At 62.8% G+C, this 56093-nt stretch carries 56 protein-coding genes; 38 read left to right on the top strand and 18 right to left on the bottom strand.

Annotation, left to right across the window (positions count from 1 at the left end; genetic code table 11):
* The first annotated feature begins 952 nt into the window (after positions 1-952).
* From ACTOWJ_RS20385 to ACTOWJ_RS20370, 4 genes are all read left to right on the top strand, one after another.
* Positions 953-1597: a DUF1629 domain-containing protein gene (locus ACTOWJ_RS20385; protein WP_441336449.1), complete on the top strand. Its 645-nt coding sequence runs from the start codon at positions 953-955 to the stop codon at positions 1595-1597.
* A gap of 50 nt (positions 1598-1647) precedes the next feature.
* The gene (locus ACTOWJ_RS20380; RefSeq protein WP_441336448.1) at positions 1648-5235 is read left to right on the top strand and encodes a peptidoglycan-binding protein; all 3588 of its coding nucleotides are present in this window, start codon (positions 1648-1650) and stop codon (positions 5233-5235) included.
* Positions 5236-5439: 204 nt separating this feature from the next.
* Positions 5440-6273, top strand: coding sequence for a hypothetical protein (locus ACTOWJ_RS20375; RefSeq protein WP_441336447.1), 834 nt, complete (start codon positions 5440-5442; stop codon positions 6271-6273).
* Positions 6270-7268, top strand: coding sequence for a hypothetical protein (locus ACTOWJ_RS20370; RefSeq protein WP_441336446.1), 999 nt, complete (start codon positions 6270-6272; stop codon positions 7266-7268). The genes ACTOWJ_RS20375 and ACTOWJ_RS20370 overlap by 4 nt, the downstream gene beginning before the upstream one ends.
* Before the next feature lie 83 nt (positions 7269-7351).
* On the opposite strand, the gene ACTOWJ_RS20365 is transcribed toward ACTOWJ_RS20370, so the two are convergent.
* Both ACTOWJ_RS20365 and ACTOWJ_RS20360 read right to left on the bottom strand, forming a co-directional pair.
* Positions 7352-8365 carry a phage portal protein gene (locus ACTOWJ_RS20365; RefSeq protein ID WP_441336445.1) on the bottom strand — a complete coding sequence of 338 codons (1014 nt, stop codon included), beginning with the start codon at positions 8363-8365 and terminating at the stop codon, positions 7352-7354.
* Positions 8365-10125, bottom strand: a complete 1761-nt coding sequence (locus tag ACTOWJ_RS20360) for a terminase ATPase subunit family protein (RefSeq protein ID WP_441336444.1) — start codon at positions 10123-10125, stop codon at positions 8365-8367. Before ACTOWJ_RS20360 ends, ACTOWJ_RS20365 begins: the two co-directional genes overlap by 1 nt.
* Between ACTOWJ_RS20360 and ACTOWJ_RS20355 the strand changes: the two genes are divergently transcribed.
* The 12 genes from ACTOWJ_RS20355 (at position 10116) to ACTOWJ_RS20300 (ending at position 18325) form a co-directional block, all read left to right on the top strand.
* Positions 10116-11108 carry a GPO family capsid scaffolding protein gene (locus tag ACTOWJ_RS20355; RefSeq protein WP_441336443.1) on the top strand — a complete coding sequence of 331 codons (993 nt, stop codon included), beginning with the start codon at positions 10116-10118 and terminating at the stop codon, positions 11106-11108. The genes ACTOWJ_RS20360 and ACTOWJ_RS20355 overlap by 10 nt on opposite strands.
* Before the next feature lie 40 nt (positions 11109-11148).
* Positions 11149-12162 (top strand): phage major capsid protein, P2 family, encoded by a 1014-nt coding sequence (locus ACTOWJ_RS20350; protein WP_441336594.1) that lies wholly within the window; start codon positions 11149-11151, stop codon positions 12160-12162.
* A 3-nt stretch (positions 12163-12165) separates the two neighbouring features.
* Positions 12166-12900, top strand: a complete 735-nt coding sequence (gpM, locus tag ACTOWJ_RS20345) for a phage terminase small subunit (RefSeq protein ID WP_441336442.1) — start codon at positions 12166-12168, stop codon at positions 12898-12900.
* 128 nt (positions 12901-13028) lie between these two features.
* A complete protein-coding gene (locus ACTOWJ_RS20340) occupies positions 13029-13502 on the top strand; it encodes a head completion/stabilization protein (protein WP_441336441.1) in 474 nt (157 codons plus the stop codon).
* The gene (locus tag ACTOWJ_RS20335; protein ID WP_386815806.1) at positions 13502-13711 is read left to right on the top strand and encodes a tail protein X; all 210 of its coding nucleotides are present in this window, start codon (positions 13502-13504) and stop codon (positions 13709-13711) included. Before ACTOWJ_RS20340 ends, ACTOWJ_RS20335 begins: the two co-directional genes overlap by 1 nt.
* Positions 13712-13719: 8 nt before the next feature.
* Entirely contained in the window at positions 13720-14118 is a 399-nt protein-coding gene (locus ACTOWJ_RS20330; protein ID WP_441336440.1) for a hypothetical protein, read from the top strand.
* Positions 14115-14528 (top strand): hypothetical protein, encoded by a 414-nt coding sequence (locus ACTOWJ_RS20325; RefSeq protein ID WP_441336439.1) that lies wholly within the window; start codon positions 14115-14117, stop codon positions 14526-14528. The genes ACTOWJ_RS20330 and ACTOWJ_RS20325 overlap by 4 nt, the downstream gene beginning before the upstream one ends.
* On the top strand, positions 14518-15156 hold the full coding sequence (locus tag ACTOWJ_RS20320) for a glycoside hydrolase family 19 protein (RefSeq protein WP_441336438.1): 639 nt from the start codon (positions 14518-14520) through the stop codon (positions 15154-15156). Before ACTOWJ_RS20325 ends, ACTOWJ_RS20320 begins: the two co-directional genes overlap by 11 nt.
* Positions 15153-15641 carry a hypothetical protein gene (locus ACTOWJ_RS20315; RefSeq protein WP_441336437.1) on the top strand — a complete coding sequence of 163 codons (489 nt, stop codon included), beginning with the start codon at positions 15153-15155 and terminating at the stop codon, positions 15639-15641. Before ACTOWJ_RS20320 ends, ACTOWJ_RS20315 begins: the two co-directional genes overlap by 4 nt.
* Positions 15638-16075, top strand: a complete 438-nt coding sequence (locus tag ACTOWJ_RS20310) for a phage tail protein (protein ID WP_441336436.1) — start codon at positions 15638-15640, stop codon at positions 16073-16075. Before ACTOWJ_RS20315 ends, ACTOWJ_RS20310 begins: the two co-directional genes overlap by 4 nt.
* Positions 16072-16527 (top strand): phage virion morphogenesis protein, encoded by a 456-nt coding sequence (locus ACTOWJ_RS20305; protein WP_441336435.1) that lies wholly within the window; start codon positions 16072-16074, stop codon positions 16525-16527. The genes ACTOWJ_RS20310 and ACTOWJ_RS20305 overlap by 4 nt, the downstream gene beginning before the upstream one ends.
* Before the next feature lie 97 nt (positions 16528-16624).
* A complete protein-coding gene (locus tag ACTOWJ_RS20300; RefSeq protein ID WP_441336434.1) occupies positions 16625-18325 on the top strand; it encodes an ATP-dependent nuclease in 1701 nt (566 codons plus the stop codon).
* 81 nt (positions 18326-18406) lie between these two features.
* Here ACTOWJ_RS20300 and ACTOWJ_RS20295 read toward each other — a convergent pair whose 3' ends face one another.
* A complete protein-coding gene (locus ACTOWJ_RS20295) occupies positions 18407-18877 on the bottom strand; it encodes a hypothetical protein (protein ID WP_441336433.1) in 471 nt (156 codons plus the stop codon).
* A 131-nt stretch (positions 18878-19008) separates the two neighbouring features.
* On the opposite strand from ACTOWJ_RS20295, the gene ACTOWJ_RS20290 reads away from it, so the two are divergent.
* The 14 genes from ACTOWJ_RS20290 (at position 19009) to ACTOWJ_RS20225 (ending at position 30456) form a co-directional block, all read left to right on the top strand.
* Complete coding sequence (locus tag ACTOWJ_RS20290) at positions 19009-19899, top strand: baseplate assembly protein (protein WP_441336432.1); 891 nt, start codon at positions 19009-19011, stop codon at positions 19897-19899.
* A complete protein-coding gene (locus ACTOWJ_RS20285; protein WP_441336431.1) occupies positions 19892-20458 on the top strand; it encodes a phage tail protein I in 567 nt (188 codons plus the stop codon). Before ACTOWJ_RS20290 ends, ACTOWJ_RS20285 begins: the two co-directional genes overlap by 8 nt.
* The gene (locus ACTOWJ_RS20280) at positions 20455-22182 is read left to right on the top strand and encodes a tail fiber domain-containing protein (protein WP_441336430.1); all 1728 of its coding nucleotides are present in this window, start codon (positions 20455-20457) and stop codon (positions 22180-22182) included. Before ACTOWJ_RS20285 ends, ACTOWJ_RS20280 begins: the two co-directional genes overlap by 4 nt.
* Before the next feature lie 2 nt (positions 22183-22184).
* Complete coding sequence (locus tag ACTOWJ_RS20275; protein ID WP_441336429.1) at positions 22185-22376, top strand: hypothetical protein; 192 nt, start codon at positions 22185-22187, stop codon at positions 22374-22376.
* 66 nt (positions 22377-22442) lie between these two features.
* A complete protein-coding gene (locus ACTOWJ_RS20270) occupies positions 22443-22805 on the top strand; it encodes a hypothetical protein (RefSeq protein WP_441336428.1) in 363 nt (120 codons plus the stop codon).
* Positions 22806-22927: 122 nt separating this feature from the next.
* On the top strand, positions 22928-23500 hold the full coding sequence (locus tag ACTOWJ_RS20265) for a phage baseplate assembly protein V (RefSeq protein WP_441336427.1): 573 nt from the start codon (positions 22928-22930) through the stop codon (positions 23498-23500).
* Positions 23497-23853: a GPW/gp25 family protein gene (locus tag ACTOWJ_RS20260; RefSeq protein ID WP_441336426.1), complete on the top strand. Its 357-nt coding sequence runs from the start codon at positions 23497-23499 to the stop codon at positions 23851-23853. The genes ACTOWJ_RS20265 and ACTOWJ_RS20260 overlap by 4 nt, the downstream gene beginning before the upstream one ends.
* Positions 23854-23872: 19 nt before the next feature.
* Positions 23873-25039 carry a phage tail sheath protein gene (locus tag ACTOWJ_RS20255; RefSeq protein WP_441336425.1) on the top strand — a complete coding sequence of 389 codons (1167 nt, stop codon included), beginning with the start codon at positions 23873-23875 and terminating at the stop codon, positions 25037-25039.
* 23 nt (positions 25040-25062) lie between these two features.
* Entirely contained in the window at positions 25063-25575 is a 513-nt protein-coding gene (locus ACTOWJ_RS20250) for a phage major tail tube protein (protein WP_441336424.1), read from the top strand.
* Between the two features lie 54 nt (positions 25576-25629).
* Entirely contained in the window at positions 25630-25968 is a 339-nt protein-coding gene (locus tag ACTOWJ_RS20245) for a phage tail assembly protein (protein ID WP_441336423.1), read from the top strand.
* A gap of 8 nt (positions 25969-25976) precedes the next feature.
* Complete coding sequence (locus tag ACTOWJ_RS20240; protein WP_441336422.1) at positions 25977-26093, top strand: GpE family phage tail protein; 117 nt, start codon at positions 25977-25979, stop codon at positions 26091-26093.
* Positions 26090-29056 (top strand): phage tail tape measure protein, encoded by a 2967-nt coding sequence (locus ACTOWJ_RS20235; RefSeq protein WP_441336421.1) that lies wholly within the window; start codon positions 26090-26092, stop codon positions 29054-29056. Before ACTOWJ_RS20240 ends, ACTOWJ_RS20235 begins: the two co-directional genes overlap by 4 nt.
* A gap of 3 nt (positions 29057-29059) precedes the next feature.
* Complete coding sequence (locus tag ACTOWJ_RS20230) at positions 29060-29467, top strand: phage tail protein (RefSeq protein WP_441336420.1); 408 nt, start codon at positions 29060-29062, stop codon at positions 29465-29467.
* Positions 29464-30456 (top strand): phage late control D family protein, encoded by a 993-nt coding sequence (locus tag ACTOWJ_RS20225; protein ID WP_441336419.1) that lies wholly within the window; start codon positions 29464-29466, stop codon positions 30454-30456. Before ACTOWJ_RS20230 ends, ACTOWJ_RS20225 begins: the two co-directional genes overlap by 4 nt.
* A gap of 586 nt (positions 30457-31042) precedes the next feature.
* Here ACTOWJ_RS20225 and ACTOWJ_RS20220 read toward each other — a convergent pair.
* Positions 31043-31522: a helix-turn-helix domain-containing protein gene (locus ACTOWJ_RS20220; RefSeq protein ID WP_441336418.1), complete on the bottom strand. Its 480-nt coding sequence runs from the start codon at positions 31520-31522 to the stop codon at positions 31043-31045.
* Between the two features lie 28 nt (positions 31523-31550).
* Here ACTOWJ_RS20220 and ACTOWJ_RS20215 point away from each other — a divergent pair, with 28 nt between their 5' ends.
* From ACTOWJ_RS20215 to ACTOWJ_RS20195, 5 genes are all read left to right on the top strand, one after another.
* Positions 31551-31766 (top strand): DNA-binding protein, encoded by a 216-nt coding sequence (locus ACTOWJ_RS20215; RefSeq protein ID WP_083512590.1) that lies wholly within the window; start codon positions 31551-31553, stop codon positions 31764-31766.
* A gap of 2 nt (positions 31767-31768) precedes the next feature.
* A complete protein-coding gene (locus ACTOWJ_RS20210; protein WP_082647716.1) occupies positions 31769-32044 on the top strand; it encodes an ogr/Delta-like zinc finger family protein in 276 nt (91 codons plus the stop codon).
* 106 nt (positions 32045-32150) lie between these two features.
* Positions 32151-34799, top strand: coding sequence for a toprim domain-containing protein (locus ACTOWJ_RS20205; RefSeq protein WP_441336417.1), 2649 nt, complete (start codon positions 32151-32153; stop codon positions 34797-34799).
* A 67-nt stretch (positions 34800-34866) separates the two neighbouring features.
* Positions 34867-35487, top strand: coding sequence for a hypothetical protein (locus tag ACTOWJ_RS20200; RefSeq protein ID WP_441336416.1), 621 nt, complete (start codon positions 34867-34869; stop codon positions 35485-35487).
* On the top strand, positions 35480-35665 hold the full coding sequence (locus ACTOWJ_RS20195; protein ID WP_441336415.1) for a hypothetical protein: 186 nt from the start codon (positions 35480-35482) through the stop codon (positions 35663-35665). The genes ACTOWJ_RS20200 and ACTOWJ_RS20195 overlap by 8 nt, the downstream gene beginning before the upstream one ends.
* Positions 35666-36679: 1014 nt before the next feature.
* Here ACTOWJ_RS20195 and ACTOWJ_RS20190 read toward each other — a convergent pair.
* The 3 genes from ACTOWJ_RS20190 to ACTOWJ_RS20180 all read right to left on the bottom strand — a co-directional run bounded on the left by ACTOWJ_RS20190 (position 36680) and on the right by ACTOWJ_RS20180 (position 38726).
* Complete coding sequence (locus ACTOWJ_RS20190; RefSeq protein WP_441336414.1) at positions 36680-37318, bottom strand: DUF6988 family protein; 639 nt, start codon at positions 37316-37318, stop codon at positions 36680-36682.
* 354 nt (positions 37319-37672) lie between these two features.
* Positions 37673-38230 carry a GrpB family protein gene (locus ACTOWJ_RS20185; protein ID WP_441336413.1) on the bottom strand — a complete coding sequence of 186 codons (558 nt, stop codon included), beginning with the start codon at positions 38228-38230 and terminating at the stop codon, positions 37673-37675.
* 151 nt (positions 38231-38381) lie between these two features.
* Positions 38382-38726, bottom strand: a complete 345-nt coding sequence (locus ACTOWJ_RS20180) for a VOC family protein (protein ID WP_441336412.1) — start codon at positions 38724-38726, stop codon at positions 38382-38384.
* A 298-nt stretch (positions 38727-39024) separates the two neighbouring features.
* Here ACTOWJ_RS20180 and ACTOWJ_RS20175 point away from each other — a divergent pair, with 298 nt between their 5' ends.
* Positions 39025-41079 (top strand): DUF7933 domain-containing protein, encoded by a 2055-nt coding sequence (locus ACTOWJ_RS20175; protein ID WP_441336411.1) that lies wholly within the window; start codon positions 39025-39027, stop codon positions 41077-41079.
* A gap of 73 nt (positions 41080-41152) precedes the next feature.
* On the opposite strand, the gene ACTOWJ_RS20170 is transcribed toward ACTOWJ_RS20175, so the two are convergent.
* The 4 genes from ACTOWJ_RS20170 to ACTOWJ_RS20155 all read right to left on the bottom strand — a co-directional run bounded on the left by ACTOWJ_RS20170 (position 41153) and on the right by ACTOWJ_RS20155 (position 46665).
* Complete coding sequence (locus ACTOWJ_RS20170) at positions 41153-41398, bottom strand: hypothetical protein (RefSeq protein WP_441336410.1); 246 nt, start codon at positions 41396-41398, stop codon at positions 41153-41155.
* A gap of 212 nt (positions 41399-41610) precedes the next feature.
* Positions 41611-42633, bottom strand: a complete 1023-nt coding sequence (rtcA, locus tag ACTOWJ_RS20165) for an RNA 3'-terminal phosphate cyclase (protein WP_441336409.1) — start codon at positions 42631-42633, stop codon at positions 41611-41613.
* Between the two features lie 169 nt (positions 42634-42802).
* Positions 42803-44035, bottom strand: coding sequence for an RtcB family protein (locus ACTOWJ_RS20160; protein ID WP_441336408.1), 1233 nt, complete (start codon positions 44033-44035; stop codon positions 42803-42805).
* Between the two features lie 1079 nt (positions 44036-45114).
* Complete coding sequence (locus ACTOWJ_RS20155) at positions 45115-46665, bottom strand: RNA-binding protein (protein WP_441336407.1); 1551 nt, start codon at positions 46663-46665, stop codon at positions 45115-45117.
* Positions 46666-46842: 177 nt separating this feature from the next.
* Here ACTOWJ_RS20155 and rtcR point away from each other — a divergent pair, with 177 nt between their 5' ends.
* Entirely contained in the window at positions 46843-48435 is a 1593-nt protein-coding gene (gene rtcR, locus ACTOWJ_RS20150; protein WP_441336406.1) for an RNA repair transcriptional activator RtcR, read from the top strand.
* 36 nt (positions 48436-48471) lie between these two features.
* On the opposite strand, the gene ACTOWJ_RS20145 is transcribed toward rtcR, so the two are convergent.
* From ACTOWJ_RS20145 to ACTOWJ_RS20135, 3 genes are all read right to left on the bottom strand, one after another.
* Positions 48472-49746 (bottom strand): YcaO-like family protein, encoded by a 1275-nt coding sequence (locus tag ACTOWJ_RS20145; RefSeq protein ID WP_441336405.1) that lies wholly within the window; start codon positions 49744-49746, stop codon positions 48472-48474.
* Between the two features lie 92 nt (positions 49747-49838).
* Complete coding sequence (locus tag ACTOWJ_RS20140) at positions 49839-50018, bottom strand: hypothetical protein (protein ID WP_441336404.1); 180 nt, start codon at positions 50016-50018, stop codon at positions 49839-49841.
* A 265-nt stretch (positions 50019-50283) separates the two neighbouring features.
* Entirely contained in the window at positions 50284-51108 is an 825-nt protein-coding gene (locus ACTOWJ_RS20135; protein ID WP_441336403.1) for a penicillin-binding transpeptidase domain-containing protein, read from the bottom strand.
* A 271-nt stretch (positions 51109-51379) separates the two neighbouring features.
* Between ACTOWJ_RS20135 and ACTOWJ_RS20130 the strand changes: the two genes are divergently transcribed.
* On the top strand, positions 51380-53221 hold the full coding sequence (locus ACTOWJ_RS20130; RefSeq protein WP_441336402.1) for an ABCB family ABC transporter ATP-binding protein/permease: 1842 nt from the start codon (positions 51380-51382) through the stop codon (positions 53219-53221).
* Between the two features lie 102 nt (positions 53222-53323).
* Here the strand turns inward: ACTOWJ_RS20130 and ACTOWJ_RS20125 are convergent, their stop codons facing one another.
* The 4 genes from ACTOWJ_RS20125 to ACTOWJ_RS20110 all read right to left on the bottom strand — a co-directional run bounded on the left by ACTOWJ_RS20125 (position 53324) and on the right by ACTOWJ_RS20110 (position 55978).
* Positions 53324-53866, bottom strand: coding sequence for a GNAT family N-acetyltransferase (locus ACTOWJ_RS20125; RefSeq protein WP_441336401.1), 543 nt, complete (start codon positions 53864-53866; stop codon positions 53324-53326).
* Between the two features lie 115 nt (positions 53867-53981).
* Positions 53982-54653, bottom strand: coding sequence for a hypothetical protein (locus tag ACTOWJ_RS20120; RefSeq protein ID WP_441336400.1), 672 nt, complete (start codon positions 54651-54653; stop codon positions 53982-53984).
* Positions 54654-54795: 142 nt separating this feature from the next.
* Complete coding sequence (locus ACTOWJ_RS20115) at positions 54796-55275, bottom strand: hypothetical protein (RefSeq protein WP_441336399.1); 480 nt, start codon at positions 55273-55275, stop codon at positions 54796-54798.
* Positions 55276-55504: 229 nt separating this feature from the next.
* A complete protein-coding gene (locus ACTOWJ_RS20110; protein ID WP_441336398.1) occupies positions 55505-55978 on the bottom strand; it encodes a hypothetical protein in 474 nt (157 codons plus the stop codon).
* Between the last annotated feature and the right edge of the window lie 115 nt (positions 55979-56093).

The raw sequence follows: 56093 nt of genomic DNA, 5'->3' as shown, positions 1-56093 counted from the left end.
CAGTTCAATCAGAGCACGACGCCGTACCCAGCGACCTGGGTCTCCCCGTTCCTCGGGCTGCCATTACTCATCGTCCAGGACCTTGCCGGCGATGCCGAGCGCAAGATCGGCGCTAAGGGGGACGCGCGGCGCGATCACGACCCGGTTCGAACAAGGCTGGAAGGCATGGCGCCCGTCGAAGTCGCCCGCTCACAGCTCGAAATTGTGCAGACTTTGGCCGGAGCTATTGGGGTCCGGAACATTTGGGGGGGCATCGGAAATCGGTAACATGGGTAACGTGGACTCAGAGGCGCCACTTTCCCTAATATTGACAATGACTTACAGCGATGGGCGGCGGTAACCATTAGGGTAACTAGAAGGTAATTAATTACCTCTATATATAGGTAATGTCTTGACCTTAGCTCCCCCTTAAAAATCAACCACTTACTCACTGGTTACCGGCTGGGTTACCGAAAATTACCGCTCTGCGGTAACCTGAGAACCCGTTCTATATCAGTTGCTTAAGAGCTAAAAACGCGCCTTTCGGATGAGGTTACCGTTTTCCGATGCCCCCTCCCCATACCTGGGGAAGCGCCGCGATTTCCGCTCATCTCATCGACTGATCGAGCGTGCGGAATCGGCACCCGCCGCAGCCCCGAAGAACCGTCTTGCGTGCGTCTATTCGCGTCGAAAAAGTGCTCCCGCCGAGCGTAGCTATCGCCATTGCGGGCGGGACTCCCGGCCGCCTCTACGATTTGAGTCGAATGCCGCACAAGTAGCGGGAAGGCGTGGCGGGGTCTCGACCGCGCGCCAGCGCCTCTAGCTGCCCCGCACGCCCTCAGACGCAGTTCCGTGCGACTTGCGACACATAACTAGTCCCGTGAGGGGGGGCCTTACTCTCGCGTAGGAAAAATCCTATGCCAGCGGTACAGCCCATAGGCGATACTCGCTGCAATCCAGGACGGACACCGTAATGACGAGCGCAGCCGCCATGCAAACCAACACGCAGCGTGTTCCCAAGCAGGGGAAGTTCTTCATCATCGACACGGACATACGTGGCGAGGGTCCAGGACATGGCGTCGTGATCGCCAATGAACACAAGTTGCTGAGCCCACCCCGCTTAATTATTCGGCCGGAGAGCGGTGGGTTCCCGGCGATGCCAGAAAAACCTCATCTGGTTTATGACCCGGACGCAGGCGACATGCCTCGCGATCTTGAGGCTAGTCTGAGTGGATATTGGCTTGTCTCGGAGCCATTGAAGAACGTGCTAGAGACGGTCGATCCACAAGGCTTCGCATTCGTTGCATGCGACTTCACGCTCCCTGACGGGACACCTGGGCCTCAACGTTTCTTATGCGATGTCGTTCGCGAACTGGATGCCGTGGACGAAGAGCGCTCGCGACTCCGGGTCGTTATGAGTGATGAATACGACAACGGCAAATATTACCGCCTGGGAGGGAACGTCAATTTGGTGTTCAAGAGTGACGTGCTGGACGCCGCACACGTCTTCAGAACGCCATATTCAGGGGACTTCGTATTCTGCGACTGGGTGACGCGAAATTCACTTGGCGGACATGGATTTACTGGCATCCGCTTTATTGACATGACCAAGGATTGATTGGTCCTCGTCGCAAGTCCAGGCATCACATTTAGGCAGGGATACGCCGCATGAATTCGCCAGAGCGCCACGTCTTCGAGTGGCATCACTGTATCGAGCAGAACAAGGCTTTCGACCGAAGCCCGCTCTTACAAAAGCTTAAGGCAATGGGGCTGCACGATCTCGACAGTCCCCGCAATACGATTTATCTACCCGATGACAAAGTGCTAGCCGGCACGTTAGGAGTCAGCCCTCACACGGGAGGCCACTTCAAGGCGTACTCGGACGGCGTTCTATTTCAGCTAAACGAGATCTCCGCAACCAAGGATGGAAAGGCCTCGCTCAACGGCGATCGCGCCGCTGCGGAGCGCGTGGTTGAACGTGTGCATCACTTGCAGGACACACTCAAGGTCGCATTGGTAAACGGCGACGTCTATACGAACACGCCGGCCGGAATGACTTCCGCGCAGTCCAGACTGAAAACACAAGATTTTTTCGATGATGTCGAGGGATACGCCCGGTCCCACGCCACACAAATCAGCCAGGTCCACAAGCTGCCTATGCCTGAGTCGGAGTGGGCTGCGGTTGTCCACTCCGAGAAAAATGTTCTCGCGACAGTAAGGGCGGTAAATCAACCAAGCCTCAAACCTACGAAAGGCGAAGGCGTCGATGGTCACCTCACGCTGCGCGATGCGATCAATCAAGCTCATGGCGGAGGGCGATTGACGGTTTCGGAGTCCAGCGTCACCGAACTTCGCGCGACGTTTGCGCCCCACATCGAAGCTGACTTAGCCACCACGGAGCGCTCGACCGCGCGAGCCATAGGGCGCGGCGCGGCGATTAAGGCAGTTGTCGGCGCTGGCTTGGTCGCTGGGGTCGTTGAGGCCGCCGAGGCCGGCGAGCGAACTGCGAGGTCTCTTGCGCAAGATAATCCGCTCGCCGCGCAATCGCAGATGGCGCACTACGCTGGTCGGGGTGTCGGCGGTTTTGTTGGTGGCGCAGCTTCCGGCCTCGCCGTTGGCGGCTGGACTGGCGTCGGTGCACTCGGCTTTATCGCGGTCGGCGGGGTGTCTGGTAGCTACGTTGGCGAGAAGATCGCCAAACTGTGGGATGACCACAAAGTCTTTAATCAGACCGACCGTGAGCAGGTAGATTGGAGTTTCAACGGGCGGCAATGGGTCCGCGACCAACCGGCGAACCTAAACAGCGACAGCTTGAGTAAACCCGTTGAGCAGGAGTTTTCTGCATTGCCGGAAAAGGCCCGCGAATTGAGCTACAAGGCGAGCAATGCCGCGACCGCGTTAGCGCTGGGGAACGTGGAGCCGCCGCGCGATCCGTACACACTCCGCGCCGTGCGGAGCGATACGGCAAGCCTGCAAAGAGCCGATTGGGAACACAACCCCCAAACCGGCGAATGGAATCGAAACGTCGTCGTCGGCTTTGAACAGCGCGGCGTGCCTATGACTCACGCCGAATCCGCCACCCCGGAGCGCGCAGCCGAGCTAAATGCCGCGTCGGAGCAAATCATCCGCGACAACATCGCCAGCGGGCCGGCTCCGATTGCCGCACGCTACGAACTGGCCTATCGCGCCGCTGGCTGGCAATCGTTCGGCGAGAAGCTACCCGCCGTAGATGCGGCATTGAGCGCTGGCACCCTAACAGCGTCTGACGGCAAGCAATACCGCCACAACGAAAACGGTCAATGGCAGCGCGAAGGCGCACCGGGCACGATTGCACAAGGCAACTTGCAGCAAGAGCTAGACAACACGCGCAACGCATTGGAACCGCAGATTGCGCAGCATAAAGAACAAACGGCGACCATTCCGCAATGGCAACCGCCAACGCGAGAGGAACAAGACCGGGACAATCTGCTTACGACCTATAGGGCGTATGGCGTCCAGCCGGACCCGGAGCATTTTGCCGCCGCGATGGAAGCCGTGGAGCGAACACGCGACGCACAGGGCATCGACCGCGCAACATCGTCGCTGTCACTTGAGCGTAGTGCGCAAGGCAAGTACGACGTAAACAGCCCCATCAATCATCTGCGCACCGACAGCGCAGGCGTCGTCCGCGTGGCGGCGGTGACGAGTCCAGATGAAATAGCATTAGCGATGGTGGACTTACGAGCGCCACCCCCGCTCATACCGGACACGCCGGAATTGCGAATCGCCGCGCTATCACCGCAGCAACGCGAAGCACACGAACAAGCCTTGCGCGAAGCCAATCGGGAAGGTCTGTCGCACGATCAAGTGCAGCAGGTCGCACAACAGACAACCGTGCAGGCCGCTTCGCCCGATGCGCCTCGCGCGGAATCGATAGCGATCGACAGGCCGCCCGCTCGCACCGAAGCCCCTTCGGTCACCCTGTCGGATAGCGGCCCGGAACGTGAGCGTTCATTCACCCCCGCGCCTGCGGTAGTCGCCGCAGCGTCTGCGGTGGAAGTGGTACCCGAGCCAACACCGCCCAAACCGGAGCCGCCCACGCAAGCGGAAACGCCGCCCGTTGCGCAACCTCAAGCGGTGGCGCCCGAAGACGCGCCGCCGCTAACGCGATCACAACCGGCCGCCCCTGCACCGGATGCAGCAATCACGCCACCGAGCACCGCCGCGCCCCCGCAGGACGATACGCTGCGTCCAGGCAGCCAAGGGCAGGATGTGGAACTGTTGCAGTTCAAGCTGCAACGAGTCGGCTATCGCGGTCCAGACGGCGAGCCCTTGCCGCTAACGGGACAGTACGACGCCGCGACGGAACAAGCCGTGCGCCAGTTCCAGCGCGATCAAGGGATGACCGATACCGGCATGACCGACCCGACGACGCAACAAGCTTTGTCGGCGGCACAACATGCGCGTATCGAGTCATCCAAGGTCGGCGGCCCGGACGCGCCTGCATCGTCACAGGAGCCGGCCCGCAGCGCGCCCCGGCCCGACCCCGTGGCGACCGCGGAACCCGTCGCCGTTGTCGCTCCTGCGCCCTACGAGACGCATGCGCGGCCCGTACACGAACACCGACCGCCTACAGCAGCCAGCGACGACACGCCGCAGGTCGTACGGTCTCCCGACCGCACGGCACCGGACACGCCGCCCCACACTCCGACGCGAGAGACAGCCCCGACCGTCGAGGCGGAAAAGCGCAACCAATCCACAGTGACCGCGCAAACCCGCGAGCCGGCACCGCTCGCCGAAGCGGTCGCCTATGCACCGGGGCGCGCGGCACCGTCGCGCGCAGACGGTAGGGACGACGAGGACCAGACGCATGAGCCTTCGCGAACTGCGCCGAACCCTACGCCCGAGCCATCGTTCGATCTGTCGCAACTAAGTCCGAAAGATCAAGCGATGTTCGCCAAGATTCGCGGGAGTGCGCCGAATGTGTCCGATGAAACCGTCGCGCTCGCGATGGTTGAGGCCAAGCGCAACGGCATACCGGATGTTGACCGGCTTGGACAGGTTGGCGTTGCAGACGGCACGCTATGGCTCGGCAGTGTGACGCCGGGATATCGTGCGGGCGTTGAGGCGAACGGGCCGGCGCCGCCGATGCAAGACTCGTTGCGCGAGGCGCAGGCACTTACCCAGCATTACGAGCTGCAACAGGCCAAAGAACGAGAGCTGGCGCAGCAAGAGCAGAGCCAAAAGCAAACGGACGCGATGCGCCCGGAACTCTGAACACTTTCCCGCTCTTTTAGAGAACTACGCGCCCCGTCTCGTCCCTAGCGATGGGGCTAGGTAATGATAGAAAGGATTCACGAGAAAGTGCGCTAACGGCACCGGTATCGTGATTGCAAGCCAACGCTAAGCGGCCACGACGTTGAATCTGGTGGTGACAGCGAGGGGATTGGATATCAGGTAACACACCTCACATGGAGAAAAGTGAAAATGTGGCGAGCCTTACTATTTGCAACCGTGGCAGTCGGAATTGGCGCATCCAGCCCGACATACGCGCAAGTCAAGAACGTGGTGCCTGTAACTAAGCAGCAGCAGGCACAGAAAGATCAGCAAGAGCGCCTTCAAGCCGTCACGCGACGCGGCCGGCTGGCCAACTATCAGCAGTTGCTTGGAACGGGCAACGTGCGTGTTGCTTCATCCGCGAGTGCTTCCGACGCAGCATCGCGTGACACCGCAATCGATTTAGCAGCATTGGGCTTTACGGCTGCGGACGTTCAAACTTACAAGAAGCTCAACATCGATCTCTTTGATATCGCCCATAGGTTTTTTGGGGGAACAACATCGTCATCTGAAGCGATGTTGATGGCCGACACCATCGTGATCGCAACAGCCGGAGATGCGCAACAGGAGCGGAGTCGTATTGACGGGTTTCTCGCCGAAATCCCCTTCACGGTCGGGAAGACGTTGAAAGGATCGCGAGTGCCCGGCGATGTAGTTCGCATCCCTAGGAATTCTGGGCCTTTACCGAACGGAAATTATCAGAAGGATTTTACCGATATCGACTTCGTGCCGGGCAAGAAATATCTACTCGTTCTATCCAAGAACTGGTACGAACAGTTCGTTACTCTGACTAACAAGCAGTCCGAAAGCAGCTTCACCGCGCTGCCGCACGATGCGTATGAGATTGCTGACGATGGCCTATTGCTTCGTCGTTCTCACTCAATGCAGGTTGGCGTCAATCCGAAAGACATCAAATCTGTTGAGGCCGATCTAAAGAGTCTTTCCAAACGTAAGAACAAGGTCGGAGGGTTGCAATGAAAACCTTTACCCTACGTGCCTTGTTAACTACCGGAGCAATGATCTGTGCAGGGATGGCTCATGCTGCGCTTCCTACCGCTTTAGCAAAACATGGCCCAGCTTCCATCATCGTAGGCATGCACATTTCGATTCCTACGGACTGCGTCCAGCCCACCACGAACGCCATTAATACTTGGAACGCCGTGGGCGCAAATTTCATCCTGGTTCCGGACTTTTTTATTAGCACGCCTCGTATCGAAGATCAAACGGACGCATACGATAGAGCGAACGTGACTATTGACGACGGAATCCTGCAGGATGCGCGAGCCACAATGGGCACGAGGCTAAAATGGAATCTCACGACCAAAATCATTGACTACGCGGATATTCGGGTAGACAAGCGACGCCTCCGGAATCTCGATCCGACGCAGGTGCAGTTTTCTTGCTTAGAGCCCATTCCTCTCGAATCACTTGATTGGCAATCCGTAATACTCCACGAGTTTGGACATGTTGTCGGGTTTGATCACGATGCAACCGATAGAGCCTGTGCGATGTTCCCGGAGTTCGGGCCAGGGGATAGTCAGCGGACGTTATGCCAAGCCGAAAAGCAAGCCTACATTGACAATTACAAGGCCCTTCGAATCACAAGCATTCCGGATGTATCAGGGCCGCAGCAAGTGAACATTCCCGCCAAAATCTACTACGCCGGCACTCCCGTATTTCCGGTACAACGGAAGACGAAGAACATTCAGTGTGCGAGCGGATGGTCATGCAGTAGTTACGACGGAAGCTACCCCAACAGCGCCCCGTCTCCGCTGACGTTCAATTTCAAATGCACCCCCGGCGACCCGTTGCCTACAGCTGTATTTAAGTGGCGCACCACTTTGGTCGACGCCAATGGCGTCGTAACAAATGCGGTCGATCATACGAGCACATGCACTAGACCAGCCGGGTCGCTGAAGGAACGTCCGAGCGGCGAACCAAAGCGAATCAATCGAGTCATTATCACCGACTGACCCACGTTCCATAGTGCAATCTGATCAGCATCAACAGTCGCGCCATGCTCTTCGCATGGCGCGACACTCGCCGGCCAAGCGAACTACCCCGCCGTATCAAGCGAATACGGCAGGAAGCGCACCACCTCATCTCCTATCCACTCATTGATGCGCAGGAATCGGGTTTGCAGCGGCAGCAATTCGTTTCGTGCGAACACTCGGGCCGCCTTCTCCACGTCACCAAAGCCGCCCGTATTGTTCGGCACGATCCCCAACAACTGCGGCGGCACCCGATGCGCGGCGAGCACGTCATCCCGTGTCGCGCCCTTGATCCCTAGAAACTCATCCTTCGCCGCGACTTCGCTAATCGGGATGACCTGCACGCCGTCTTTCTTTCCGTTCGGCGAGTACAGGAACAGATTGCGGAAGTTGCCGACGCCCTTCGCATCGCGCAGCGCATTGCGCATTGCATCAATGTCAGCCTGATCCTGCGCCGCATCGTTGACGTACATGATGAAACCGGCATGGCTGCCGTTGAGGTAATACTTGCGCCGGAACAACGTCGCCGACTCATTCAACAGCGCCGATTGCAACGCGCTCATGTACTGCGGAACGCCGTAAATCTCTTGATTGATATCCGGCTCCATGACGTGAAAAACGCTGTCGGTCGCGAATTCATGTTCGTCTTCCCAACCGCGAACGAAGAAGTATTGACCATCATCCACTCCGCGCCGAACGAACTTCGCCAGTGCATGTTTCAGCGCCAACGGCTTGCGGCTCCGCGCGTCCCGCCGCTCAAGGTATCCATTGCCGAGGGCAATCGTGTCTAGCGCCAGCTTTTCGAACTGATCGCCACTGAGCAAGCGATGCGGCACGAACGTGGACACCAAAATATTGCACTTCGTATACATCGCGGATGCATGATGCGGGCTCGACCGAAACGCCCGCGCTAGACCATCCAACGACACCGGGGGTTCGTACCACTTGCCAGCGCGCACGCATTCCAGATGCTCCAGCAAGCCGCGCTTGTCCAGCACGGGCACCGGCTCGCCGAAGCTGAAGGCTTGCGCCTTGGCTTTCGTATGGGTCGCCGCTTCCGCAGGCGCAACAGAACTCATCAAATTATCTCCACAATGGAACGATGGCGGGCGGTCATGCCCTCTAAGGGCTCGTTGTCCAACGCGTGCATCACGGCCCAAGCCAAATCGGCATGGCCTATGTCATCGCTGCGGCTGGCTTCGTAAGTGGCTTGTCGGCCGGTCGCGGTCAGAGCCTTGCGGATCGACATAAACGCCTGCGCGATATCGGTCCACGCCGCATCGAACTCCAAACGCCCGCTGGCGATCACGTCCTTTGCTTTCAACACCATTCGGGTTTTGGTTTCCACCGAATACGTGATGTTGCGAACGCTCGGGAAGAAGTCGCGCACCAACGGAAAGACGCCCGCACCGACGCCGGTTGCGTCCACGCCGATATAGGTCACGTTGTATTGCTGCGTGATTTTCCGGATGCGCTCGGCTTGGGTCTTGAAGTCCATTCCGCGCCATTGGTGCTTTTCCAACAGACGGAACTTCCCGCCCGGCACCAGCGGCGGCGCGACCACGACCAGCCCGGCACTGTCGCCGGTCAAGGCGGGGTCATAGCCGACCCACACCTCACGATGGCCGAGCGGTCGCAGCGCAAACGGCTTGAAGTCATCCCACACGCTCCACGAATCGACAAAACACCGCTGCATCTCCGCAAGCGGGAATACCGATAGCGTGTCGTCCACGAACTCGCACATAAGCAAGTTCGCCCATTCGTCCGGGCTGTACTCCAAGCGCAGTTGATCGAGGTCGAACAGGTTGCAGCCCTGGCGTAGCGCGTCCTCAATGGTGACGATCTGGCGCCACTGACCATCCGCGCACATGCGACCGTCGCGCAGGGCTTCGTGCGACACATCAACCTTGACCCGATCCTCTTTCCTGCGTCCCTTGTTGAACGCCGAACCCGTCCAGAACGCATAGGCTTGATGCGTGACGCTCGACGGCGTAGAGAAGTAGGTTTGCCGCCAGTGCTTGTGCAACGCCATGCCGGCCGCGACCTTGCGCAATTCTTCGAACTGATGGGTCCAAAAATATTCGTCAAAGTACAGATTGCCGTGATAGCTCTGCGCCGTCCGCACATTGGTGCCGAGGAAGTACAGCGTCGCGCCGTTCGGCAAGATGATCGGATCGCCGGTCAGGTCCACATCGACGGACTGCGCGAACTGCGCAATGTACTGTTTGAACACGTGCGCCTGCGCCTTGCTAGCCGACAGGAAGATTTGATTCCGGCCGGTTTCCAGCGCGTCGACCAATGCCTCACGCGCGAAATAGAACGTCGCACCGATCTGGCGCGATTTCAGAATGTTGCGGATGCGCTCGCCGAATGCGTTCTTGCGCCAGTACCGTTGATAGCCGAATAGCTGATCGTCAAACGACGAAATCAGTTTTGCTTGCTGTTCCTCGCTGAACGCGTTGCGCACTGGCTTACGCTTTGGCTTTGCGTTGCGGTTCGCGATGTTCGGATTCAAGTCACCTTCGTGGCCGCCCGGCTCGCTGTAGCGGCGCACCCGCGCCGTGCGTTCGATCTGGCGACATAACAGGTCGATTTCTTTGTAATCGGCGCCGGTCTTCGGGTCTTTGTGGACGAGCTGCACCACCCGCGCTTCAATCGAGGATTCCAAGCGCTCAATCGGCGATGCGTCATCCCATTTGTCACGCTGTTTCCAGCTTTCGACCGTGGTTCGCGCAAGCGCGTAGAACTTCGCGATATCGGTAATGCGCCAGCCCTGCCAGTACAGAGCGCGGGCACTGCGGCGGTGATCGATGTTGGGCGCAGGCGTGAATGAAAGCATGCACGCAAGCTAGTTCGCGCGCGCACGAAGCTTGCAACGTTACGCCGCGTGTATGCGCTTTACACGCGTGTGTTGCGTTGCTGCGAGCCATTGCCGGCATCGACCATAACCCCATCGAAACAACATTCGTCCGGGGTTCTCTGGTGGCAAAGCAAGTCAAGTTCTACCGCGTCGCTGTCGAGGGCAACACGTGCGACCGACGTGTAATCGAACGTTCGTGGCTGCTCGACGCGGCCGCCACCTACAACCGCGAGACCTATGCCGCGCGTGTGTGGATGGAACACATTCGCTCGGTCAGTCCCGAATCCCCCTTCGGTGCGTATGGCGACGTGCTGGCGCTCAAAACCGAAATGGTCGAGATCAACGGCGAACGCAAACTCGCGCTGTTCGCCCAGATTCAGCCCACGACTTCGTTGGTCGCGCTCAACAAGAAGAAACAGAAGCTCTATTCGTCTATCGAGATCGAGCCCGATTTCGCCAGCACCGGCCGCGCCTATCTCACGGGACTAGCCGTCACCGACAGCCCCGCGAGCCTGGGGACTGAAATGCTGACCTTCGCCGCCACCAACCCCGGCGGCCATCCCTACGCCTCGCGCAAGTTCAGCGCCAACTCTGTGTTTACCGTCGCCGAACCCATCGAGTTTTCATTCGATGACGAGGCCGAAGAACCCGCAACGCCGGGCGAAACGCTGTTCAACAAAGTCCGCTCGCTGCTCGGCATCAAGAGCCGCACCGACGATGCCCGGTTCGCCGACGTGCATAGCGCGGTTGAACAAATCGCCAAGGTGGCCGGCGATACGTCAACCGCCATCGGCGAGCGCAACCGCGAGGCGCAGGCAATCCGCGAAGAATTCGACCGCTATCGCTCGGACACCGAACGCGAACTCAAAGCGTTTCGGGAACTGCTCGACGTGACGCCCAACGGCGAGCCGAACCGGCCGACCGCGACCGGTGCCGACGCCGACGCCTTCACCGACTGCTAATCCGCCTCGCGCTGCCCTCCCCTTTTTCGAGTCCTATCGAATGCTCAAGAACACCCGCAAGAAGTTCAACGATTACACCGCCCAAGTCGCGACCGTCAACGATGCGGAGAGCGCCACCGAACAATTCGCGGTCGCGCCGAGCGTCCAACAGACGATGGAAAACCGGATGCAAGAAAGTTCGGTCTTCCTTCAGGCCGTGAACATTCAGCCGGTCGATGAGATCAAGGGCGAAAAGCTCGGGCTCGGCATCGGCGAGCCGGTCGCCAGCACGACCAATACCGATGAGAAGGACCGCGAGACCGCCGACCCGACCGGCATCGACGTCACCGGCTACGAATGCACCAAGACCAACAGCGATACCCACATTAAGTATTCCAAGCTGGACGCCTGGGCGAAGTTCAAGGACTTCCAAGCCCGCGTGCGCAATAGCTTGCTCCAGCGGCAGGCGTTGGACCGCATGATTATCGGCTTCAATGGCGTTGATCGCGTCGCGAACTCGGATCGTATTAAGAACCCGCTCTTGCAGGACGTGAACAAGGGCTGGTTGCAGAAGTACCGCGAAAACGCTTCCGCTCGCGTGTTGAACAAGGGCAAGGCGGGCGGCGCGATCCTGATCGGCGGCGACAACGCCGATTACGGCAACCTTGACGCATTGGTGTTCGATGCCGTCAACAACCTCATCGCGCCGTGGTGGCAGGAAGACGCGGGGCTGGTCGCGATCTGCGGCCGTCGCCTGCTGGCCGACAAGTATTTTCCGCTGCTCAACCAGAACGTACCGACCGAGAAGCTGGCCGCTGACATGATCGTGAGTCAGAAGCGCATCGGCGACCACGGCGCGGTGCGAGTGCCCTACTTCCCGGCGAATTCGATCTTCATCACCCGCTTGGACAATCTGTCGATCTACTGGCAGGAAGGTTCACGCCGCCGAACCATCACCGACAACGCTAAGCGTGACCGTATCGAGAACTACGAATCGTCCAACGATGCGTATGTGGTCGAGGACTACGCGGCCGGTTGCCTGATCGAGAACATACAGATTGTCCCGGCGAAGTAAGCGATGACACTCGCACGTCATCATTTCGAACGGGTGTCCGCCGCCGAGGCTTCGGCGGCGGCCGATCCGGGCGAGCCGATCAACGCTAACGCTTACGAACTCATGTTGATGAAGCTCGCCGAGGATCGGCGGCGCCTCAAGCTGGTGCAGTCGATCGAACGAAAAATTGAAGTCAAACGCAAGCTGTTGCCCGAGTATGCGGCGTGGGTCGATGGCGTGCTGAGTAGCGGGCGCGGCGGTCAAGACGCGGTGTTGATGTTCGTCATGGTGTGGCACATCGACGCCGGCAACTACGCCGACGCGCTGCGCATCGCCGACTATGCGTTGCGCTTCGATCTGGCGATGCCCGACGCATACCAACGCACGCCCGCGACCTTGATCGCCGAGCAAATCGCCGTAGCTGCGTTCATTGCGCAGGACACCGGCGAACCGTTCTCGCTCGGCGTGCTGTCGCACACCGAGGAACTGACCCGCGATAAGGACATGCCCGACGAAGTGCGCGCCAAGCTGCAAAAGGCGCTTGGGGTCGCGTACATGGCGAAGGCCGGCGAGGCGCCCTATTCCGGTGCCCCGCGTGGCTGGGCGGAAATTGCCCGCGACCATCTGCGCCGCGCCTTGCAGTTGCACGACCGCGTAGGCGTCAAAAAGGAACTCGAACGTCTCGACCGCGCTTTGAACAAGAGCGTCCCCGCTTTGCGCCAAGCCGAAGACGGCGGGCCGGAATCCGCACCCGCGTAATCCGCCCGCCGTCTCGGCTCTCTCCTGGCTCTACCGAGTCGCCCACCCGCGCGCACGGCGGCGGGGCGAGCGTGCGGACCTCTCTCCCCAATCGCTCGCCCCCCACCGCCGTTTTACTTGGACACCGCATGAGCGCTTTTATCGCCGTCGCACCGGACACCACCGCACCCGAACGCGACACCCTGACCAACGAAGAATGGTTTCCCGACTTGTCGCTGTCGAACCTGCGCGAGATCGGCCGCATTGATGGCACCGTGACCGGCGAACGCCTGCGCGAACTGGCGCTCTACGCTGCCATGTCGATTAATGCGCGCCTGCGCGAGTTTCGCGCCGGCAACGAGGGCGCCGGCTATCCCTCGCTCGCTGCGGTGCCATCTAGACGCATTAACGGCGAATCGGGTCTGTTGGTGCTGTACCGCCGCGCCGTCGCGTGCCTGCTCAAAGCGGACGTGATGGAACGCTATCCCGACTTCGACAGCACCGGCAGCGGCGAGCGTCGCACCGAGGACGCACACGACCACGCGGGCAACTGGCGCCGCAACGCGTCGTGGGCTGTGAGCGATATCACGGGCGCGACGCGTTCGGTCGTGGAACTCATCTGATGCGCGTCTACGCCGCGCAGGGCGAAACCCTGGATGCGCTGTGCTGGCGCGTCCTGGGACGCACGGCGGGCGTTGTAGAGGCCGCGCTCATCGCCAATCCCGGCCTAGCCGACCTGGGGCCGATCCTGCCGCACGGCACGGCCGTGGATCTGTTGCCGCCCGTCGCCACCGCGCCGGCCCACCAAACCCTCATCCAACTTTGGGACTGATCGACCGCATGACGCCACCGACCGAACCCCTGTTGTCCATTCCCGCACTGACCGGCACGGCCGCCGCGTCCTCATCGCTGGGCGTGATCGCCTGGACTTCGCCGCTCGCCCACGTCGGCGTGCCGGCTGCGGTGCTGTGCATGGCGTTTACCGGCGTGGCCTGCGGCTTGCTCGCCAGCCGTCCCGGAGGCACCCGTAAACGGCTGTACGGCCTGGCACTCGCCTATGCCGCCGTATCGGCCTGCATTGCCATCGTTGTGCCGACGTTCCCCGGCCTGGACTTCCTGCAATCCGTCGCGCCCGCGCTCGCGCTGCTGATCGCGTTTTTTTCGCAATCCCTGATCCCGGTCATTGGCGAGGCATTGGCCGAGCGGTTGAAACGCGTTATCGGAGGCAAGCGGGAATGATCCTGTTCGATTGGCTGTGCGCCCTGGTCGCTCTGTTGACCGCCCTGGCGATGCTCAAGGACACCCCGACCGGCGCCGATCTGCGCGACGAACTGCGAATGATCTTCGCCCAGAACCTCGCCGCCTACGGCGCGGGCGGTTGGCGCTCGATCGATCGCGCCGACCTGGGCGCGGTCCTTCGCTTCGCCCTGCGCCTGCTCGCCCTGGTCGCGGTCGTGTCCTGCGCGGGCGCCGCGGTCATGTGGCCGCCGTGGCTGGCGATTGCCTTTCCGTCTGAGCGCGTACTGCGCTGCGCCCTGTGCATCTTCCTGGCGCTGCAAGCGCCGTGCCCGTGGTGGCGCTACATCGCCCACGGCCACCCCCGCGCGTCCCGTCTGTCGATTCGGAGCCCCCGCCGTCATGTTCACTGAAACCCAATTGGCCGCCGCCGTTCAATGCCCGCCCGCCCGCGCCGTGCGCTGGTTGTCGCCGCTGCTGCGCGCCATGCACCGCCAAGGCATCACCACGCCGCGCCGGGCCGCGCACTTCCTGGCCCAGCTCGGGCATGAAAGCGCCGGCCTGTCGCGTCTGGAAGAAAACTTGAATTACTCGGCCTCGCGCTTGCTGGAAGTCTTCGAAGACCATTTCAGCCCGACCACGGCCGCACAGTACGCCGGCCAGCCCGAGCGCATCGGCAATCGCGTGTATGCGTCGAGCAACGGCAACGGCAACGAGTCCAGCGGCGACGGCTACCGTTTCCGGGGCCGTAGCCCGGTGCATCTGACCGGGCGCGCAAATTACCGCTGGATCGGCGACCTGCTCGGCCTGCCGCTGGAAGCGCAACCCGACCTTGCAACGGGCGTGGAAGTCGGCGCCGACATTGCGGCGGCGTACTGGCGCGGTCGCGGGCTCAATGCCCTGGCCGATGAAAACGACACGCTGGGCGTGAGCCGCAAACTCAACCTGGGCCGCACCGACACGCGCCGCCTGCCGAACGGCTGGGTAGACCGCGCGGCGCGCACCAAACGCGCCCTGGCCGCGTTCGGGCTGGCCGCATGAGCCGAGCGCTCGCCCTGCTGCTGATCCTAGTCGCCCTGGTCGGCGGCTTCGTCCTGATCGAGACCGGTCGCCGCCATACGGCCGAGGAACGCGCCAGCCGGGCCGACGACGCCCGCCGCGAGGCCGAGGCCGCCCGCGATCTGGCGTTGGCGTCAGAGCGCGTTGTGGTGCGTTACGTGGACCGCGTGCAAGTCGTGCGCGCCAACGCCCAAATCATCACCAAGGAAATCCCGATCTATGTCACTCCGAATGCCGACGCTGCTTGCACTGTGCCTGTTGGGTTTGTGCGCCTGCATGACGCCGCCGCAGCGAACGAACCCGCCGGCCCTAGCCCCGGAAATCCTGATGCGCCCGCCGCTGGCGTTGCGCTCTCTGACGTTGCCGGCGCCGTCGCCGACAACTACGCTGCCTGTCACGCCAACGCCGAACAAGTGATCGGCTTGCAAGACTACGTGCGCGAACTGCTACGCCTGCGCGATCCATGAACAAACCGGCCAGTCTGCGCGCTCATCTTGCGAAAGCGATTCCCGAACTGCAACGCAATCCCGAAAGCCTGCTGGTGTTCGTAGAGGAAGGCAGCCTAATCAGCACCGCGCAACCAAACGAATCGTTCGAACTACGCTATCGGCTGTCGCTGGTGCTGGTGGATTTCGTGGGCGATGCCAATCGCTTGTTTCTGGCGGTCCTGCGCTGGGCGGCATTGCATCAAAACGAATTGCTCGCCAATCCCGACCGGCGCGGCGATATCGCGTTTGAGGTGGACGTGATCGACCACGAACGGGCCGACGTGGAAATTCGGCTCCCGCTAACCGAGCGCATTGGCGTAACCGTTCTGCAGGACGGCGAAGACCGCATTACGCCCTGGCCCGAGCCGAAGTTCGACGCTGAGTCGTGGACGAACTTCGGCATGGTCCCGTGAGCGATCTAGAGCAATTGGAAACGTGGGCGGCGCCGTTGATTGCGGCGCTGTCCCCGTCTGCGCGCCGAACGCTGCTGCAAGCGATGGCCGTCGATCTGCGGCGGTCGCAACAGCGCCGTATCGCCCAACAGTGCAACCCGGACGGCAGCGCCTACGCGCCGCGCAAGCCGCAGCGCGAGGACCGCGTCGGCCGCATCCGACGCGGCGTTATGTTCCGTCGTATTCGACAGGCCCGGCATTTGCGCGCGACCAGCGACGCGGACGGCTTGCGCGTCGGCTATGCCGGTCGCGTGGCGAGGATCGCCCGCGTACATCAAGACGGTGGCACGGACGGCGCCACGCGCGGCGGCCCCCTAATCCGATACGCCCGCCGGCAACTGCTGGGATTTAGCGGGGCCGAACGTGGGCGGATTCGCGACCTGCTGCTTACGCATCTAACAACTGCTCTCTAGGGCCACAAACGGACACTCCCAGCAGGACGCCGCACAACAAAATATTAAGCGATGATATATTTGATTCTACGCGCTGTTGAATTCAGGGAGAGAAAACATGGTGGCTGTATTTCTTGACGGATTGTCGCTGGAAAATTTTCGCGCAATCGGCGAACGAAAGTTCATTGGCCCGTTCCAACAAATGAACTTCTTCATCGGGCCAAATAATTCTGGCAAGTCCACCGTCCTTCAATTCATCGCCAACTATCTTCACGGAAGCGACCGAAATGACACTTGGAAAAGAAAGTTCACGCCGGATGATGTCCGGATCGGGAAGAGCGATGCCGCAGTGCGCTTTGCGTTTGGCGTCTCGAGCAAGGATTTCGTAACCCACACTCTTAGCCTGACACGCAATAATTACAAGGATGAGGTAGAAAAACTCCATGCCTCATTAGTAAAAAATAACGATTTATTGTGGCTTGAGCCGGACCAACAAGGGAGGATGCCAAAATTCCTCTATGACCCGAGTGACCTGGACGTTTTGAGCGCGGATCAATGGCAGAACTTATGGCAAGTCGTTACAGGTGGCAGAGGGGGCAACATGCCCAACTGGACTATTGGCGTCTTCCAGCAGATCATTCAATCAATTGTTCAGTCCTATCCTAAAGTTCAGCTCATACCAGCGATTCGAGAGGTGTCCGAAAAAGGTTTGGAGTTCAAGGATTACAGTGGGAAGGGACTTATAGACAAGCTTGCGGAACTTCAGAACCCTCCTCACAACGAACGACATCTTCGGCAACAGTTCGATAGCATTAATGGTTTTCTGAGCGCGGTTACCGAGTCTGCAGACGCCACTATCGAAATTCCGCATGATCGACGCTATGTTCTCGTGCATATGGACGGAAAAATCCTTCCATTATCGTCCCTAGGGACCGGCATTCATGAAGTCATCATGATTGCTTCATTCTGCACGATGTTAGAGCGTCAAATTGTATGTATAGAAGAACCCGAAATTCACTTGCATCCACTTCTTCAGCGCAAGCTAGTCCGCTATCTTAAACATAACACTAGCAATCAATATTTTATTGCAACACACTCAGCGAGCGTTATTGACTCAGTTCCAGCTTCGATCTTTAGCGTCGAGAATTTGCATGGCGATGCGAGCATCAAGTTAAGCGTCACACCTGGCGAAAGACATGAAATATGCAAATCCCTGGGTTACAGGGCTTCAGACTTGCTTCAATCGAATGCTGTTGTTTGGGTGGAAGGCCCATCGGATCGAATCTATATCAACCACTGGCTGAAGGCGATTGATTCCAGCCTGATCGAGGGCGTTGACTATTCAATCATGTTCTATGGCGGACGATTGCTGGCACATCTTTCGGCAAACGATCCAGAGATCGATGATTTCATTTCACTGCGTAAACTTAACCGAAATGTTGCAGTGGTGATGGACAGTGACAAGACGAGCGCGCATGCCCGGCTCAACGCCACGAAAGAGCGAGTAGCGAAAGAGCTAGGCAATTCATTTGCATGGATTACATCCGGGCGTGAAATTGAAAACTATGTACCCGCCACAATCATGCAAAGGGCATTGGCGACCCAGCATCCTAAATTTGATCGCCCAGTAGGAATTGGTCGGTTTGACCACCGGCTGCACTTCGTTGAGATAAAGACGGGCGATACAGTCACGAAGGTGGATAAGGTCAAGATTGCCAAGAGGATCGTAGACGAAGCCGCGGATCTGACTGAACTAGATCTCAGCAAGCGAATTGCCGATCTAGCGAAATTTATCCGTAATGCAGGCCATGCAACTTAGGTACTGCAAATTGTGAGCTGAGAAGTCTCGTCAGTATTGGATGGAGGCTGGCGAGAATCTCGCGATTGAAATCTCCACCCGCTACTTAGCCCGACGTCGATAGCCCCAGCGGGGAAGCTTCGCCAGTCCCTCTAGAACAGCACACAGCCCTTCATCGTCTTCCGCAGCGAGCGCATCCGGCTTTTTGCCGCCGATGAGTACATCAGCGCGGCACGCTTCGCGGTTCTTCCCCGCCGCAAGGTCTAACGCTCGCAGGTAAGTCCGATAACGCGAGTTATGGACATGGCGCAAATGCCACTGCATGAATTCGCCTGCCGAAATTCGACCCTCGCCCTTCGCCGCGTACTCGGGATTACCGGGCACGTACTCGCTCGAATCCAGCGCGGAACCCGCAGCGGTCAACAAATAAGCCGTATCCAGTGCAAGCGCGCCGCGCTGCTCGGGCGTTCGCTGAACGCCGCGCTCGCTCAGCTCACGCGCGCGCCTTATGCACTGCTCGGCAAGCTCGATCAAATCATGGTCGAGGTAGGGATTTCTCGGCGCGTTGCGCATGGTGGCACCCTCAAGACTCGACGCCCGCCCGTCGTACCCGGTGAGACGGTAAATCCCGCATACACAAAGGCACTTCGTAGGGCCAGCGGCATGCGCGCGCGAATCTGATCCGAGTTTCTACCGGGTCCGCCATGTCCACTTTTACCGCCGTCGATCTGTCGCGTCTGCCGCCGCCCGCGCTGGTGGAACCGCTGGATTACGAAACGATCCTGGCGAAGCGCATCGCGAAATTCCGCGAACTGTTTCCGGGCTTCGACGCGCTCACCGAATCCGATCCGTCGATCATCCATTTGCAGGAAAGCGCTTATCGCGAATTGGTGTTCCGCCAGCGCGTCAACGACGCCGCGAAAGGCGGAATGCTCGCCTATGCAACAGGGACCGATCTTGACCACATCGGCGCACGCGACAACATCACGCGTTACATGCTCGATCCCGGCGACCCATCGCGCGGCATCCCGCCCACCTTCGAAAGCGATGCGGACTTTCGCCGCCGCATTCAGCTGGCGCCGGAAGGTTTCTCGGTCGCCGGCCCGGAAGGCGCCTACATCTTCCATACGCTCAGCGCGGACCCGGACGTATTGGACGCAAGCGCCACCAGCCCGGCGCCCGGCGAGGTATTGGTGACCGTCCTGGCGCGTCGCGGCGATGGCACCGCTTCGCCCGCCCTGGTGAGCGCGGTTGAACGCGTATTGACCGATGACCGCATTCGACCGTTGACCGATTACGTAAAGGTGCAGTCGGCCCGCATCGTGCCGTTCGAAGTGCGGGCCACGGTCTACACCTACGCCGGCCCAGATTCGTCGTTGGTCATTGACGAATCCGTCAAACGGCTGCGGCGCTACATCGAAGAGTCGCACCGACTTGGCCGCGACGTTCCGCGCTCGGGCCTGTTCTCTGTCCTGCACTCCGAAGGCGTGCAGCGCGTCGAACTGCACACGCCTGCGACCGATATCGTGATCGATCGGACCCAAGCCACGAATTGCACCGCCGTGGATATCGCCGTGGGCGGCGTCGATGAATAGCCTGCTACCGCCGAACGCGACCGCGTTGCAATGCGCCCTGGAAGCGACCAACGCGGCGTTAGCAGAGGTTCCGATTCCGCTGCGCAAGATACGCGACCCTGACCGGTGCCCGCTCGCATTTCTGCCCTGGCTGGCCTGGGATCGGTCTATCGATTCTTGGAAGCCGTATTGGTCCGAACACGTGAAGCGCGCCCGTGTTCGCACCGCGACAGAGATTCAGCGCCGCAAGGGCACGGCGCAGAGCGTGCGCGACGTAGTATCCGCATTCGGCGGCGCGGTGGTGTTGCGCGAGTGGTGGCAGATGGAGCCCAAGGGGCCGCCGCACACCTTCGACGTGCAATTGACCGTCTCCGGCGAAGCCGGACAGGTCGCCACCAAAGAGTTTGTTGCGGACGTGATCGCGGAAATCGCGCGAACGAAACCCGTGCGGTCGCACTTCACTTTCACTCAAGGCGCCTACGCGGTGGGCGGCGTTGGCATCGCCGCTGCGGCCCGCGTCGCCGTGCATCGCCGCTTGCAGTTCCAAGCCATCGAACCCAAGGACAACGTAACCCCGTGAGCGGACTTTTCATCACTGTCACCAACGCCGGCTATCGCGCGTTGGTCAATCGCACGAACACCGGCACCAATCCGGTTACCGTGACGCATATCGGACTGAGCGCGGCGACTTTCACCAGCACCGAGGACCTAACCGCGCTTCCTGGCGAGTTCATGCGCCTGACCAGCTTCGGCGGTGTCGCAGTCGCCAAGGACACGTTGCACCTGTCCATCCGCGACGACGGGCCGGGCCAGTACGCTTACCGCGCCTTCGGCCTGTACCTGGGCGACGGCACGCTGTTTGCGATCTACAGTCAACCCGACGTGCTCCTAGACAAGAGCGCGGCTGCGTCCATGCTGTTGACCGCCGACGTGCGCTTTCAAAAGATCGACGCGACGACGCTGGTGTTTGGTGACACCTATTGGTTGAACCCGCCCGCGACCGAGACCGTGCAAGGTGTCGTAGAGATCGCCGACCGTGCCGAGGCCATCGCCGGCAGCGACCACACACGCGCCCTAACGCCGTTCGGCGGCAAAGCATTGGTAGATGCGCGTCTGGGCGAGAACGCCCCGACCGCGTTCGTAAAAACGCTGCTGGCGGCGGCAACCGCGGTGGCCCTGCGCGGATCGCTGGGCCTGGGTTCCGCGTCGGTGCGTAACGAGGGCCACGGCAATAACTTGGACGCCGACAAGCTCGACGGCGAACACGGCGCGTTCTACCGCGATTTCGGCAATCTGACCAACGTCCCGAGTGACTTCACCCCGAAGACGCATCGCCATGCCTGGGCCGAGTTGGACGGCGTGCCCGATACCGCGCGGCGCTGGCCGACATACGACGAAGTCACCGGCAAACCCGACGCCTATAAGCCGTTGACACACACGCACGCCATCGCCGACGTAAACGGCCTGCAACCCGCGCTGGACAACCGCGCCAACAAGACCCACCAGCACGACGGCGCGGATATCTCCGGACGCCTTGGAAGCATTGGCAAATCTATCGGCGATTGGAACACCGCGACGGAGAACGGCTGGTACATGGCATCCGGCGCGGCGAACGCGCCTATCGCGGGTGATTGGTTTATCGGCGAGGTCGTTCAGCACAACAGCGATTGGCAGACACAAACCGTGTGGACGTTCGCGTCCAACTTCCGCAACATCTGGCGGCGACAAAGGTCCAGTGGCACGTGGACGGCATGGGAGCGATGCCACTTGCATGAAAGCACCTTGGACGGACGCTACGCGGTGCGCCGATCCGACGTGAGCTTTCGTGACGTCACCGCAGACCGTGGTGACGGAACCGGTGTGATCTTCCTCAACACCAGCTTGAACCGCTATCTGTTTTGGGACGGGACCAACTACAGCTTTAACGAGGCGCCGGTTTCCATGCCGGGCGGTCTGAACACGGGCTCATCGCGTCACCTGAAAACCGACTTGCAGGCCATGCCCTACGGCCTGGCCGAAATCGAGCGTATCCGGGTCAAGGTCGGCCAGTACAAAAACGACTTCCAAAGCGATGGCCGGCGCCGTTGCTTCGTGATCGCCGAACAGTTGGCGCCGATCATCCCCGAGGCGGTGCGTAAAGAGTCGGTACTGTTCCGGGGCAAGCGGTACGCCGCCGTCGAATACATCCAATTGATTCCCGTTCTGATTCGTGCGGTGCAACAGGTATCCGCGTTGATCCGTCAACTGACGCGGCGGGTCGACCGCGTACACCAACGCCTCGCGAAGCTGGAACGGGATTCGTAAGCGTGGCGACACTCATCAAACATCAAGGCGTCTTGTTCGAAGACCTGTTCGACCCGGACATCATCGGCGACGGCCCTATCGCCCCCGGATGCTTCCACAACGGCCAACCGCTGCGGTTCGCGCACATTCAATATGGCGCTAAGCGTGCAGACGTGAACTTTCGGATCAATGGCGTGGACGCGTCGCGGCTTTGAGCCGCGAAAGGCACGGCGTCCTATGTCAGCAGCGGCGGGGTTCCCGGCAAGGTCATGGGGTCGGACGTGGGCTATCCATCCGCCAAAGCCTCTGCAAGCGTCACCTACCACAACAACGGCACGGCAGCATGGGAAGGAACCGCGCACGGCGGCGGTAGCGGCACCTGGGCGCGATCCAATCCCGCCGATTACGACATTCTGTTTACGGAGCAATCCGGCGGCACCACGGCCGGCTATTTGGCCGGCACCTTCAATCAATGGCTCGCGCTCAGTTCCAGTTGGACGATATCAACCAGCGCATCGGCTTCGAACGGTCGGCAGCAAACCGTATCGAAGTTCGTCCGCGTGCAGATTCGGCGTCGCGCCGATGGCCGCATCTGGGTCGATTACGTCGTGCAACTGTGGTGTACGGTCGCGGCGGATGGTTGATAGACCGCGCAATACGTTGCCGCTGATCGCAGCGAAATAGAGAACCCGAAGCGCGCACGTGTAACGCCGTTACACGTGCGCGTTGTCGTGCGCGCGATTAGCCCGGCGCCGATCCTGGGTGCATGCAAACCAACGCCGACATTCTGCGCAAGCTCGCGAACATCGTTCGCGTCGGCACCATTGCTGAAGTCGATTACGCGGCGCAGACCGCCCGCGTGTCATCGGGCGATCTGACGACCGATTTCCTGCCGTGGTGCGCGGGGCGCGCGGGCAAGCGCTCCAATTGGTCCCCGCGCAGCGTCGGCGAACAAGTCATCCTCGTTTGTCCGCAGGGCGAGACGACGCGCGCTTTCATTCTCGGCGCGCTCTACAGCAAGGCGAACCCGCCGCCCGATACCGGCGAGAACCGCCACGTAAGCCGCTACGGCGACGGCGCGGTTATCAGCTACGACGAAGACTCGCACGCCTTGCACGCGACCTTGCCGAGGGGTGGCACCGCCACGCTATCGGCTGATGGCGGCATCACGCTTAACGGCCCCGTCACCATCAACGGCGCGACCACGATCAACGGCAATGCGTCGATCAAGGGCAAGGCCGAAGCGACCGTGGACGTGATCGGCGGCGGCGTAAGCCTTGTGACCCATCCGCACAAACTCGTCATGCCCGGCACCGGCCTGTCGGGGCCGCCCGGATGATCGGCACCGACCGCCACACAGGCAAGCGGATCGACGGAGAGGCGCATTTGCGCCAGTCCATCACCGACATTCTGACCACGCCCATCGGCTCGCGCGTCATGCGCCGTGATTACGGCTCGCTGCTGTTCGAACTGATCGACCAGCCCATGAACGAAGCCACCCGCGTGCGCCTGTTCGGCGCGACCGCAACGGCGCTGCAACGGTTTGAGCCGCGCTTTCGATTGACCCGCGTCGGCCTGTCGCCGGGCGACAGGCCGGGCTCGGCTCGCCTGGAACTTCAGGGACAGCGGATCGACGGCGCCGGCCGCCGCGTGCCCGCCTCTCTTTCGCTCCCTCTGCCCATTCGTCTGTAACCCACCCCGGAGTTTTCCTTTGGCCGACTATCACCACGGCGTTCGCATTACCGAAGTAAAGGATGGTGCGCGCTCCGTTCGCACCGTCTCCACGTCCGTCATTGGCATGGTTTGCACGTCCAACGACGCCGACGCGTCCGCGTTTCCGCTCAACCGTCCCGTGCTCTTGACCGACGTTCGCAAGGCCATTGCCAAGGCCGGCGTTAACGGCACCTTGCGCCCGGCACTGCAAGCCATCGCCGACCAATGCAGTCCCCTGGTCGTCGTCGTGCGCGTGCCGACCGGCACGGATGATGCGACCACGACCAGCAACGTCATCGGCGGCACCGAGACCGGCAGCTATACCGGCTTGTCCGCACTGCTTGCGGCGCAAGTGCAACTCGGCGTGCGTCCGCGCATTCTCGGCGCGCCCGGCGTGGATACCCAGCCGGTCGCGGTGGCGTTGGCGACCATCGCGCAGAAGCTGCGCGGCATGGCCTACGTGAGCGCGGGCACCAGCGCGACCAAAGAAGATGCGGTGTTGTACCGTAAATCGTTCGCGCAGCGCGAAGTGATGATTGTGTGGCCTGACTTTGTCGCGTTCGACACGGTCACCAGCACCGCAAAGCCTGCGTATGCGGTCGCCCGCGCGCTCGGCCTGCGTGCCCGCATCGACCAAGAACAGGGCTGGCACAAAACCCTGTCGAACGTCGCCGTTAACGGCGTCACCGGCCTGTCGCGTGACGTGCATTGGGACTTGCAAGACCCGAACACGGACGCCGGCTACCTCAACGCGGGCGACGTGACGACGCTCATCAACAACAAAGGTCCGCGATTCTGGGGCTCACGCACGTGCAGCGATGATCCGCGATTCGCGTTTGAGTCGGCGGTTCGCACCAGCCAAGTCATCGCCGACACCTTCGCCGAACATTGCTTCCCCGACGTTGATAGCCCGCTCACGCCGCAGCGCGTCAAAGACATCATCGAATCGCTGAACGCTCAGTTCCGAGCGTGGAAAAACGGCGGCTACATTCTCGGCGGCAAATGCTGGTTCGATCCCGACGCGAACCCGAAGGAATCCATCGCCGCAGGCCGCTTGCGCCTTGCCTACGACTACACGCCCGTGCCACCGATGGAAGACCTGACGTTGGCCGCAACGATCACCGACGAATACATCAACGACTTCGCCAGTCGTTTGAGCGCCTAACCCCTTTTCGCCTTGGAGACCACATGGCACTTCCCGCCAAACTGAAAAATTTCGGCGCTTTCATCGACGGTCAAAGCTATCTGGGTGTGGTCAACGAACTGACCCCGCCGCCGCTCAATCGAAAGATGGAGCCCTATCGCGGCGGCGGCATGAACGGCGAGGTCGAAATCGATCTCGGCCCCGATGGCCCGATGATCTTCGAATGGAAGTGCGGCGGCTTCGTTCGCGACGCGTTGCGCCAGTACGGCGCGACCCGTCACGACGCGGTGCCGCTGCGCATTGCCGGCGCCTACCAGCGCGACGACACGTCGGAAATTATGGCGGTCGAGTTCGTCTTGCGTGGTCGGCACAAGGAAATCACGTTCGGCACCGTCAAGGCCGGCGACGACACCGAAACCACGTTCAAGACCACGTGCAGCTATTACAAGATCATCGTTAACGGCGTGACCGATATCGAAATCGATTTCATGAACATGATCGAGATCGTCGGCGGCGTGGATCGCCTCGCGCAGCAGCGCGCCGCCATCGGCTACTAACCCCGGGCCCGGCGCAACGCCGGGCGTTGCTTCTCTCTACTGCAAGGAATTCCCATGTCCAAGACCACCCCGGCCGAGATTCAGGCCGCGCAAGCCGATCCTGTCACCAGCGTGGATATCACGCTCGAACAGCCGTTCAAGCGCGGCGACACCCTCGTATCCACTGTGACCGTTCGCCGCCCCGTCTCGGGCGAACTGCGCGGCCTGTCCATGCTCGACCTCATGCGCATGGAAATCGACGCCGTTCATAAGGTGCTGCCGCGCATCACGCAGCCGATGTTGAACAGCTTCGAAGTCGCAAAGCTCGATCCGGCCGACACCGCGCAATTCGGTTTGGCGATTGGCGATTTTTTCGTGACGAAAGCGCAGCGGTCGGGCTCCCTGCCTGCGTAGATGACGCGATGGCCGATATAGCGGTCATCTTCGGTTGGACCCCCGCCGACATGGCGGATTTCTCCCTTTCTGAGTTAGCACGGTGGCGCGAGCGCGCCCGCGTGCGGAGTGGCGTGGACGAATGAGCAACGGCGGCGATCTGGCTTTAAAGGTGCGACTGGATGCGCTCGACCGTGCCAGCGCACCCATGAAGCGGATCGCCGCCGCGAGCGAGGCGACCGCCCGCGCCTTGCGTGAGACGCAAGGCCGGCTCAAGGAACTGGACCGCGCACAACAGCAGATTGCCAGGTTTCGTCGGCTCAAGAACGAAGCCGATGCAAGCGGCCAAGCGCTCAAGGCGCAGCAGCAGCGACTGGCGGATGTGCGCGCGCAGATGGAACGCTGCGGCGTCGCGAGCAAGACGCTATCGCAGAACTATGCGCGGGCCGAGCGGCAAACCGAAAAGCTCCGGCTCGCGCACATCAACAAACTGCGCGCCCTCAAGGGCGCAAAGGAAGGGCTCGCCGCTGCGGGCATCGAAACCAAACGACTCGGCGACCACGAACGCCGGTTGGCGGCGGAGATGGCGCAGACCAATCAACGCATCGCGCAGCAGCGGCAACAACTTGGAAGACTCGCCCAACAGTCGCGGCAGGCGCAGGCGGCACAGCAGCGCATGGCGAAGACGCAGCAGCAGGCCGGCGCGCTGGCCGCTGCGGGCGCGGGCCTGGGCGCGGCGGCCGGCACCGTGGCCGCGCCACTGGCGTTCGCCATCAAATCCTATGCGTCCTTCGAAGACGCGATGACCGGCGTTGCGCGGCAGGTTAAGGGGGCGCGCGACGAACACGGCAAGTTGACGCCGCTCTATTACGAGATGGGGCGCGAACTGCAAGCCATGTCAGAGCGCTTGCCAGGCACGGCCGAAGACCTCGCCGCGATCACGGAAGCATCGGCGCGCATGGGCGTTCAGGGTAAAGCGAACCTGATCAAGTTCACTGAGTCGGTCGCGATCATGGCCGACGCCTTCACCATGCCGACCGATGAAATCGGCGAGAGCATGGGCAAGGTCGCCAACCTCTACAAAGTGCCGTTCGACCGCATCAATGAACTCGGTGATGCGCTCAATTACCTGGACGACAACGCGCAGTCGAACGGCCGCGACATTATCGACGTACTGCAACGCCTGGGCGGCGTCGCCGACAAACTGAACTTCCGGCAGGCCGCTGCGCTGGGCACTACGTTTCTGTCGCTTGGCAGCGCGCCCGAGGTAGCGGCCAGCGCGGCGAATGCGATGGTGCGCGAACTGTCCATCGCCACGATGCAAGGGAAGCGTTTTCAAGCCGGCTTGCAGGCGCTGGGACTCGACGCCACACGTTTGCAGCAAGGCATGGTGACCGACTCGCAGGGAACGATTCAGGCCGTTCTAGAAGCCGTCAAGCGGTTACCGGCCGAAGATCAACTGACCGTTACGACGCAGTTGTTCGGTAAGGAATTCGGCGACGACGCGTCCAAGCTGGCGAACAACCTTGTTGAGTACAGGCGGCAAATCGCGTTGACCACGGCCGCCGAGCAAAAGGGTTCAGCGCTGCGGGAGGCGCAGGCCCGCGCCGGCAACGTGTCCGCGATCTGGGCCAACGCCAAGGATGCCGGCCGCAACCTGGGCGCGGATGCCGGCGCGGTGCTCGCGCCCGATCTGCGCGAGTTGGGAGACCGGTTCAAGAGCCTGACCCAAAGCGCCCGCGTCTGGATCAAGGAAAACCCCGCCTTGGCCGGGGGCCTGGTCAAAGCGGCTGCGGCCGGCGCGGTGCTGCTCGCCGCGCTGGCGGGGCTCGCCCTGGTCCTGGCCGGCATCCTGGCGCCGCTGGCCGTGATCCGCTACGGCTTCACTGCGCTAGGTCCGGCGCTCACGCAGGCGCAAACGACGCTGGGCGGCCTGGGCGCACGCGTGTTGCCGATGCTCGCGAATGGCGCCCGCATGTTGCTCCCGATCCTGGGCGGCTTGTCTGCGCCGATTCTGGCCGTCATTGCGGTGGTGGCTGTGGCCGCGTTGCTGATCTGGAAGTTCTGGGCGCCGATCAAGGCGTTTTTTATCGGGCTATGGGAAGGCTTCGCCGCCGCGGTTCGCCCCGCCCTGGCCGAACTGGCGCCGCTGGGCGCGGTGTTGGTTGATGCACTGGCGCCGCTACTCCCGTTGTGGGACGGGATCACGGCGGCGTTGTCGGCCGTGTGGGGCGTGGTGCGGGATCTGTTCTCCCCCTTCGAAGCCACGGCTGCGCAACTGGCGGGCGCCACCGAGAACGGCCGTTCGTTCGGGCAAGTCCTGGGCGGCGTGGTCGCCGGGCACATACGCGCCGTCGTTGCCCTGGTGACGATGCTGGCGGGCGTGTTGAAAACTGTGGTCGCCTATTCGCCGCTGGCGATGATCGTTTCGAACTGGGGCGCGATCAAAACCTATTTCGCGACGCTCATCGATTCGGTGTTCGGCATCGTGCGCGGCGGCTGGAATGCCGTCGTCAGCATCTTCACGGGCGACGGCCCGCGCTTGCGTGGCGCGCTGGCGTTGCTATGGGAGTCCATCAATTCCGCGCTCATGGGCTGGCCCGCGCGTTTCCTGGGCTTCGGCCGCGACATGGTGCAAGGATTGATTAATGGCGTGCTGGGGAAGCTCGACGCGCTCAAATCGACGGTAACCAATGTCGCCGGCAACGTCGCGGGCTGGTTCGCTAAGCGGCTCGACATACGCAGCCCGTCGCGCGTGTTCGCCAGCTTCGGCGATCACACCATGACCGGACTCGCGGTCGGCTTGGATCGCAGCCAGTCCGCGCCGCTCGACGTGCTGTCGCGCCTAACCAACGGAATGCGCAGCGTAGGCGCCGCGCTCGCGATAGGCGCCGCGTCGGCTCCGGCCGTGGCGATCGATCAACGCCCGCCGCTGGCGGCGCGCTCCGCCCCTCAGCCCGCCGCAGCATCCGCGCCCATCGTCATCAACATCCACGCCGACAGCAGCACCCGCGCCGAGGACATTGCGGCGGCCGTGCGCGTCGAGCTGGCAAAGATCGAGCGCGAGAAATCCGCTCGCCAACGTTCCACCTTCACGGACTACGACTGACACATGATGATGGCATTGGGTACGTTCGTGTTCTCGCTTTCGACACTGGCCTATGACCAGTTCCAGCGCAGCACGTCATGGCGTCATCCGGGCTCGGATCGCGTCGGCGCCCGTGCGGCGCGTCAGTACGTCGGGCCGGGCGATGACACCATCCGTCTTTCGGGCCTGATCGCGCCCGACCTGACCGGCACGCCGATATCGCTCGACGTGCTGCGCGGCATGGCGAACACGGGCGAGGTGTTCGCCCTGGTCGAAGGCACCGGCATGGTTTACGGCGGCTTCGTGATTGGCGATCTGAACGAGACGCGCACACTTCTATTTGCCGATGGCGCCGCCCGCCGCATCGAATTCGATATGACGCTGGTTCGGGCCGACGACGACAGCGAACTTGACCAGCGGGGGCGCGCATGAGCCCCGCGCACGCGATCCCCGATTGGCGAGTGACGCTCGACGGTAAAGACCTGACCGACCGGCTACGGCCGCGATTGCTCGACCTGTCGCTTACTGAGGCGCGAGGCGGCGAGGCCGACCAACTCGATTTGCGGATTCACGACCACGACGGCGCAATGGCCTTGCCGCGCCGTGGCGTGGTGCTGTCGATTGCGCTGGGCTGGCGCGGTAGCGGTCTGGTGGACAAAGGCACGTTTACCGTTGATGAGGTGGAGCATTCCGGCTCGCCCGACGTGATTACAATCCGCGCACGCAGCGCCGATCTGACGCGCCCGCTGCGGACTCGACAGGAACGGTCATGGCACGGGGTCACGCTCGGCGCGGTGTTGCGCCAGTTGGCCGGCGAGCATCGCTTGCAGCCACGCATTGCGCCCGCCCTGGCGGCGGTGCCGCTGGCGCATCTGGACCAAAGCGAAAGCGACCTCGCTCTATTGACACGCCTGGGCCAACGATATGACGCCGTGGCAACCATCAAGGGCGGCAGTCTGCTATTCGCGTCGATTGGCAGCGGCACCACGCCGACCGGCGCGGCCCTGCCGCGCGTCGTCATCGCTCGCGAAAGCGGCGACAGTCACCGCTTCGGCTATGCCGACCGAGACAAGTACAGCGGCGTGCGCGCGTATTGGTCGGATCATGCGGGGGCGAATCGAAAATCGGTATTGGTGGGCGAGAGCGGCGACGCCAAACGACTGCGAGAGACCTACGCCAGCGAGGCCGAGGCGCGCGAACAAGCGAACGCGGAATGGGCGCGTGTGCAGCGCGGCGCGGCCACGTTGTCGTACACGCTGGCGATGGGACGCCCGGAGCTATACCCCGAACAGCGCGTGCGCGTGCGCGGGTTCAAACCGGAAATGGACAGCACATCGTGGCTGATCGCGAAGACCACGCACACGATAACCGGCGACAACGGATTTTCGACCGCACTTGATCTTGAGGCGGTTTCGGACTGAACAATTCAGTCCGAGGGAAATTCCTACACCCGCGTAGGCGACAAGTCCGATTGCGCGATGACGACCTTCGCGGGAAACTACGCGCGGATGCCTAGGCCATTTCGTGTTGCGAAGGATCGCGACGCATCGACCGCATGGACCTCAAGCGCCGGCGCCCTCTTTCGCTTTCGCATACGCCCCGTGTGTTGCACCGGGGCGGCCTTGCCGTGTTTGCTCATCCGGTTTTTCTGAGTAGGATTTTTCCTACACCACAACTCGCAGATACCCGACGCACCGTCGCGGCAATCCTTACTCCGTGTCTCGCGCAATGCGCCGCGATCTGCGCGAGCCTGCCGGGCCTTGCCGCCCCGACATTTGAGAAGGTTGATGCGGTGTTGGCGCGCGGGTTGATCGCTTGTTCGCGTCTCGCTGCGCTGTTCGCTGTCCTGCGCACGCAAACCCCATTGTTTCCATTCGGGTGCGCCCAACAGGTCATTGCGAACCAACCAACTCGCGTCACCGCGCTGATTCGGCAAACCCCAATAAATCGTGACTGACTGCGCACGTACATCATTGACCGTAAGCGATCCGATGTTGACCTCTGGCGTCAGTCGGTCGAGCCCCTTTTTTTGCGCCCGCTCTTGCCGCCGACGTTGTAGGTATTCGCCCCGGTCATGGGACCGTGACTCACGTGCGTGACATCACCCGCGATATGAACGCCAGTTCGAGCCGATCCCGACACGCCTAACACGGCTAGTGCGCCCGCCCGCAGGTCGTCGGTGGCGCCCCGAAACCGACGAAGCAATTCCTGTTCCTCTGTCGCCAATGACGCCGCAGGAACGCCGAGAACCACGTAACTGATATCGAAGCCGAGGTGAGCGGCACGCGCTAGATAGCCCGCCGTGGGTTCGCTTCGTCCGGCCTCATAGTTCGCCTGCGTTTTTCTTTCCACGCCTGTAGCGGCTGCTAGATCGATCTGCGACAGGCTGAGCCGTTCACGTTCTTCCTTGAGCCTAGTTCCAATGTCCAAAATATTCACCATAATTCGTTGACATGAGGAATATTTTTCCTCAAGATGAAGCCTCATCTACAAGAACCTATCGGCATCTTTCGCAATGTCAAATCGATCACGGATTCGGACCCCGGAACAGGCAAAGGCGGCGCTGCATCGCCAGGGAATCAGCATGGCTCAGTTCGCCCGCGACAACGACCTAACCACGGCGGCGGTTTACCACGCGCTGTATGGCACAACCAAAGGAAACCGAGGCGAATCGCATCGTGCGGCTGTTGCCCTGGGTCTGAAGCGGAGCGCGGTCGCAGGGAAGCGGTAAGCATGAGTCGCCAACTCACCATGCAATGCGGCCACTGCCGCCACGTCGCGAACGTGCGTTCAAGTCGGGAAATGACCGCGACGTATCGCGAGGTCACGTTTCGATGCACGAACGACATGTGCGGTCATAGCTGGGTTGCCGACTTGATCGCTGTCCGCACTACCTCACCTTCGGCATGTCCGAATCCCGACGTGCAATTGCCCTTCGCCCGCAATGTCTTGATCCGCACCATTGTTCACCAAATGGAACTTGCGCTCATGGATGCAGCCAATGACTGAGCCTAGCGCCCGCTAGCTGTCTGCGTCGCTCGCGACGCCTCGCCACCTACTGCCATCCCGCACGGCCATTTGGCCGGGCACGGCTTCCTATTGCCCGAAGTAACCCATGCGCAAAGAACTGCAGCACGAAATCGTCAAGCGCCTTGAACGGGATTACCAGTTCAAGCGCAAGAGTGACCAGGGTTGGTATCAAAAGGGCAAGTGTCCCGAATGCGGCGAACGTGAGCTATACGCCAACGCATCGGAGCCTGTCGCGCTCAAGTGCGGTCGCGAAAACAATTGCGGTGTCGTCATCTACATCCGCGATATCTATCGCGACTTGTTCGAAAGCTACTCCGACCGCATCAAGACGACCGATGCCGAACCACATGCCGCCGCCGATGCCTATCTGAGAGAGGCGCGGGGCTTCGCGCTTACCCGCCTGCGCGGCCTTTACACGCAGGAACGGCATTACGACCACGAACTGAGGATCGGCACCGCGACGGTCCGCTTTGCGCTGCCCAATGGCAGTTGGTGGGAGCGCTTCATTGATCGCCCTGAACGCTTCGGAAAGCAAAAGGCCAAGTTCGCACCCGGCAAGGATCGGGCCGGCGAGTGGTGGCAACTGCCCGACAGCGCGAAGGCGCCTAAGCAACTGTGGTTGTCCGAGGGCATTTTTGACGCCTACGCGCTGGAGCTAAACGGCGTCGCGGCCCGAGCGCTTATGTCGTGCAACAACTATCCCGAAATCTCTCTCAAGCGACTGCGTGCCGAATGCGAGGCATCCGGCACCAGTCCGCCGCAGTTGGTGTTTGCACTTGACGACGACAAAGCCGGCCGCGGCTACGCTCTTCGATGGGTTCGCCGTGCGCGGACCGAGGGTTGGGCTGCAACCGCAGCCATCATCCCGAGACAGGGACGCGACAAGGTCGATTGGAACGACGCCCACCAACGCGGAACGCTCACCCCAAAGGATCGCGAAGCGTATTTGTACGAAGGCGCGTTGTTATGCGCGGAAACGCCGACCGAGAAAGCCCGACTCATCTACAAACGCACCGAACGTGCCTCGTTTCATTTCGAGCACGGCAACAGCATGTTTTGGGCCGCCTTCAATGACGCCGCGTACAAAGAGGCCAAAGACAAGCTCGGCGAAGGCGATTCCGACCTATCAGACGAAGAGAAACGCGACGAAGCACTGAAGCGTTCGTTTTCTGTGTCGGAGTTCGCGAACTTCAACCCGACCGCGCTCTATTTCCAGTCAAACCGGCTCACCAACGAGAGTTGGTATTACTTCCGAATCGCCTTCCCTCATGGCGGCCAGCCCGTCAAAGACACATTCACCGCGACGCAGATCGCGACGGCGAGCGAGTTCAAAAAACGCGCCTACGGGGTGGCCCGTGGCGCGCAATTCAGCGGCTCCACGCCCCAACTGGATCGCGTAATGAAAGAAATGCTGTTCAACATCAAGGAAGTCGAGACGATCAATTTCATCGGCTACACCCGCGAACACGGCTGCTACGTGTTCGGCGACGTAGCCGTGAAAGATGGCGTGATCTACAAGCGCAACGACGAAGACTATTTCGACATTGGCAAGCTGTCGATTAAGAGCCTCAACGAGAGCATGGGACTTGCGCTCAACCTCAAGCGCGAGGACTACCGCAGCGACTGGCTGAACATGATTTGGGCCTGTTACGGCGTCAAAGGCATGGTGTCGCTCGCCTTCTGGTTCGGAACCCTGTTCGCCGAGCAAATTCGAGCAAAACAGCAGAGCCTGCCGTTCCTTGAAATGTCGGGCGAGCCCGGCACCGGCAAATCAACGCTGATTGATTTCCTTTGGAAGCTGGTCGGGCGCACCGGTCATGAAGGCACCGACCCGACCAAATCGACTTTGGCCGGTCGAATGCGGACCTTCACGCAAGGCGCGAATCTTCCCGTTGTGTTGATCGAGTCGGATCGCGGCAAGGAAGATGACAACAAACAAAAGCGCTTCGATTGGGACGAAATCAAGCCGCTGTATAACGGCCACGTCGGCCGCGCCATCGGCTTAAAAAACTCGGGCACCGATACTTACGACCCGCCGTTTCGCGGCTCGATCCTGATCGAACAGAACGCGGCGGTGAGCGCGAGCAATGCGGTTATGGAACGCATTGTGCATATGACGTTCGATAAGAAGCTGCACAGCGCCGCGAACAAGGCCATCGCAGAACAACTATCGGGCATCGACGTTGCTGCGGTGTCCGGGTTTGCGCTCATGGCGGTGCAGCGCGAACGCGACGTAATGAAGATCATCACCGAGAACACCAACGACTATTCAAATCAATTGATGGCCTTGGCCGATATGAAGAACAACCGACTCGCGAAGAATCACGCGCAGATCATGGCGTTTGTGGATGCGCTGCGATTGGTTGTACCGATGACCGACACGCAGTATAGCGAAACGCACAGCGCGCTTATCGGCATGGCATTGGAACGCCAAGTGGCGATCAATGCCGATCACCCGCACGTGCAAACGTTCTGGGAACTGTTCGACTACGTGCATGGGGATAGCGAAGGCTCCACGCTCAATCATCATCGCGACCAAAAACTTATCGCAGTCAGCCTAGTGGAACTTGAGGCCCGGCTCTCCAAAGCTGGTAGCCGGCTGCCGTGCGACATGACGGAACTGAAACGGCTACTGCGAACCTCGCAGGTCCGCAAGTTCGTAGACAACGCCGCCGTTAACTCCCGAATCAACAACGCCACAAAAAAGTGCTGGATTTTCCGGCGCGAAGCATAAGAGCGGCCCCGGCGGGAGAGTTAGCGCTCTCCCCAAGGCCATCACCACGCAGTAAATGGAGAGAACCATGCACCACAGCACCGACACGAAGCCGGCAGCGGCAGCACCCCACGCGGATCGCGGCACCGGGACCACTGGAAAGGCTAGCACGCTCGCCCGCGACGAATCGCGATTGGCCGGCAACCTGCGCCGTTCCATCGCCTATTTCGACGCCGCCGAGGCGCGTCACCGCGCAGAAGCCGACGAGAATCGGGCGATGGCGGAAGTTCACCGCGGCAACCCCCTCGCCCCGAGTGCTGATCGCGTTCTTCTGGCTCAAGGCGCCGAAGACCTCGCCAAGCTTTCGGACCGCCGCGCGATTTCGTGCGCAAAACTGGCGGCCGAGTTCCGCGAAAAACTGCCGCAGCCTGATCCGGTCAATATCGAAATCGTATTGGTCATAGGCCATGACTCGATCCGGCAAACGGCGCGTGTCGCCGGCCACGGTGCCGCAGTCGCGCGGACCTGGGCGCGCATCGGCACCGGCACTTGGCGATGCCGCGATCCGCGTTGGGACGATTCCGAAACCGTCCTGGGCGAGGAACTTTGCGAGTACCTCAATTTCATTCCGCTGCCTGAGGACGTGGCGACGGCAATCGCTGCACTAGCTTCTGCCCGCGCGTCGGCCAAGGGTGGCGCGCATGACTAAGCCAATCCAACGTTTCATTGTTCGGCTTGCATTGGCCGGTCGCTTCGGCAACACCGCGCGGCAGTACGCGCAACGCCGCGAGTTCCGCCGCGCCCTGCTGGCGTGCGGCGTTACAGCCACCGGGCTATGTCGTCTGCAAGGGCCGCAGGCGGTGCGCCGCACTTGGGGGGACGTATGACCCAACGGCAGATTTCGCATCAAGTCACTTTGCCTACGTGCATCAACGGACACACAGCCCGCCATATGCACGACCAGCGCGCCGCGGCTGCGGGCGGCGGTCATTTGCTGGAATGCGAGTGTCGCCAAACCGTCAAGCGCGCGAGCGTGGGCGACGCATTGCAGGAATGGCTATGGATCAACGCCACGCCACGCCCTCGCGTTCGTCGGGCCGAGCCTTTGACAGTAGAACCGCAGTACGACATGGCGGGCGTTGTGCAGTACCCTCTAGCGTTTGCGCGAGGGGGCTAACGATGGGTCGAACAATCAATCGCTTCGGCGGCCGGCGCGCTCCTTTGGAGAGCGCGCCGGCCGCGCCCTGGCCCGTCGTCGCCTGTCGCTCCCCGTTGACCGTCTATGCGCGTCGCTGCCATCGCTGCAACCTCGCGCGCGCAATCGGCGGTGGTCGTATTCGGATCGTTCAACAGGCAGGCCGACAGATCAACCGATTTACCTGCGCGAGATGCCTGCGATGAGTAGGACACCCGAGATCGCAATCGGACAAATATGGGTCTCGCGTCGTCGCCGTACACGGACGCCCACACGCCGGGTTGTTGCATGTATTGACGGACGTATCTGTTACAGCGCCGGAGGCGACCTAAATCGGTGGTGCCGGGTACGAGCGTTCCTCTTCTGGCTGCGACGTTACAACGCAGTCCGTACAATTCCGAGGCGGCTCCGCCAGCTGAAACTATCGGAGGCAACTTGAGCGCCACTGACCTGTCTACGTTCTGGATTCTTTACGGCAAGCATGGTGCGACGATAACGTTAGGTGAGCTGCGAGATGAATTTTTCCCTAGCGCAACAATCAAAACGATGCGTAATAAATTGTGCGCCCGCCTTCTACCAGATCGCGTCGGAGAGGTCTTCGATACTCGTGACGTAGCGGAATGGTGGGATCATCAACGCAAACGGAACGTCGCTTTATAACGAAAAAGCCCGGGAAACCCGGGCTTTTTTTGTCTATCTGGCAACGTCAAGAACTTGGAATCTCAGCGAAGATAAAACCGAGGCGAACGTTTACCTCGGAGAGCAGACGGTCTCGCAGCTCGATATGATTGGCGAGAGTCTGATACTTATAGGCCGATAAGAATGCGAACATGCTTGCCGTGCGGAGCATTGCGACTTGAAGTTGTTCTGGATATCGAGGCTGGATGTCTTGTTTGGAGTAGCGCCACTGAAGTTGAGCCATATTACCGTGAGTAAATCCGTTCATCTCATCAATCAACTTCTCCAAGTCCTGAGTCAATTCCAACGTGAAAACAGAGTTGTCTCTGAGCTTGGGAAGTATCTTCTTAAGACTGAAGGTAAATTTGTCATTGACAAAATCAACGAGCAGCTCGGGTGTTGCAATGTCCGCTATCCAAAGCCCCAGCACGTAACTATCGAGTATGGAACGGCTGAGTGCTAAACCCGCACCAACCTTTCCCATTCCGATCAGTTCAACCAAACCTTCGTGATGCTCCAATGCGAGCAACAAAGATGAGCAAGCCAATTTTGCTCGCTTTGTCGTGTTGAACGACAGTGTCTTGGTATTAGCGGCCAGCCATTGGCATACGCGCTTCGACGTCTCTACCTGCTCAGGGAGAGTGACTTGTACGGCTGCTGAGGTCATCGGACGCTACTTTTGAATCGTGCGCTGTCCATTTGGGAGCTTGACGGCGATCGTGTGAGGGGGACCGAGATTGCTATCGCAGCGTACCAATAGTGCACCAGCCACCCGCAACCAATTGTTTTTAATGGCTTTCGATCCAATCCATCATTGGGGCGCAGGTATCGCGCAGGTCTGGCCGGGTGCGGATATCGGCATCGCCACCGCTCCGGCCACGCCAGGCAGCGGAAAAACGACCCGCCTTCGGATCTGCTGCGATCCAGGAACAGCGCCAGCACGATTTCGCGCGAGCGGAAACGACGATGGGCCCGCGCGTCCGAGCGGTCATCGGCCACGACCGCATGAAGACGCGGGTTTTCATCGATCCGCCCGGTTCGCTTCGCCGATCGCGGTCAGGACTTCGTCGGGAAAGTCGTTTTCCCGCAGGATCGAGAGAAGAAAGCCGGACTTTCCGTCGGTGTATCGATCCACGTCCGTCGGAAACATCTTGGCGAGTCGCATCTTGAGCAAGCCATAGGTTCTCGCGGCGGCTTGATTCCTTCGAAGATAGTCGCGGATCGTCAGATGATTCGCCAGCGCGATGGCATCGTGGACGCAGACATACAGATGATGCACGGGCAATTCGGGCGGGCTGTAAAAAGCGTCTCGCCCCTCGATCCCCAGGTCGCCGCGATGCGCGTATCCAAGCGTCGCCAATCGCTCGATCGCCCGTGGCACCTCAGCCGCCGACGCTACGACGACATCCATATCGATGATCGGCTTGGCCGCGAGCCCGGGAACCGAGGTACTGCCGACATGCTCGACCGACAGGGTGATATCTCCGAGAACGCGCAGGACCGCGGATTTCAGTTCGTCGAATGTCCGCGGCCAGGACGGATCGTAGTCGACGATCGTGATGATGCGTTGCTGATTCATCGTTCACACCGAACAAGCCGAACGCCGCAGGAAGGTTGAGGCGCTCCGAACGGCTGCCGCGGGAGGTTGCGGCGCCACAAGCTCGCCCTGCGGCCCGGTCATGGCGAGGACGGCGCTGGCCACGCTGCGGTCGCCAAAGTCCCGCCGGCCGCTAGAGCTGCCACAGGCCGTGATCGTTTCCGCCTTGGAGATAGATCGCGAAAGTGCCGTGGCCGGGGATCGGCGTGGGCTCGACGGCGAGATACCCGCCGGCCTGCACCACCGCGGCGACGGCCGCTTCGATGTCCTTCACCAACCAGTAAGGCCGAACCACCGGCGCCTCGGTATCGCGCAAGGGTGCGCGCACTCCAACCCGTCCGCCGCCCGCCAACACGGCGGTTCGCGCGTTGCCTAGGCTGGCGTCGGGTTCGCCGAACTGCACGTCGTGCGCCGCGGCGTACGCGGTGCACACGGCGTCGACTTGTTCGGTCACGATCTCGAGGTACTGGATCTGCATGGCTTTCGACCCTCCGCGCCCGCCCTGGGCATCGCTGGCCGTGACCATAAGCCTTGCGCGGCGCGGGCGCCACAGCAAGAATCCACCCCTGGTTCGCGCGGGTTTCCCCAAGGCACGACAGGGCGCATGCGTCCGATCGCCGGCCGCCGGGGCCGCCGCGATCTGCGACGAAGCACCAGAATTGCAGTTTCCACGTCACAGAAAAACACTCTTTTTACCCAAACTTCATCCAAACATGCCGATGCTGGCCAAGTGCCGGGCGCGTCCAACGGGGCGCCGGTTTGTTTTGGGGAACGACATGTCCAGATCGAGTCATCGCCGGTGCGCCGGCGTGGCGGTATGCCTGAGCCTGACGGCGGCAGCGCTGTGCATGTCCAATGCGCAGGCGCAGTTCAAGGTCACCTCGTCGTTCCGCAACAGCACCGAGACGGGCTGGACCGTCACCGGCACCAACAACGCCGGCACCAACGACAGCGGCATCCTCACCGGCGGCTATGGCGCGATCCCCAATAACGTCAACGATGCCAACGGCAGCGGCTGGCTGCGCCTGACCACCAACAGCAACAGTCAGCAGGGCCTGGCCCTCTACACCGGCGGCTCGTTCTCGTCTACGCAAGGCGTGATCGTCGAATTCGACTACGTCAATTGGGGCGGCACCGGCGCCGACGGCACCGCGTTCTTTCTCTACGACTCGGGCACGACCATGGCCGGCGCCCAGCCCGGCGCCAGCCTGGGTTACTGCAACGGCGTCGGCGGGTATCTGGGCATCGGGCTGGACGAGTTCGGCAATTTCTCCTCCGAGGGCGCGGCCGGTTTTTGCCCGGCCGGTGGCATGAGTCCGGGCTCGGTAGCTGATCGTCTGGTCCTGCGAGGGCCGCAGACCGATCAGAACCGCTACATCGCCGGCGCGGCGGTCGGCGGCGGCGGCATCGACACCCCCAACGCCACCGCGCGCCCGGCCAACGAACGCCTGCGCGTGGCGCTGATCCCCAATGGCACCGGTTATCTGGTTACCGTCTCGCTGGGCGTCAACGGCGGCACGATCACCCCGCTGTTGACCAACCAATCGTTCCCCTTCACCGCGCCGGCGACGTTGCGCATGGGCTTTTCCGGCTCGACCGGCGGCTCGAACAATGTCCACGAAGTCCGCAACGTATTGGCCGCAGTGCCGGCCAACATCGGTTTGACCAAAACCGTCTCCGCTCCGCGCATCCGACGCGGCCAGCCGGTGACTTATCAAATCGTGATGACCAATCTGGACATCAACGCCACCGCCGCTGGCAATCAGGCGCCGAATATTCCCGGCACGGACGCGCCGGATCTGGTCGACACCTTGCCGGCACAGATCGCCGGCGCGACCTGGACCTGTACCGCGAGCGCGGGTTCGACCTGCCCGGCTCCGAGCGGCACCGGCAGCTTGAGTTTCACCGGCGGCTATTCGCTGGCCCCGGGCGGCACCCTGACCTTCAACATCAGCGGCACCGTCGCCAACAACGCGACCTGCAACGCGACCGTGCCCAACACCGTCACCGCCGATTTCTCGGCCACCGACGGCTTCGGCGACATCGACACGACCAACAACAGCGCCAGCGTCAATTTCGCGGTCGACTGTGTGAATCTGGCCGTCGACAAGACCACGCCGCAGACCCAGTTCACCGCCGGCAGCACCGGCACCTACAACATCGCGGTCAGCAACAGCGGCAACATCGCCACCGTCGGCGCATTGACCGTCACCGATACGTTGCCCACCGGGCTCAGCGTGCCCGACGGCGCGGTGGCGCTGAGCGGCGCCAACGCCGCCAACTGGGCCTGCACGGCCGCATCGAACACGCTCACCTGCACCAGCAACACCGCGATCGCCGCAGCCGCCAGTTCGACCTTCGGCTTTACCGTCAACGTGGCCTTCGCCGCCAGCGGCAATATGGTCAACACCGCGCGCGTGGGCGGCGGCGGCGACGCCAATTGCCCGCTCGCCACGCCCTGCGCCGATCCCACGCCGCCGAGCACCCCGGTGGTGCGCCCGTCGGTCAGCCTGCGCATCAGCAAGAGCGACTTCCCCGCCACCACCACCTACACGCCAGGCGGCAGCAGCACCTACCGGATCGTCGCGTGCAACCAAAGCGGTCCGGACGCGGCCAACGGCGCGACCATCAGCGACAACCTGCCAGCCGGCGTTACCTTGAGCGGCCCATGGAACTGCGCGGGCAGCGGCGCCACCCTCGGCTCCTGCCCGGCCAGCGGCGGAGCGATCGGCAACACCTCGATCTCGGTAACCGGCGTGGTGTTGCCGGTCGGCGGTTGCGTGACCGTCAACGTGCCGGTGAGTTTCAGTTCGAATCCGGCCGACTACTGAGCGCCGCGGCGAGCGGGCCGCGAAAGCCGCGGGCCGCCGTTCGCGCGCTTGACGAACAGCGCGGTCAAGCCGATCAGGGCTGCGACTTGTCCAGCCGCTCTTGTTCCTGCCGGCAATTCGGCGATACGTAATGGGTGTAGACCGCGCCGCGCTGTTCCTGGGCATGCTCGCCGCCGCCCTGCACCCGTTCGCTGGCTTGCTGATACTCCTGCGCGCACAGCGGCGACAAGCCGGCCACGCCCGCGCCTTCGCCGGTGACGCAGGCGGACAGGGCCAGGCAGGCGGACAGCAGCAGCGCGGTGGGGATGATTCGGTTCATGGCCGTTCTCGATCGATAGGAAGTCAGGCGCGGCAGCGACTTCCCGCCGCGCGGTCCGTCGCGACCGCGCTGTTGTCGTCGCTCGCGCACGGCTGGCGTTGATGCAGTGCGCGCCGCCTCGGGGTACGAGCACGGTGTACCCCGATTCGGCGCCGCGCACAACACCGTTTCCACACGCCGGACAAGCCATCGCAAGCCCGGCCATCGCGCGCTCAGGAACTCACCACAACCCGCCAGCAGTGCTTGTCCACCTGCACCCAGTCGATCTCGACCGGCAGGAACTTCTCGATCAGCCGCGCATTGCTCGACAAGTGATCGCTGATGAAAGCGGTGGTGAACTCGCCGCCGCCGGCCAAGGCCATCGGCAACAGCAACTGGTCGGACAGGTGTTCGCCCACCGCCGCGCTGGAGGCGAGATAAGCCGATACCTTCTTGACCAGGCCGATGGCGACCTGCTCGGCGCTGAGTCCGCGCTCGCCCAAGGCGTCGAACAACTCGCTGTGCTGGGTCTCGCCCTGCACGCGCAACATCAGCACGTTGCCCGGGCTTTGCGCATTCTGCGCGCGACGCAGATGCAGCGCGTCCGGGCCCAGGCCCAGCCGCTCGCTGACCACGTTGAGTTCGCGTTGACCGATCTGATCGGCCAGCGCCGACAACAGCACGGTCGCGTCCAGGCGCGGCGCCGCATCGCGCTGGTCGAACACGCAACGGCTCAGGCGCGCACCCGGCGCCACCCGCAGTTGCACGCTGCCGCCGCCGGCCGGGAAGAAGCCGTGACGCTGCAGGACGAACTGCGTGTCCACGCCCATGCGTCGCAGTGCCGGCAGATACGCCCCGGCGATGAAGTCCGCGCTCGGCGCCAGCGGATTGTGGGTGCCGCCCTCGATGGTCACCTCGGACGCACCCTCGCACGACCACAGCGCCGGCAATACGGTCTGCATCACCAGGGTCGCCGAACCGGCGGTGCCGATCGAGAAACGGTAACGTCCGGCGTTGACCGCGCCGGGAATGAAGCGCAGCGTGGTCGCGCCCAGTTGCGCGCCGTCGACATGCGCGCAGCCGACCTGCGCCGCCGCGCCGACCGCGGTCAAATGCTGGCGCATCAGGCCCGGGCGCGAACGCTTGGCGCGGATGTGCTGCATCTCGAATGCGGTGCCGGTGCACAGGCTCAAGCTCAATGCGGTGCGCAGCAGCTGTCCGCCGCCTTCCTGCCCGCTGATTTCGATCAGTTCCATCTTGCGATCCATGACAATGAGCGGCCTTACGGCCGCCGTACTCCTATTGCTCTTGCGAACGGACTGGGCCGTTCGTGTGTTCAATCGTCGCGCGAGCTTCCATCGATGCGCGAACGTTGCGCGGATGCTATCGGCATCCGCGCCCCGCTCCGGCCCATTTCAGCCAATTTCAGCCCTTCACGCAGACCACCTGACGCAAGGTATGCACGATCTCGACCAGGTCGCTCTGCGCAGCCATGACCGCATCGATCGACTTGTATGCGGCCGGCGATTCGTCGACCACCTCGGCGTCCTTGCGGCATTCCACGTGCGCGGTGGCGCGGGCGTGATCCTCCAGGCTGATCCGCTTCTTGGCCTCGGTGCGGCTCATCACGCGGCCGGCGCCGTGGCTGCAGCTATGGAAGCTGTCGGCATTGCCCAGGCCGCGCACGATGAAGCTCTTGGCGCCCATGCTGCCCGGGATGATGCCCAACTCGCCCTTGCGCGCGCTCACCGCGCCCTTGCGGGTCACCAACACGTCCTTGCCGAAATGATGCTCGCGGTTGACGTAGTTGTGATGGCAATTCACCGCTTCGGCCTGGGCCTGGAACGGCTTGGCGATCACCTTGCGCACCGCCTCGACCACGTTCTGCATCATGATCTCGCGATTACTGCGCGCGAACTGCTGCGCCCACTCGACCGCGAACACATAGTCGTCGTAGTGATCGCTGCCTTCGGGCAAGTACGCCAGATCCTGGTCGGGCAGATTGATCATCCAACGGCGCATGTCCTGCTTGGCCAGTTCGATGAAGTGGCTGCCGATCGCGTTGCCGACGCCGCGCGAACCGGAGTGCAGCATGAACCACACGCGATTCTCCTCGTCCAGGCAGACCTCTACGAAGTGGTTGCCGGTCCCCAGGGTCCCCAGGTGATTCAAGTGATTGCTGCGCTCGAGCTTGGGATGCTTGGCGATGATGCGGTCGAACCCTTCATGCAGCCCCGCCCAACGCTGCAACGAGGCGTCCGGCGGATTCGCCCACGCGCCCTTGTCGCGCAGCCCGCGGCCGACGGTGCGGCCGTGCGGCACGGCTTTCTCGATCGCCGCGCGCACCCCGCCCAACTGGTCCGGCAGGTCCTCGGCGGCCAGGGTGGTGCGCACCGCGATCATGCCGCAGCCGATATCCACGCCGACCGCGGCGGGCACGATCGCGCCCACGGTCGGCACCACCGAGCCCACGGTCGCGCCCTTGCCCAGATGGACGTCGGGCATCACCGCCACCCAGCGATGGATGAACGGCAGTTTGGCGATGTTCTGCAACTGACGGCGCGCCTCGTCTTCCAGCGGCACGCCGCGGGTCCAGTGCTTGATCGGCACGGCGCCCGGCTCGTTGATGACATCGTAGTTGGCGGTATTGGCGTTCATGGGTAGTGCTCTCAGTGTTGCGGGCTCTTGGCCCTGGCCCTCGCGGACCGATAAAGGATGAAGCCTTGCGGCACGCAGGGCCAGCGCAAGCGCCTTGGCCGTTGCGGCCGCGCGACAGGTGCGGCGACCAGAATGACGGAACGTAAACAACGAGCCGCGAACGGCCCGCAGCAGGGGTTCGAACCCTGTCGCCCCCGAAGGGCTTACCGATGTAGTTCCGCCGGCATTCGCCGCGGTGAAACGATTGGACGGGCGCGCCACGATGCGACCAGTAAAGACGGAACATTGAACGTGGAAGGTTGTAGTTCCGTCCGCATTCGCATGCGTGACGCGTTTTAAGCAAACCGATGCATCGCGACGAGGGTGGATGTGGAACGTCTTGTGCTCTGCCACTGAGCTACCGTCTCGCGACGGGCAGGAGTCGAACCTGCGACACCAGGATGCATGTAGTTCCACAAGCATTCGCGATACAGCGGCAAAACGATGGCGCGCTGTTCTTGCGAACGGCGCCGGGACCGGCGTGTTGCGACTAACGGAGCGAACCGACCGTCCCCGTTCTACCCGACTGAACTACCGCCTCGCGGCGGGCGGGATTCGAACCCGCGTTTGGGAGTGCCGATGTGGTTGCTCGAGCATTCGCAGCACGGCGGGTGGAACTTGTTTACGTCAGGTCCGCTCGAACATCCGAGCCGGAATCCTTCACTCCATCATTCCCGCGAACGCGGGAATAGCGAACCTGGAGAATCGATGCATTGCGACTAAAGACGACGAAACGTTTCCTGCTCTAACCGACTGAGCTACCGCCTCGCAGCGGGCGGGACTCGAACCCGCGACCAAGGAACTGGCTGCCAATCCAATGCCCAACGCACACAAGCAAAAGCGGCCGATGCAGCCGCAGCTGTCATTTGCCCTCCGTAGCCGGCCGACGAACCCCATTGTCCGCCGGCCGCATCCTCTCGCCGCCTCACACCTCCCTGGCGCGTGCGGCGGACGAGCCTCCTGCCCGTCCACGCGAACCCAGTCCCTGCGTTCGCGTCCGGCGCGTCCTTGCGCCGCTTTGCGGCGGTCCGTGGATCGCCTCAGAGCGGGATCGAATCGATCCGCTCCACCCATCGCGCCGCGTCGCCGCCCTGGGCGGCATACACCGCCAACAGGTCGAACACCGCGTCGCTGAAACCGCCGATGTGCAGCACAGCGGCCGACTCGATCGTCTGGCCGGTCGCGGTCGGCTGCAGGTCGATGCAGACCAGCCGCGCATTCGGACAGCGCGCCTTGATCTGCGCCCACTCGCGCATCGTCGCGGTGGCGCCGCCGCTGCGGGTGTCGCGCCAGCTTTCGTTGTCGGACACCATCACCAACAGATCAACCTTCGCCTTCTGCGCATTCAACCGCGCCAACGGCGCGCTCACCGCGGTACCGCCGCCGCACAAGGCCGCCAACTGCGCCGCCTGGGTGGTCACGCTGTCGCGCGGGTTCAATCGCAGCGGGCGTACCTGGGTATCGAACGGCAGCACCCGCGCGCCCGGATGGTTGCGCTGGATGCACGCGGCGATCAGCGCCGCCACGTCCACGCAACGCACCTTGGTGGTCGAGCCCTGGCGATAACCGGTGATCGGCGAGGCCATCGACCCCGACACGTCCACCGCCACCACCACCTCGCCCTCCAGCGCCGGCACCTGCCGGGTCGCGATCTCCATCGCATCCTGCAAGGCCGCCACGATCGGCGCCGGCAGACCGGCTCCGGCGTGATACGCGCTCAGCAGCTGATACGGAAACACACGGGCGTTGCGGATCTCATCGGCATCGGTCAAACGCGCGACCGTCTCATGCACCATCGCCTGATCCTCGAACACGCCATGACGCTGGAACGTGTTGAGATTCATGCGCAGCGTCTGCCACGACACCGTGCGCGCCAGCTGGGTCCAGTGCGCCACGCTCAACGGCAGCGCGGTGTAGTACTGGAACGGCAGCTTCGGCATCGGCGCGTCGGGCGAGCGCTTGAAGGCCTCGTACGCACGCACCTTGGCCGGCAGCGCCGCCTCGTCGCACGGCTTGCCGATCAGCCACGCGTACAGCGCGGCGCGCTCGGCGTCGGCGGGCTTGGGGTGAACCATCTTGATCACGTCCGCAAGCGAGGGCTGATTGCCGATCGCCGCGGCCATGATCTGCTCGACCGACGCGTTCTCCAGCCACTGCCGCACCAGCCGCTTGGGACGCGAACCCAGCGACTTGCGGCCGATCCGCCCGCTGCGCACGATCTGAACGAAGTTGCGCAGCATCCGGCCGTTATCGATCACCCGCGCGAAGGCGCGCTCGAACGCCTCGCCGTCGCGCACCGTCAGGCTGGCCAGCAACAGCGCCGGCATGTCCTTCATGTGGCCGCGCTGACGCGCATAGATCGCGGTCTTGGCGACGAAGGCCGGCTCCACCTGCGCGCACAGCGCGAGTGTGTGATCGAGCTGTTCCTCGGCGCTGGCGTAGAAGGTGTTGTTCAAGCAACCGGTCGCCGCGTACAGCGCCAGGGCCGATTGCGGACGGCGTGCGTACGCCAGGCCGCCGGCTTCATTGCGCATGGTCGCCGCCGGCGCCAAGGCGCCGCGTACGGAAGCGAAGAGATTGAGGTTGGCCATCGGAGCATTCCTTGTTCGGGACTTGCCTGTACTAGAGCAAGCGCCGTGCCAACCCCGGCCGCTAATCCATATCCTTTTGATTTTTAAGTAAATACGGCAGAACCCGGTAGCAATTGAGCTTGCCGATAACTGGAAATATTTATATTTTAAGATAGATATCTATCCAAACGGATCGCCATGAAACGCCAAGTCGTGATCGGCATGCTCGGCACCCAGCTCGACGCCGCCTCCGGGCCCGGCCGCTGGGAGAAATGGCGCCCGACCGTCTCGCTGGGCATGCACGAGGACTTCCTGGTCCACCGCATGGAGCTGCTGATCGACGAGCGCCGCTTCGGCAAGCTCGGCCAGTTGGTCAGCGAAGACCTGACCCAGGTCTCGCCGGAAACCCAGATCCGCCGCCACGACACCTTCCTCGCCGATCCCTGGGATTTCGAATCGGTGTACGGCGTGCTCGACGACTTCGTACGCCATTACGAGTTCCGCCCGGACGAAGAGGACTACTACGTCCACATCACCACCGGCACCCACGTCAGCCAGATCTGTTGGTTCCTGCTGGCCGAAAGCCGGCTGTTCCCCGGCCGTCTGCTGCAGACCGCGCCGCCGCGCAAGCAGAAAGGCGGCGATCCGGGCGCGTTCGCGATCATCGATCTGGACCTGTCGCGCTACGACCGCATCGCCCAACGCTTCGCCGAACAGCGCCTGCACGATCGCGACCTGCTCAAGAGCGGCATCGCCACGCGCAATCCCGCGTTCAACCGCATGATCGAACAGATCGAGACGGTGGCCACCCGTTCCAAGTCGCCGATGCTGCTGATGGGACCGACCGGCGCGGGCAAGAGCCAGCTCGCCCGGCGCGTGTTCGATCTGAAGAAGCAAAAGCACCAGTTGCCCGGACGTTTCGTCGAGGTCAACTGCGCCACGCTGCGCGGCGACGGCGCGATGAGCACCTTGTTCGGCCATATCAAGGGCGCCTACACCGGCGCGTCGGCCGATCGCGCCGGCCTGCTGCGCTCGGCGCACCAGGGCCTGTTGTTCCTCGACGAAATCGGCGAGCTGGGCCTGGACGAGCAGGCCATGCTGCTGCGCGCGTTGGAAGAGAAGCGTTTTCTGCCGGTGGGCGGCGACAAGGAAGTGGAAAGCGACTTCCAGCTGATCGCCGGCACCAACCGCGATCTGCAGGTATCGGTGCTGGAAGGCCGCTTCCGCGAGGATCTGCTGGCGCGCCTGAACCTGTGGACCTATCGTCTGCCCGGCCTGGCCGAACGCGCCGAGGACATCGAGCCGAACCTGGATTTCGAACTCGAACGCCATTCGCGCGAGAACCACCAGCGCGTGACCTTCAACAAGGAAGCGCGCGAACGTTATCTGGCGTTCGCGCGTGGCAATGATGCGAGCTGGAGCGGCAATTTCCGCGACCTGGGCGCGTCGGTGATGCGGCTGGCGACCCTGGCCGAGGGCGGGCGCATCCGCACCGATCTGGTCGAGGAGGAAATCGAGCGGCTGCGCCGGCAATGGCATGGCGCCGGCGCGCAGGCATCGGCGCTGGACGCGGTGCTCGGCGAAGCCGCCGCGCGGCTGGACCGTTTCGATCGCGTGCAATTGGAAGACGTGCTGCGGGTCTGCCGCCAGGCCAAGAACCTCTCGCAGGCCGGACGCGAATTGTTCGCGGTTTCGCGCGCGAGCAAGGCCAGCAGCAACGACGCCGACCGACTGCGCAAATACCTGGCGCGGTTCGGCCTGGATTGGGAACAGGCGCGGCAGACCGGATGATCGGGCGCGCGGCCCAATGCCGGCCTCCCGCCGCGCTCAGGCTTCCTGCGCCAGCAACGGCTCGCGCTCGGCCGCCACGGTGGCGCGCCGACGGGCGAGGAACTGGCTGCCACGCCGGCCCGGCGCCATCAAGATGCCCGTGGTCACCAGGAAGAAGCGTTCGAGTTCCGGCGACAGACTGCTGACCACGCAGAAATCCTCGCCTTCGCGGTGATTGATCGCGTGGTACAGGCTGATGCCGCGCGCTTCCAGTTCCTGCACCAGCAGCGGCAGCAAGCGCTTGGGCGCCACCCTCGGCTTGTCGGGGTGCGGCCATTCGCCGCGTTCCATCCGGTCAGGGTCGATCTGGAACATGGCGCAATCGTGCAGCTTGGGATAATCCACCAGCATGTCCAGCGCCAATTGATCCAGTTCGGCCAGATGCTCGGAGCTCTCCTTGATGTCCACGCATTGGGTCAATTCGCTCAAGGCGCGGATCGCCGCGTACTGCGGATACGGCGAGGCGCCGCAGCCGTGCGGGAACACCACCTCAAAGGGCAACCGCTCCTCGGTCACCGCGATGAACACCGGCAGGTCCAGATCGGAGGTGATGTCGAGCAGCAGCACGCGCCGGTCCAGACGGCGCTCGGCCAGACGGTGGACGCGCGCGACCTCCTCGGGCAGCGAGGACGGTTCGATCAGCCGCCCGTAACGCCGGGCGCCGTCGAGGTAATGCGCGATCAGGAACAACGACCAGGCATCGCGTTCGACGATTTCGGCGATGCCGTGCAAGGCCGCCTCCTCGAAACTGGCGCCGATCGCGGTGCCGCTGTTGGAACTGAAGCGGGTGATGCTGCCGTAGTCGAAATCGTCGCGCGCATCGCGCGCGCTCACGCCGACCGGATACTCGGGAAAGGTCAGGAACAACGGCACCGTCAGCTCCGGTCCGCCGGAGTAGGAGCTATAGCGCCGACAGGCGATGCGGCGGCCGGCGTTCTGCGCGAACGCGGACACGAACGGCAAGCCTGCGTTGCGCGGGTCTTCGGCGATCGATTCGGCGGGCGGATACTCGACCGGCGTGGCCGCATGCGCGGATTTGCAGTAGTGATGCTCGACCGCCTCGTACAACGCGCCGGTCAGCGACGTCGCTGCTTCGCCCTTGCCGAAACCGCGGCTGAGCAACTCGCCGTCGGCATCGCGCAGCGTGCATTTGACCGTGATCAGATGCCCGCCCATGTCCTGCGTTTCCACGGTCCAGCCGCGTCGCCGGATGCATTCGCGGATCACCCGGTTGGCGTCGTCGAGACTGCGCTCGCGTTCGTATGGAATCATTCCCTTGTCCTCCGGCGTGCGGGGCCGAACGCATGGCGCGCGAGTTCTCGCGCGCCATGCGCGAACGGCTTATCGAATCGATGAATCGCCGGTCAGCGGGCGAACTGATCCAGGAACGCTTGCTCCTGCTCGGTCGGAGCGTTGAACTCGGCCAGCGCGTCCTTGAAGTCCTCACCCGAAGCGACGGCGTGTGCGCGCATGGCTTCGGTGGCGGGGATGAACTTCGGCTTGACGACGGCAGTCTTGTCGAAATCAGCGCGAGTGGAACCCATGACTGAACCTCCTGTTGTCGAATGGAGGCACTGGACGAACGCCGAGCGTCCTGTCGGCTGGCTGCGGGCCCGTCCTTGTGCCGCAGCCGCGGGGCTGCCGTTACACACTTACCGGCAAGCGCGCAGGCACTTCCTTGAAGGCCGTCACCAAATTGTGTGAACAGGCCACCCGAAGCGACCAACGGCGGCATCACCAGCATCGACGGTTGTCACATATCCTGTGACTAGACAGGTGCAGTGGCCGGTCGCCGGCCGGTCACCGGAATCAGAGCACGCCGCTCTTGCGCAGTTCGTTCGCGGTCAACACTGCTGCCGCGTTCTCGGGCAGGTTGGCCGGCCCGGTCACGCAGGTGACGTACACGTACTCGCGCGCGCCGCGATCGATATGGCCTATCTGCCAGCGCACCGCCTCCTTGCCGCCGACCACCACCGAGCCGCTCTTGCCGGCCATCGAACTGTCGTTGTAGCGCGGAAGCGGCCGGATCGGCAGCCCGCCGTACGAGCCCGTCAACAGGCCCGGCGGGAGCACCAGCGGCTCGCGCACCTGGGCTGCGGCCTGGCGGCTGACGCCGAGTTCGTCGCGGAACAAGCGGCTCAAGAACCGTACCTGTTCCTCGGGCGAGATCTCCAGCGAGCCGCCGTTCCAGAATTCTCCGCCGCTGCTGGTGTCGGCGTTGCCGTAATTGAAACGGCCCAGGTACTCGCCGATGCGCGTGCCGCCCAGTTGCTGCGACAGCGTGCGGAAATAATCGGGCGAGGAATACGCCAGCGCCGTTTCCAGACTCTGGCCGCCGGAGATGTCGTTGGCGCGCGCGGTTCCCGTTTCCAGGCCGATCAGCGCGGCGGCGATTTCGAAGGTCGCCGCCGGCGAGACCCGGCGCGAGCAGCCTTCTTGGGTGGCAAAGCGCCGGACTTCACCGGCGTCCACGTCGTAGAGCAGAAAACAACCGCGCAGCAGCGGCGGCTGGTCCTGCGGGGGAGGCCGCACGCCGAAACCCGGCCCGAAGGTCTGCGCGGCGGCCACGGCCGCGACGGCCCACAATGCGGTCGCGCACACGACGAGGGCTGATCTGCGTTTGAAGGCTTTCATGCCTGCATAGCTCCTTGCTTGGATGAAGGGCGTGGCGGCCCGCCGTCATCGACCGTCGCGGCTGCGGGGTCGGTACCTGGGCCTGGGCTCGCGCCCGCCCGTCGCACTGGCGATCGCCCGAGCTTCTTGCTGCCGCGCCCGAGTGGCCAAAGAATGCCACGTCGCGCCCCTGCATTTCGAGCGCGATCACCCCGGCCACGCCAGGCTCGGCTTGACCCCAAGCGCGCTTGAGGTTCTATGCTCAGCCCCCCTCACCCTGCCCACGGACCGCATGCCCCCCCTTCCGCCTCCCACGCCGCCGACCGCCGCCGACAATCCCCAGGACGGGGCCGCACCGGTCGCGCGCGCCGCCGAGCGCCGCGGCGAATGGTCGGTGATCACCTCATTGCTGCCGTACCTGCGGCCTTATCTGGGCCGCATCGCGATCGCGCTGGCGATGGTGGTCGCGGCCAAGCTGCTCAACCTGTACGTGCCGCTGGCGCTCAAGCAGCTCATCGACCGGCTCAACGTGCCGGTCACCCCATTGCTGCTGCCGGTCGCGCTGCTGTTGTCGTATGGCGCCGCGCGCATCGGCGTGACGATATTCACCGAGCTGCGCCAGGTGGTATTCGCGCGGGTCATGGCGCGCACCTCGCGGCAGGTGACCTTGCAGGTGTTCCGCCATCTGCACGGACTGAGCCTGAAGTTCCATCTCGCCCGCCGCACCGGCGGGGTCGCGCGCGACGTCGAGCGCGGCGGCAGCGCGATCGCCGACCTGCTGGACTGGACCATCTACACCATCATCCCGGTACTGCTGGAAGTGGCGATGGTGACCGCGGTGCTGGTGTGGATCTACGACTGGCGCTTCGCCGCGGTGGTGCTGGGCACCCTGCTGCTCTACGGAGTGTGGACGTTCTCGGTGACCGAGTGGCGCACCCGTTATTACCGCGCCTCGGTCGAGGCCGACACCCGCGCCAACGAACGCGCGGTCGATTCGCTGCTCAACTACGAGACGGTCAAGTACTTCAACAACGAAGAACACGAAGCGCGCCGCTACGACGACAACCTGCGCCATCTGGAAAACGCCCAGGTGATGTCGATCAAGACCCTGGCCGTGCTCAATCTGGGCCAGAGCCTGGTGGTCGCCCTCGGCGTGACCGCGATGATGTGGCTGGCCGCCGACGGCGTGGTCAAGGGCACGATGACCGTCGGCGATCTGGTGCTGGTCAACGCCTATCTGCTGCAGCTGTCGGCGCCGTTGTTCATGCTCGGCATGATGTATCGCGAAGTGAAGCAGGCGCTGACCAACATGGAGCGGCTGTTCGGCCTGCTCGATGAGCGCCAGGACGTGCGCGACGCGGCCGATGCGCAGGCGCTGATCGCGGCGCGGCCTCGGGTGGCGTTCCGCGACGTGCGCTTCGGCTACGACCCGCGCCGCGAAATCCTGCGCGGCATCGACTTCGACATACCCTCCGGCGCCACCGTCGCGGTGGTCGGCCATTCGGGCTCGGGCAAATCCACCCTGGCGCGCTTGCTGTACCGGTTCTACGACATCGACAGCGGCGCGATCGAGGTCGAAGGCGTGGATCTGCGCGCGCTGACCCAGTCCTCGTTGCGCGGAGCGATCGGCATCGTCCCGCAGGACACGGTGCTGTTCAACGACACCATCGGCTACAACATCCGCTACGGCCGGCCCGAAGCCGACGATACGGACGTCGAAGCCGCCGCGCGCGCGGCGCACATCCACGAGTTCATCGTCGGCCTGCCCGACGGTTACGACACCCCGGTCGGCGAGCGCGGCCTGAAGCTGTCCGGCGGCGAGAAGCAACGCGTGGCGATCGCGCGCGCCCTGCTCAAGAATCCGTCGATCCTGATCTTCGACGAAGCGACCTCGGCCCTGGATTCCAAATCAGAACGCGCGATCCAGGACGAACTGGACCGGCTCGCGGTCGGCCGGACCACGCTGGTCATCGCGCACCGCCTGTCCACGGTGATGGATGCGGACCAGATTCTGGTGATGGACGCCGGCCGCATCATCGAACGCGGCACGCATGCGCAGTTGCTGTCGATGAATCGCGTCTATGCGCAGATGTGGGACCTGCAGCGGCAGCAGGCCGACGAGGCGACAGTGTGAAGCAAAAGTACCCATCGCCCCTTGTAGGAGCGGCGCGAGCTGCGACCGCGACATCGCGCTTACGGCGTATCCGAAATGTCGCGGTCGCGGCTTGCGCCGCTCCTACAGGGAGGGCTTCGACGCTTGCACGTACGGCTCCCAAATCATGTACACATCCGCGCGCTGATAATGCGATCCCGGACGCGGCGCCGGGTGATGGCGGAAACCGACGCTCTCGTAAAGCTTGAGCGCGGGCCCGAGCTTGGTGCTCGACTCCAGGAACAACTCGCGCCCGCCCATCTGCGCGAATGCCTCGATCGCGCCGTGCATCAGTTTGCGTCCGATGCCGCCGCCGCGCAGCGCCGGCTCGACCGCCATCTTGGTCAGTTCGACCAGACCGTCTGCATAGCGCAGCAACGCGACGGTACCGAGCGCGCGATCGCTGTCGTCGACCGCGAACAGCACCCGGCCGCCGCCGGCGAGCAAATGGGTTTCCGGATCGCCGAGCACTTCGCGATCGACCGGTTCGACCGCGAACCAGCGCTCCAGCCACTCGATGTTGAGCCGGGCGAAGTCCGCGCGCCAGCGCGGATCGAAATCGACGATACGCACGGCACCAACGATATCGATGGCCGGCGGACTGGAGAAGGTGGAGGGATCGCTCATCGGCCGATCATAGCCGGCGATCGCGAGCGATGGAGCGGTCGCAAAGCCGCAGAGATTGCGTGGCGGACCGAGCGCGATCGATACACACAGGAACCGCGCCGCCCGTCGCTTGCGCTCAATCCTTCGTGCTGCCCTTGCCCTGCCCCTTGGCTGGCTTTGCCGAATCCTTGCCGCCACGCCCCGGGCCCGGCTTTTTCTCGTTCGCCTTCGCCTTGCCGCTTTTTTCCTTCGCGCCCTTGCCCGAGCCCTTGGCCGCCGTCGCGTACTCGCGATACGGCCGGTTGGGGAAATCGCGGCGCAGTTCGCCGTCGATGACGATCGGGCGACCCCAGCGGTCGTAGGTCGGCACGAAGCCGCGCTTGAGCTTGTGGAACTCGGCCGAACCGGGTTTCACCCCGAGCCGTTGCGCGACCGCGCCCCAGCCCTCGGCGGGATCGCGATCCCATTCATCGACCACGTAGCGACACGGACGGCCCAGCACCTGAGCCAGCGCGCAAGCGTAGTAGACATCGCCCGGCGTCCAGCGGCGGCGATCGAGCAGATCGCCGACCAACTCGCGCGGCGCGCCGTAGTAACGCACCATTTCGTCCACGAACGGTTCGCGATAACGCGAGCCGTAGCGGCTGATGTCGCCCAGCCACGCATCCACCCAACCGTCGCCGCTGCGCGGATCCCAGCCGGCCGGCAGGTCCTGCGCGTGCGCGGGCGCGCCCAGCAAGGTCGCAATGGACGCAGTCAGGGCGAAGAAGCGTGTCTTGAAAAACGGTGTCTTGAGCTTGTCGGACATGGCGGGCTCCTTCGGACTTGCGGTCCTATGGCGTCTGCGTTCGCGCAGCGGCTTACTGCTAGATCGGGGAGCCGGCGCGCGGATCAAAGCCCGCGGCGTCGTTGCGTTTAACCGGCAGCCACCCGATCCGGCGGATGCGGCTTCAGCGTGAGATCGTGAATTTGCCGAAGGCCACGCCCAGATCCCAGCCCTGGCCGGTGCCGGCCAACGCCAGCGAGACATCGCCCTTGGTCATCACCTGGGCCTTGCTCGACTTGGCCGCCCCGGCGTGAGCCTCGGCGGTGGCGTAGCTGCCGAGCGTATCGCCGATGCGGTGCACGCCGGCGAACTCGCCGGTGCCGTGGTCGATGCGCGACTTGCCCACGGTCAGCCCGCCGCCCTTGGCGCTGATCTTCACCGACAGGCTCTGGCCGTTGCTGCAATGGATGGTGCCGCGGCCAGAGGAGGTCTTGTAGAACACCGACCAGCCGGACATGTTGAATTTGAGCTTGCAGGTGATGGTGTCGCGCGCCGACGCCGCGCCGGGCACGGCGATCGCGGCCAGCAGCAAGGCCGCCAGCACCGCGCCTGACGGGTGGCGGGAAGCGGCGGGGACGGAGGATCTGCGGAAATCGGTACGCATGCTGTGCCTCGCGGGTTCGAAACGCGGCCGCCGGATGCGGCGGCGAAGGAAGGGCAGGCTACCACCGCGCGCGAACCTTCCGACGGGTACGCCTCCGACGGTCGCGGGCGACGGGCCGAAACGACGACGGCGCCCGAGGCGCCGTCGCAGTGGACACGGTGAGAATCGCTTCGGGGCGGCGGCTGAAGAACCGCGACTGGATCGGGCGCACGGCCGCCCGACCGCCGACTCAATCGTCGTCGTGCCAACGTCCACGGCCGTTACCGCGGCCGCGGTCATGACGGTCGTAGTAGCGATTGTCGTAACGGCGGTCGTAACGGGCGTCGTAACGACCGTCGTAGTACGTGGTCCGGCACTTGCCATGGCGATTGCAATCGCGGTCGTAGTGGCGACGGTCGTCGTAACGGTTGTAGCCGTAATAGCGCGGCGGCGCCGGCTGGTAACGGTAATCGACGTGACGCGGAACGTTGCGGTAATAGGTCGGGCGGCCCCAGCGGTCGCGCACCACCACCAGGCGATCGGAATAGCCGTAGTTGCCGTAACGGTAGTACGGGGTGTTGTTGCGCACGATCACGTCGGCGATGTCGACGAGCACGCGCGCCAACTGGTCGTCGGCGCGGGCCGGCGTCGGCACGGCCATCATCGCCGCGCCGAGGCCTGCGGCGAGTACGACGGGTGCAAGCCAGCGGGACAGAGCGGTCATGGGGGATCTCCTGGGACGCCTGCATCGTCGGCAGGCACGTTGCGACTTTGAGCCCGCGACGGTGAACCGGTTTTTAATGATTCCCGCCAGCGCGGCCCCGTCCCTCCGCGGTGAG

This window comes from Lysobacter sp. CA199 (assembly GCF_052078715.1).
Classification (GTDB): Bacteria; Pseudomonadota; Gammaproteobacteria; order Xanthomonadales; family Xanthomonadaceae; genus Lysobacter.
The sequence above is the reverse complement of the archived record's forward strand: the minus strand, read 5'-3'. Positions and strand labels throughout refer to the sequence as shown.

What these genes read in the sequence shown, in the direction of transcription:
- ACTOWJ_RS20385 (WP_441336449.1), top strand. Translation starts at nt 953, where the DNA reads ATGACGAGCGCAGCCGCCATGCAAACCAACACGCAGCGTGTTCCCAAG.
- ACTOWJ_RS20380 (WP_441336448.1), top strand. Translation starts at nt 1,648, where the DNA reads ATGAATTCGCCAGAGCGCCACGTCTTCGAGTGGCATCACTGTATCGAG.
- ACTOWJ_RS20370 (WP_441336446.1), top strand. Translation starts at nt 6,270, where the DNA reads ATGAAAACCTTTACCCTACGTGCCTTGTTAACTACCGGAGCAATGATC.
- ACTOWJ_RS20365 (WP_441336445.1), bottom strand. Translation starts at nt 8,365, where the DNA reads ATGAGTTCTGTTGCGCCTGCGGAAGCGGCGACCCATACGAAAGCCAAG.
- ACTOWJ_RS20355 (WP_441336443.1), top strand. Translation starts at nt 10,116, where the DNA reads ATGAAAGCATGCACGCAAGCTAGTTCGCGCGCGCACGAAGCTTGCAAC.
- ACTOWJ_RS20360 (WP_441336444.1), bottom strand. Translation starts at nt 10,125, where the DNA reads ATGCTTTCATTCACGCCTGCGCCCAACATCGATCACCGCCGCAGTGCC.
- ACTOWJ_RS20350 (WP_441336594.1), top strand. Translation starts at nt 11,149, where the DNA reads ATGCTCAAGAACACCCGCAAGAAGTTCAACGATTACACCGCCCAAGTC.
- gpM (WP_441336442.1), top strand. Translation starts at nt 12,166, where the DNA reads ATGACACTCGCACGTCATCATTTCGAACGGGTGTCCGCCGCCGAGGCT.
- ACTOWJ_RS20340 (WP_441336441.1), top strand. Translation starts at nt 13,029, where the DNA reads ATGAGCGCTTTTATCGCCGTCGCACCGGACACCACCGCACCCGAACGC.
- ACTOWJ_RS20335 (WP_386815806.1), top strand. Translation starts at nt 13,502, where the DNA reads ATGCGCGTCTACGCCGCGCAGGGCGAAACCCTGGATGCGCTGTGCTGG.
- ACTOWJ_RS20330 (WP_441336440.1), top strand. Translation starts at nt 13,720, where the DNA reads ATGACGCCACCGACCGAACCCCTGTTGTCCATTCCCGCACTGACCGGC.
- ACTOWJ_RS20325 (WP_441336439.1), top strand. Translation starts at nt 14,115, where the DNA reads ATGATCCTGTTCGATTGGCTGTGCGCCCTGGTCGCTCTGTTGACCGCC.
- ACTOWJ_RS20320 (WP_441336438.1), top strand. Translation starts at nt 14,518, where the DNA reads ATGTTCACTGAAACCCAATTGGCCGCCGCCGTTCAATGCCCGCCCGCC.
- ACTOWJ_RS20315 (WP_441336437.1), top strand. Translation starts at nt 15,153, where the DNA reads ATGAGCCGAGCGCTCGCCCTGCTGCTGATCCTAGTCGCCCTGGTCGGC.
- ACTOWJ_RS20310 (WP_441336436.1), top strand. Translation starts at nt 15,638, where the DNA reads ATGAACAAACCGGCCAGTCTGCGCGCTCATCTTGCGAAAGCGATTCCC.
- ACTOWJ_RS20300 (WP_441336434.1), top strand. Translation starts at nt 16,625, where the DNA reads ATGGTGGCTGTATTTCTTGACGGATTGTCGCTGGAAAATTTTCGCGCA.
- ACTOWJ_RS20295 (WP_441336433.1), bottom strand. Translation starts at nt 18,877, where the DNA reads ATGCGCAACGCGCCGAGAAATCCCTACCTCGACCATGATTTGATCGAG.
- ACTOWJ_RS20290 (WP_441336432.1), top strand. Translation starts at nt 19,009, where the DNA reads ATGTCCACTTTTACCGCCGTCGATCTGTCGCGTCTGCCGCCGCCCGCG.
- ACTOWJ_RS20285 (WP_441336431.1), top strand. Translation starts at nt 19,892, where the DNA reads ATGAATAGCCTGCTACCGCCGAACGCGACCGCGTTGCAATGCGCCCTG.
- ACTOWJ_RS20265 (WP_441336427.1), top strand. Translation starts at nt 22,928, where the DNA reads ATGCAAACCAACGCCGACATTCTGCGCAAGCTCGCGAACATCGTTCGC.
- ACTOWJ_RS20260 (WP_441336426.1), top strand. Translation starts at nt 23,497, where the DNA reads ATGATCGGCACCGACCGCCACACAGGCAAGCGGATCGACGGAGAGGCG.
- ACTOWJ_RS20250 (WP_441336424.1), top strand. Translation starts at nt 25,063, where the DNA reads ATGGCACTTCCCGCCAAACTGAAAAATTTCGGCGCTTTCATCGACGGT.
- ACTOWJ_RS20245 (WP_441336423.1), top strand. Translation starts at nt 25,630, where the DNA reads ATGTCCAAGACCACCCCGGCCGAGATTCAGGCCGCGCAAGCCGATCCT.
- ACTOWJ_RS20240 (WP_441336422.1), top strand. Translation starts at nt 25,977, where the DNA reads ATGGCCGATATAGCGGTCATCTTCGGTTGGACCCCCGCCGACATGGCG.
- ACTOWJ_RS20235 (WP_441336421.1), top strand. Translation starts at nt 26,090, where the DNA reads ATGAGCAACGGCGGCGATCTGGCTTTAAAGGTGCGACTGGATGCGCTC.
- ACTOWJ_RS20230 (WP_441336420.1), top strand. Translation starts at nt 29,060, where the DNA reads ATGATGATGGCATTGGGTACGTTCGTGTTCTCGCTTTCGACACTGGCC.
- ACTOWJ_RS20225 (WP_441336419.1), top strand. Translation starts at nt 29,464, where the DNA reads ATGAGCCCCGCGCACGCGATCCCCGATTGGCGAGTGACGCTCGACGGT.
- ACTOWJ_RS20220 (WP_441336418.1), bottom strand. Translation starts at nt 31,522, where the DNA reads ATGAGGCTTCATCTTGAGGAAAAATATTCCTCATGTCAACGAATTATG.
- ACTOWJ_RS20215 (WP_083512590.1), top strand. Translation starts at nt 31,551, where the DNA reads ATGTCAAATCGATCACGGATTCGGACCCCGGAACAGGCAAAGGCGGCG.
- ACTOWJ_RS20210 (WP_082647716.1), top strand. Translation starts at nt 31,769, where the DNA reads ATGAGTCGCCAACTCACCATGCAATGCGGCCACTGCCGCCACGTCGCG.
- ACTOWJ_RS20205 (WP_441336417.1), top strand. Translation starts at nt 32,151, where the DNA reads ATGCGCAAAGAACTGCAGCACGAAATCGTCAAGCGCCTTGAACGGGAT.
- ACTOWJ_RS20200 (WP_441336416.1), top strand. Translation starts at nt 34,867, where the DNA reads ATGCACCACAGCACCGACACGAAGCCGGCAGCGGCAGCACCCCACGCG.
- ACTOWJ_RS20195 (WP_441336415.1), top strand. Translation starts at nt 35,480, where the DNA reads ATGACTAAGCCAATCCAACGTTTCATTGTTCGGCTTGCATTGGCCGGT.
- ACTOWJ_RS20190 (WP_441336414.1), bottom strand. Translation starts at nt 37,318, where the DNA reads ATGACCTCAGCAGCCGTACAAGTCACTCTCCCTGAGCAGGTAGAGACG.
- ACTOWJ_RS20185 (WP_441336413.1), bottom strand. Translation starts at nt 38,230, where the DNA reads ATGAATCAGCAACGCATCATCACGATCGTCGACTACGATCCGTCCTGG.
- ACTOWJ_RS20180 (WP_441336412.1), bottom strand. Translation starts at nt 38,726, where the DNA reads ATGCAGATCCAGTACCTCGAGATCGTGACCGAACAAGTCGACGCCGTG.
- ACTOWJ_RS20175 (WP_441336411.1), top strand. Translation starts at nt 39,025, where the DNA reads ATGTCCAGATCGAGTCATCGCCGGTGCGCCGGCGTGGCGGTATGCCTG.
- ACTOWJ_RS20170 (WP_441336410.1), bottom strand. Translation starts at nt 41,398, where the DNA reads ATGAACCGAATCATCCCCACCGCGCTGCTGCTGTCCGCCTGCCTGGCC.
- rtcA (WP_441336409.1), bottom strand. Translation starts at nt 42,633, where the DNA reads ATGGAACTGATCGAAATCAGCGGGCAGGAAGGCGGCGGACAGCTGCTG.
- ACTOWJ_RS20160 (WP_441336408.1), bottom strand. Translation starts at nt 44,035, where the DNA reads ATGAACGCCAATACCGCCAACTACGATGTCATCAACGAGCCGGGCGCC.
- ACTOWJ_RS20155 (WP_441336407.1), bottom strand. Translation starts at nt 46,665, where the DNA reads ATGGCCAACCTCAATCTCTTCGCTTCCGTACGCGGCGCCTTGGCGCCG.
- rtcR (WP_441336406.1), top strand. Translation starts at nt 46,843, where the DNA reads ATGAAACGCCAAGTCGTGATCGGCATGCTCGGCACCCAGCTCGACGCC.
- ACTOWJ_RS20145 (WP_441336405.1), bottom strand. Translation starts at nt 49,746, where the DNA reads ATGATTCCATACGAACGCGAGCGCAGTCTCGACGACGCCAACCGGGTG.
- ACTOWJ_RS20140 (WP_441336404.1), bottom strand. Translation starts at nt 50,018, where the DNA reads ATGGGTTCCACTCGCGCTGATTTCGACAAGACTGCCGTCGTCAAGCCG.
- ACTOWJ_RS20135 (WP_441336403.1), bottom strand. Translation starts at nt 51,108, where the DNA reads ATGAAAGCCTTCAAACGCAGATCAGCCCTCGTCGTGTGCGCGACCGCA.
- ACTOWJ_RS20130 (WP_441336402.1), top strand. Translation starts at nt 51,380, where the DNA reads ATGCCCCCCCTTCCGCCTCCCACGCCGCCGACCGCCGCCGACAATCCC.
- ACTOWJ_RS20125 (WP_441336401.1), bottom strand. Translation starts at nt 53,866, where the DNA reads ATGAGCGATCCCTCCACCTTCTCCAGTCCGCCGGCCATCGATATCGTT.
- ACTOWJ_RS20120 (WP_441336400.1), bottom strand. Translation starts at nt 54,653, where the DNA reads ATGTCCGACAAGCTCAAGACACCGTTTTTCAAGACACGCTTCTTCGCC.
- ACTOWJ_RS20115 (WP_441336399.1), bottom strand. Translation starts at nt 55,275, where the DNA reads ATGCGTACCGATTTCCGCAGATCCTCCGTCCCCGCCGCTTCCCGCCAC.
- ACTOWJ_RS20110 (WP_441336398.1), bottom strand. Translation starts at nt 55,978, where the DNA reads ATGACCGCTCTGTCCCGCTGGCTTGCACCCGTCGTACTCGCCGCAGGC.